The sequence below is a fragment of the Azospirillum picis genome (assembly GCF_017876115.1).
Taxonomy (GTDB): Bacteria; Pseudomonadota; Alphaproteobacteria; order Azospirillales; family Azospirillaceae; genus Azospirillum; species Azospirillum picis.
Window position 1 is genome coordinate 113,065 of record NZ_JAGINO010000014.1, and the last position, 57,091, is coordinate 170,155.

General features: G+C 68.0%; 52 protein-coding genes (2 of these 52 running past the window's edge). 41 read left to right on the forward strand and 11 right to left on the reverse strand.

From position 1 onward, the window contains the following. Positions 1–97, forward strand: partial view of a c-type cytochrome gene (locus J2850_RS18635; RefSeq protein ID WP_209984478.1) — the final stretch only. 293 nt of this gene lie to the left of the window's left edge; 97 of the gene's 390 nt are visible here — the last part of the coding sequence; its start codon lies off the left edge, out of view; its stop codon occupies positions 95–97. 89 nt (positions 98–186) lie between these two features. Here J2850_RS18635 and pepN read toward each other — a convergent pair whose 3' ends face one another. From pepN to J2850_RS18655, 4 genes are all read right to left on the reverse strand, one after another. Further along, positions 187–2,844, reverse strand: a complete 2,658-nt coding sequence (pepN, locus tag J2850_RS18640; RefSeq protein ID WP_209984481.1) for an aminopeptidase N — start codon at positions 2,842–2,844, stop codon at positions 187–189. Between the two features lie 187 nt (positions 2,845–3,031). After that, on the reverse strand, positions 3,032–3,475 hold the full coding sequence (locus J2850_RS18645; RefSeq protein WP_209984483.1) for a hypothetical protein: 444 nt from the start codon (positions 3,473–3,475) through the stop codon (positions 3,032–3,034). Between the two features lie 116 nt (positions 3,476–3,591). Continuing rightward, complete coding sequence (locus J2850_RS18650; RefSeq protein WP_209984487.1) at positions 3,592–4,251, reverse strand: YcbK family protein; 660 nt, start codon at positions 4,249–4,251, stop codon at positions 3,592–3,594. 205 nt (positions 4,252–4,456) lie between these two features. Then, positions 4,457–4,894, reverse strand: a complete 438-nt coding sequence (locus J2850_RS18655; RefSeq protein WP_209984490.1) for an EamA family transporter — start codon at positions 4,892–4,894, stop codon at positions 4,457–4,459. Between the two features lie 289 nt (positions 4,895–5,183). On the opposite strand from J2850_RS18655, the gene J2850_RS18660 reads away from it, so the two are divergent. The 4 genes from J2850_RS18660 (at position 5,184) to J2850_RS18675 (ending at position 8,877) form a co-directional block, all read left to right on the forward strand. Next, the gene (locus J2850_RS18660) at positions 5,184–6,128 is read left to right on the forward strand and encodes a siderophore ABC transporter substrate-binding protein (protein ID WP_209984493.1); all 945 of its coding nucleotides are present in this window, start codon (positions 5,184–5,186) and stop codon (positions 6,126–6,128) included. Between the two features lie 61 nt (positions 6,129–6,189). Further along, the gene (locus J2850_RS18665; RefSeq protein WP_209984496.1) at positions 6,190–7,164 is read left to right on the forward strand and encodes an ABC transporter permease; all 975 of its coding nucleotides are present in this window, start codon (positions 6,190–6,192) and stop codon (positions 7,162–7,164) included. Next, a complete protein-coding gene (locus J2850_RS18670) occupies positions 7,154–8,122 on the forward strand; it encodes an iron chelate uptake ABC transporter family permease subunit (protein WP_209984499.1) in 969 nt (322 codons plus the stop codon). The genes J2850_RS18665 and J2850_RS18670 overlap by 11 nt, the downstream gene beginning before the upstream one ends. After that, positions 8,119–8,877 (forward strand): iron ABC transporter ATP-binding protein, encoded by a 759-nt coding sequence (locus tag J2850_RS18675; protein ID WP_209984502.1) that lies wholly within the window; start codon positions 8,119–8,121, stop codon positions 8,875–8,877. Before J2850_RS18670 ends, J2850_RS18675 begins: the two co-directional genes overlap by 4 nt. A 36-nt stretch (positions 8,878–8,913) precedes the next feature. Here J2850_RS18675 and mazG read toward each other — a convergent pair whose 3' ends face one another. Both mazG and J2850_RS18685 read right to left on the reverse strand, forming a co-directional pair. Further along, positions 8,914–9,723, reverse strand: a complete 810-nt coding sequence (mazG, locus tag J2850_RS18680; RefSeq protein ID WP_209984505.1) for a nucleoside triphosphate pyrophosphohydrolase — start codon at positions 9,721–9,723, stop codon at positions 8,914–8,916. A gap of 144 nt (positions 9,724–9,867) precedes the next feature. Then, entirely contained in the window at positions 9,868–12,729 is a 2,862-nt protein-coding gene (locus J2850_RS18685; RefSeq protein WP_209984508.1) for a PAS domain-containing protein, read from the reverse strand. 690 nt (positions 12,730–13,419) lie between these two features. Here J2850_RS18685 and J2850_RS18690 point away from each other — a divergent pair. The 30 genes from J2850_RS18690 (at position 13,420) to J2850_RS18835 (ending at position 43,362) form a co-directional block, all read left to right on the forward strand. Beyond that, positions 13,420–15,603, forward strand: coding sequence for a TonB-dependent siderophore receptor (locus J2850_RS18690; protein WP_307354431.1), 2,184 nt, complete (start codon positions 13,420–13,422; stop codon positions 15,601–15,603). 40 nt (positions 15,604–15,643) lie between these two features. Then, the gene (locus tag J2850_RS18695) at positions 15,644–16,774 is read left to right on the forward strand and encodes a PepSY-associated TM helix domain-containing protein (protein ID WP_209984511.1); all 1,131 of its coding nucleotides are present in this window, start codon (positions 15,644–15,646) and stop codon (positions 16,772–16,774) included. Continuing rightward, a complete protein-coding gene (locus J2850_RS18700) occupies positions 16,771–16,944 on the forward strand; it encodes a hypothetical protein (RefSeq protein ID WP_209984512.1) in 174 nt (57 codons plus the stop codon). The genes J2850_RS18695 and J2850_RS18700 overlap by 4 nt, the downstream gene beginning before the upstream one ends. 193 nt (positions 16,945–17,137) lie before the next feature. Then, positions 17,138–17,590: a MarR family winged helix-turn-helix transcriptional regulator gene (locus tag J2850_RS18705; RefSeq protein ID WP_209984515.1), complete on the forward strand. Its 453-nt coding sequence runs from the start codon at positions 17,138–17,140 to the stop codon at positions 17,588–17,590. 63 nt (positions 17,591–17,653) lie between these two features. After that, positions 17,654–18,574, forward strand: coding sequence for an efflux RND transporter periplasmic adaptor subunit (locus J2850_RS18710; protein WP_307354430.1), 921 nt, complete (start codon positions 17,654–17,656; stop codon positions 18,572–18,574). Between the two features lie 10 nt (positions 18,575–18,584). After that, positions 18,585–20,666 carry an FUSC family protein gene (locus J2850_RS18715; protein WP_209984518.1) on the forward strand — a complete coding sequence of 694 codons (2,082 nt, stop codon included), beginning with the start codon at positions 18,585–18,587 and terminating at the stop codon, positions 20,664–20,666. Beyond that, positions 20,663–20,869 (forward strand): DUF1656 domain-containing protein, encoded by a 207-nt coding sequence (locus tag J2850_RS18720; protein WP_209984521.1) that lies wholly within the window; start codon positions 20,663–20,665, stop codon positions 20,867–20,869. The genes J2850_RS18715 and J2850_RS18720 overlap by 4 nt, the downstream gene beginning before the upstream one ends. Positions 20,870–20,873: 4 nt before the next feature. After that, entirely contained in the window at positions 20,874–22,145 is a 1,272-nt protein-coding gene (locus J2850_RS18725) for a multidrug effflux MFS transporter (RefSeq protein WP_209984524.1), read from the forward strand. A gap of 48 nt (positions 22,146–22,193) precedes the next feature. Next, the gene (locus tag J2850_RS18730) at positions 22,194–23,549 is read left to right on the forward strand and encodes a PAS domain-containing sensor histidine kinase (protein WP_209984527.1); all 1,356 of its coding nucleotides are present in this window, start codon (positions 22,194–22,196) and stop codon (positions 23,547–23,549) included. Beyond that, positions 23,546–24,556, forward strand: coding sequence for an NADH-quinone oxidoreductase subunit B family protein (locus tag J2850_RS18735; protein ID WP_209984531.1), 1,011 nt, complete (start codon positions 23,546–23,548; stop codon positions 24,554–24,556). Before J2850_RS18730 ends, J2850_RS18735 begins: the two co-directional genes overlap by 4 nt. 4 nt (positions 24,557–24,560) lie before the next feature. Continuing rightward, entirely contained in the window at positions 24,561–26,030 is a 1,470-nt protein-coding gene (locus J2850_RS18740) for a nickel-dependent hydrogenase large subunit (protein WP_307354429.1), read from the forward strand. Between the two features lie 214 nt (positions 26,031–26,244). Further along, entirely contained in the window at positions 26,245–26,526 is a 282-nt protein-coding gene (locus J2850_RS18745) for a hypothetical protein (RefSeq protein WP_209984534.1), read from the forward strand. Next, a complete protein-coding gene (locus J2850_RS18750) occupies positions 26,517–26,939 on the forward strand; it encodes a DUF2231 domain-containing protein (protein ID WP_209984538.1) in 423 nt (140 codons plus the stop codon). The genes J2850_RS18745 and J2850_RS18750 overlap by 10 nt, the downstream gene beginning before the upstream one ends. A 1-nt stretch (position 26,940) precedes the next feature. Beyond that, positions 26,941–28,311 (forward strand): PQQ-dependent sugar dehydrogenase, encoded by a 1,371-nt coding sequence (locus J2850_RS18755; RefSeq protein WP_209984541.1) that lies wholly within the window; start codon positions 26,941–26,943, stop codon positions 28,309–28,311. 155 nt (positions 28,312–28,466) lie between these two features. Beyond that, positions 28,467–29,108, forward strand: coding sequence for an NUDIX hydrolase (locus J2850_RS18760; protein ID WP_209984544.1), 642 nt, complete (start codon positions 28,467–28,469; stop codon positions 29,106–29,108). A gap of 511 nt (positions 29,109–29,619) precedes the next feature. Further along, complete coding sequence (locus J2850_RS18765; RefSeq protein ID WP_209984546.1) at positions 29,620–30,246, forward strand: HyaD/HybD family hydrogenase maturation endopeptidase; 627 nt, start codon at positions 29,620–29,622, stop codon at positions 30,244–30,246. A 16-nt stretch (positions 30,247–30,262) separates the two neighbouring features. Continuing rightward, on the forward strand, positions 30,263–30,574 hold the full coding sequence (locus tag J2850_RS18770; protein WP_209984550.1) for a HypC/HybG/HupF family hydrogenase formation chaperone: 312 nt from the start codon (positions 30,263–30,265) through the stop codon (positions 30,572–30,574). A 4-nt stretch (positions 30,575–30,578) separates the two neighbouring features. Then, a complete protein-coding gene (locus tag J2850_RS18775; protein ID WP_209984553.1) occupies positions 30,579–31,034 on the forward strand; it encodes a thioredoxin domain-containing protein in 456 nt (151 codons plus the stop codon). Next, positions 31,031–31,888 (forward strand): hydrogenase expression/formation protein, encoded by an 858-nt coding sequence (locus J2850_RS18780; protein WP_209984555.1) that lies wholly within the window; start codon positions 31,031–31,033, stop codon positions 31,886–31,888. Before J2850_RS18775 ends, J2850_RS18780 begins: the two co-directional genes overlap by 4 nt. Next, the gene (locus tag J2850_RS18785; RefSeq protein WP_209984558.1) at positions 31,885–32,745 is read left to right on the forward strand and encodes a [NiFe]-hydrogenase assembly chaperone HybE; all 861 of its coding nucleotides are present in this window, start codon (positions 31,885–31,887) and stop codon (positions 32,743–32,745) included. Before J2850_RS18780 ends, J2850_RS18785 begins: the two co-directional genes overlap by 4 nt. Further along, the gene (hypA, locus tag J2850_RS18790; protein ID WP_209984561.1) at positions 32,738–33,079 is read left to right on the forward strand and encodes a hydrogenase maturation nickel metallochaperone HypA; all 342 of its coding nucleotides are present in this window, start codon (positions 32,738–32,740) and stop codon (positions 33,077–33,079) included. The genes J2850_RS18785 and hypA overlap by 8 nt, the downstream gene beginning before the upstream one ends. Before the next feature lie 3 nt (positions 33,080–33,082). Continuing rightward, complete coding sequence (locus J2850_RS18795; protein ID WP_209984564.1) at positions 33,083–34,573, forward strand: sigma-54-dependent transcriptional regulator; 1,491 nt, start codon at positions 33,083–33,085, stop codon at positions 34,571–34,573. 132 nt (positions 34,574–34,705) lie between these two features. After that, positions 34,706–35,248 carry a HupE/UreJ family protein gene (locus tag J2850_RS18800; RefSeq protein ID WP_209984566.1) on the forward strand — a complete coding sequence of 181 codons (543 nt, stop codon included), beginning with the start codon at positions 34,706–34,708 and terminating at the stop codon, positions 35,246–35,248. A 294-nt stretch (positions 35,249–35,542) separates the two neighbouring features. Then, positions 35,543–36,616: a hydrogenase small subunit gene (locus J2850_RS18805; protein WP_209984569.1), complete on the forward strand. Its 1,074-nt coding sequence runs from the start codon at positions 35,543–35,545 to the stop codon at positions 36,614–36,616. A 2-nt stretch (positions 36,617–36,618) separates the two neighbouring features. Then, a complete protein-coding gene (locus J2850_RS18810; RefSeq protein WP_209984572.1) occupies positions 36,619–38,433 on the forward strand; it encodes a nickel-dependent hydrogenase large subunit in 1,815 nt (604 codons plus the stop codon). 27 nt (positions 38,434–38,460) lie between these two features. Next, positions 38,461–39,258 (forward strand): Ni/Fe-hydrogenase, b-type cytochrome subunit, encoded by a 798-nt coding sequence (gene cybH, locus J2850_RS18815; RefSeq protein ID WP_209984575.1) that lies wholly within the window; start codon positions 38,461–38,463, stop codon positions 39,256–39,258. A gap of 251 nt (positions 39,259–39,509) precedes the next feature. Next, positions 39,510–40,829, forward strand: coding sequence for an Nramp family divalent metal transporter (locus J2850_RS18820; RefSeq protein WP_209984578.1), 1,320 nt, complete (start codon positions 39,510–39,512; stop codon positions 40,827–40,829). Between the two features lie 124 nt (positions 40,830–40,953). Continuing rightward, the gene (locus tag J2850_RS18825) at positions 40,954–41,859 is read left to right on the forward strand and encodes an MBL fold metallo-hydrolase (protein WP_209984580.1); all 906 of its coding nucleotides are present in this window, start codon (positions 40,954–40,956) and stop codon (positions 41,857–41,859) included. Between the two features lie 134 nt (positions 41,860–41,993). Next, positions 41,994–42,755 (forward strand): DUF6683 family protein, encoded by a 762-nt coding sequence (locus tag J2850_RS18830; RefSeq protein WP_209984582.1) that lies wholly within the window; start codon positions 41,994–41,996, stop codon positions 42,753–42,755. A gap of 184 nt (positions 42,756–42,939) precedes the next feature. Beyond that, positions 42,940–43,362 carry a hypothetical protein gene (locus J2850_RS18835; RefSeq protein ID WP_209984588.1) on the forward strand — a complete coding sequence of 141 codons (423 nt, stop codon included), beginning with the start codon at positions 42,940–42,942 and terminating at the stop codon, positions 43,360–43,362. Between the two features lie 113 nt (positions 43,363–43,475). Here J2850_RS18835 and acnB read toward each other — a convergent pair whose 3' ends face one another. Together acnB and rraA are read right to left on the reverse strand one after the other, a co-directional pair. Next, on the reverse strand, positions 43,476–46,067 hold the full coding sequence (gene acnB / locus J2850_RS18840; RefSeq protein WP_209984591.1) for a bifunctional aconitate hydratase 2/2-methylisocitrate dehydratase: 2,592 nt from the start codon (positions 46,065–46,067) through the stop codon (positions 43,476–43,478). A gap of 201 nt (positions 46,068–46,268) precedes the next feature. Then, positions 46,269–46,769, reverse strand: coding sequence for a ribonuclease E activity regulator RraA (gene rraA, locus J2850_RS18845; RefSeq protein WP_209984595.1), 501 nt, complete (start codon positions 46,767–46,769; stop codon positions 46,269–46,271). 212 nt (positions 46,770–46,981) lie between these two features. Here rraA and J2850_RS18850 point away from each other — a divergent pair, with 212 nt between their 5' ends. The 4 genes from J2850_RS18850 (at position 46,982) to J2850_RS18865 (ending at position 51,316) form a co-directional block, all read left to right on the forward strand. Further along, positions 46,982–47,359: a hypothetical protein gene (locus tag J2850_RS18850; protein WP_209984598.1), complete on the forward strand. Its 378-nt coding sequence runs from the start codon at positions 46,982–46,984 to the stop codon at positions 47,357–47,359. A 713-nt stretch (positions 47,360–48,072) separates the two neighbouring features. Then, positions 48,073–49,134: an EamA family transporter gene (locus J2850_RS18855; protein WP_246513203.1), complete on the forward strand. Its 1,062-nt coding sequence runs from the start codon at positions 48,073–48,075 to the stop codon at positions 49,132–49,134. Then, positions 49,127–50,359 (forward strand): radical SAM/SPASM domain-containing protein, encoded by a 1,233-nt coding sequence (locus J2850_RS18860; protein ID WP_209984601.1) that lies wholly within the window; start codon positions 49,127–49,129, stop codon positions 50,357–50,359. The genes J2850_RS18855 and J2850_RS18860 overlap by 8 nt, the downstream gene beginning before the upstream one ends. Positions 50,360–50,374: 15 nt before the next feature. Continuing rightward, positions 50,375–51,316 (forward strand): agmatinase family protein, encoded by a 942-nt coding sequence (locus J2850_RS18865; protein ID WP_246513205.1) that lies wholly within the window; start codon positions 50,375–50,377, stop codon positions 51,314–51,316. A gap of 62 nt (positions 51,317–51,378) precedes the next feature. Here J2850_RS18865 and J2850_RS18870 read toward each other — a convergent pair whose 3' ends face one another. Next, complete coding sequence (locus tag J2850_RS18870) at positions 51,379–52,233, reverse strand: MurR/RpiR family transcriptional regulator (RefSeq protein WP_209984607.1); 855 nt, start codon at positions 52,231–52,233, stop codon at positions 51,379–51,381. 390 nt (positions 52,234–52,623) lie between these two features. Here J2850_RS18870 and pflB point away from each other — a divergent pair, with 390 nt between their 5' ends. Further along, a complete protein-coding gene (gene pflB, locus J2850_RS18875; protein WP_209984609.1) occupies positions 52,624–54,909 on the forward strand; it encodes a formate C-acetyltransferase in 2,286 nt (761 codons plus the stop codon). A gap of 141 nt (positions 54,910–55,050) precedes the next feature. Then, a complete protein-coding gene (gene pflA / locus J2850_RS18880) occupies positions 55,051–55,824 on the forward strand; it encodes a pyruvate formate-lyase-activating protein (protein WP_209984611.1) in 774 nt (257 codons plus the stop codon). 80 nt (positions 55,825–55,904) lie between these two features. Here the strand turns inward: pflA and J2850_RS18885 are convergent, their stop codons facing one another. Both J2850_RS18885 and J2850_RS18890 read right to left on the reverse strand, forming a co-directional pair. Then, positions 55,905–56,981 (reverse strand): LacI family DNA-binding transcriptional regulator, encoded by a 1,077-nt coding sequence (locus J2850_RS18885; protein ID WP_209984614.1) that lies wholly within the window; start codon positions 56,979–56,981, stop codon positions 55,905–55,907. A gap of 86 nt (positions 56,982–57,067) precedes the next feature. Beyond that, positions 57,068–57,091, reverse strand: the 3' end of a protein-coding gene (locus tag J2850_RS18890) for a hypothetical protein (protein ID WP_246513207.1). It continues 288 nt past the right edge of the window; 24 of the gene's 312 nt are visible here — the last part of the coding sequence; its start codon lies off the right edge, out of view; the stop codon is at positions 57,068–57,070.

The following is a 57,091-nucleotide window of genomic DNA, read 5'->3' on the forward strand; positions in this document are numbered from 1 at the left end:
GAAGGAAATCGTCCCCGGCGGCACGATGGCGTTCGCCGGCCTGAAGGACGACGCCAAGCGCGCCGACCTGATCGCCTTCCTGGCCGAGCAGAAGTAATCCCGCGGGCCTTCGGGCCCTCGGACGGCGAAAGGGCCGGAGGCGATGCCTCCGGCCCTTTTTATTTGCCCGGCTTCCGCCCGAGTCCGTCAGCCGGCGGCCTCCAGGCTCTTGCTCGCCACTTCATAGACGTCGGGCGACAGGCCCGGCGTGGCGACGATCCGCTCCAACTGGGCCTTCATCAGCGCCTGGCGTCCTGCGTCATACCGCCGCAGGCGGGAGAAGGGGCCCATCAGGCGGGCGGCAACCTGCGGGTTCATCGGATCGAGGCGCAACACCTGATCGGCGAGGAACCGGTATCCGGCACCGCCTGCATCATGGAAGCGGACCGGGTTGCCGTTGGCGAAGCCGCCGATCAGCGCATAGACCTTGTTGGGGTTCCGAATCTCGAAGGCCGGGTGGCCCAGGAGCGCCGTCACCTGCTCCAGCGCGTCGGGACGATGGGACATCGCCTGCACGCCGAACCACTTGTCGACGACCAGCGCCTCGCCCTTCCAGCGCTCATAGAAGTCGGCCAACGCACCGTCACGCTCCGCCGAGGCGGCGTTGGAGAGGAACTGCAGGGCGGCGACCTCGTCGGTCATGCCCTGGGCGTTGCGGTACTGCGCCAGGCAGAGCGCCAGCGCCTCCTCGTCCTCCAGCGCCATCAGGTAGGCGAGGCAGAGATTCTTCAGCGCCCGTTTGCCGATCGCCGCCGCATCGACGGAGAACGGCTCCTGGCTGCTGTTGCGGCGGTAATGGTCGAGGAAGCGCGGTCGCAGGCGGGCGGCCAGCGTCTTGCGCGCGAATTCCCGCACCGCATGGATCGCATCGGGATCGACCACCGCCATCTGTGTGCCGAGATAGGCCTCCGTCGGCAGCACCAGCGCCTGGGCGGCGAAGGCCGGGTCGCGGTCGGCATCGTCCAGGATCCTGGCGAAGGCGTCGGCATAGCCGTCGGGCAGCAGGAACTCGCGACCGGCCTGGCGGTCGGCGACCATCCCCAGCAGGATGCGGGTTCCCAGGATCTGCCCGGCCTCCCACCGGTTGAAGGCGTCGCTGTCGTGCGCCATCAGGAAGGTGAGGTCCTCGTCCGTCAGGTCGGTCCTCAGCTTCACCGGGGCGGAGAAGCCGCGCAGCAGCGACGGCACCGGACGGGCGGAGACGTCCCGGAAGGTGAAACTCTGCGTCGCGGCCGTGACGTGCAGGATGCGGCTGGTGCCGGCCGGCGCCTCCTCCCCCTCCAGGCGGAGCGGCAGGTCGCGGCCGTCGGGGCCGAGCAGGCCGACCACCAGCGGGATGTGCATCGGCTGCTTGGCCGGCTGGCCCGGCGTCGGCGGCACGGTCTGCGCCACCATCAACGTGTAGGTCTTAGCCGCCGCGTCGTGGGTGCCGGACACCTGCAGTTCCGGCGTACCGGCCTGATGGTACCAGAGCTGGAACTGGCGGAGGTCGACACCGCTGGCATCCGCCATCGCTGCGACGAAGTCGTCGCAGGTCACCGCCTGCCCGTCATGGCGCTGGAAATAGAGGTCGATGCCCTTGCGGTAGTTCTCCGCGCCCAGCAGGGTGTGGATCATGCGGATGACTTCCGCACCCTTGTTGTAGACGGTGGGCGTGTAGAAGTTGTTGATCTCGACGTAGCTGTCGGGGCGCACCGGGTGGGCCATCGCGCCGGCATCCTCCTGGAACTGCACCGTGCGCAGCCCCTGGACGTCGGCGATGCGCTTGACCGCGCGCGAGTTCATGTCCGACGAGAATTCCTGGTCGCGGAAGACGGTCAGACCTTCCTTCAGCGAGAGCTGGAACCAGTCGCGGCAGGTGACGCGGTTGCCTGTCCAGTTGTGGAAGTACTCGTGCGCGACCACCGCCTCGATGTTGAGGAAGTCGGTGTCGGTGGCGGTTTCCGGCTTGGCGAGAATGTATTTGGTGTTGAAGACGTTGAGCGACTTGTTTTCCATCGCCCCCATGTTGAAGTCACCGACCGCGACGATGTTGAAGATCTCGAGGTCGTACTCCAGGCCATAGACCTCCTCGTCCCAGCGCATCGACTTGATCAACGAGCGCATGGCGTGGTCGATCTTGTCCTCGTTGCCCGGCTCCACATAGATGCGCAGGGTGACGTCGCGCCCCGAGGCGGTGCGGAAGCGGTCTTCGCCATGCACGAGGTTGCCGGCGACCAGTGCGAACAGGTAGCAGGGCTTGGGGAAGGGGTCCTCCCAGCGCGCCCAGTGGCGTCCGCCCTCCAGGTCGCCGGAAGCGGCGAGGTTGCCGTTGGACAACAGCACCGGATAGCGCGCCTTGTCCGCCGTGATGGTGGTGCTGTAGCGCGCCATCACGTCCGGCCGGTCCATGAAATAGGTGATCTTGCGGAAGCCTTCCGCCTCGCACTGGGTGCAGAAGTTGCCGGAGGACTTGTAGAGCCCTTCCAGCGCCGTGTTCTCCTGCGGCTTGATGCGGACGACGGTTTCCAGCGTGAAGCTTTCCGGGACCTCGAGGAGGATCAGATGGTCGGGCGTCAGGGTGTAGTCGTCCGGCCCCAGCGTCCTGCCGTCGAGCGCCACCGACGCCAGCTCCAGCCGCTGCCCGTCAAGCGACAGCGGCTCGGCCGCGGCGTCGGCACGGGCCGGGTTGCGCCGGATCGCCAGCACGGCGCGCACGGTGGTGACGTCCTCGCCCAGATCGACGAACAGGTCGACCGTGTCGATCAGATGCGCCGGCGGGCGATAGTCCTGGAGCCGGATGGCCTTCGGCGTGCCTTTGTCCATGTGCCTTGTCTCTGCTCTGTCGTACGGGTCGGACCCCGCGGGTCAGGTCATATATGGGACCGGGCCGGGGGACGGGAACTGTAGCAAGGCGAAACAGGGCTGTCTGCCGCGGGATTGGGGAGGGAGGAAGACCGCGCCGCCGGTTCCGCCCCCCGAGAATGCCTCGGGAAACGGGCCGCCGGGATGGTCAGACGACGCCGAAGACCGGACGGCGGAAACCCGCCTCGGTTTCGCCGGCAGCGAGAAACCAGTAGGGCTTCATCACCGCGAACTGCTGGTTGTCGTCGCGCAGCAGCACGTAGGCGCAATAGACGGTGTCGTCGACCGGGCGAAGGAAGGCGGAGATCCACGGGTTCTGCCGCGTCCCGATGTGACGGGCGTGGCCCAGCTTGCGCTCGATGTCGTTGCGGTAGCCGACCAGGACCGCCGCATGGCCTTGGCGAAAGGGCAGGGCGGCCAGTTCCCCGTAGTTCTGGAGGAGGCGCGGATTGCCGATTTCGGTTTCCTCCGCGTACCATTGGACCACTTCCATGTAGTCCTTGGCGCGGGCATTGGCGCGGTCGTATCGCGCCTGCTTCTGCGTCCCGGTCTGGCCGCCCGCGACCTTCTTCACAAAGCTGATGAGACCCATGGGGCCGCCCTCTCCCTCACTGTTCATACGAACGCTAACAGAGCAATCATGCCCTGCAAAAGGGTTATGGCCGGGAAGACCCGGCCTTGGACAGCAGGCAGCCTTGCGGATGCGCCTCAGCGCCGGGTCAGCATCTGGCGCCGGGCCAGGGCGCGGTGGAGCGACAGCCGCTGCTTGACCGTCTTCGGCCGGCCGCGGACGCCCGGGGCATAGAGCCCGTCGAGCAGGCCCTGCCCGAACATTTCCCAATTGCGCAGTGGACCGGTGTCGAGATGCAGGAAATGCGAACTCGGGTACCAGCCGACACCACCACGCTTCAGGTCGAGCGCGCTGCGATGGGCGTCGGGCAGACGCGCCGGGAAGGTGACGTCGAGCGCGCGCCCCACGAGATGCTGGCTGTGCTCCGCCACCCCGAGCCCACGGCGGGCCAGCATGGCGTTGGTTTCCGGCGTGCGGAAGGCGGACAGGATGGTGGCGCGCGGCTGCCCCACCGCCTCCATCACGTCGGCCAGGAAATCCAGCGTCCCGACATCGACCGGGCCGCTCTTGTTGGCATGGTGGTCGCGCAGGAACGTCGCCAGGTCGCCCATGGCATCCGGCAACGGCCCATCGGCATCCCGGTAGGGACCGTCGAAGCTCTCGCCGGTGTGCATGTTCCTGAGGCTGAGGCGGCGTGGTGCCGACGGCGCGGCCAGCGCGCGGCCGGAAACCAGCACCAGGGCTCCGCAGGCGGCCAGCAGTGTGCGGCGCTTCAGGGAAATTGGCGTGTCGGGCATGTGGGTGGGGAACTGTCCGGGCCAGGGGCGACGATGGTTCGGTGGGCGGCTTGGCAGGCGGGATGCCGGTCCTAGGCAGCCTCAAGGTCAACAAAATGGGTCCCCGGCCGCAACTGCAAAGTGGCGGCGCATGGCTGCGGCGCGCCTTTCCGGCGGCTCGACCCGCAACGGTCACCGGATGATCGGCCTGCGTTCGGCCACTTCCTCACCTGATGGCAAGAAGGATGACGCCGCCGGCGATCAGGGCAACGCCCACCCAGTTGATGCCGGACAGGCGCTCGCCGAGAAACAGGACGCCGAAGAGGGCGACCAGCACCACGCTGAGCTTGTCGACCGGGGCGACGCGCGAGGCCGGGCCGAGCTTCAGCGCCCGGAAATAGCACAGCCAGGACGTTCCGGTGGCGAGGCCGGACAGCAGCAGGAACAGCCAGGAGCGGGCCGGGACCGCCGACGGCGCCAGCGACTGGCCGGTTGCCACGACGATGGCGGCCAGCATCAGCACGACCACCAGCGTCCGGATCAGCGTGGCGACATCCGAGGCGACGCCGTCGACGCCGAGCTTGGCGAGGATGGCGGTCAATGCCGCGAAGCCGGCCGATCCAAGCGCCCACGCCACCCAGGCCGGAACAAGGCCACCGCTCATGATCCTGCATATCCTCCGGTTCGACAGGCCGGTTGCCGTCAGCCCTCCGCCGGGGCGGCCTGCATCGACAAGGCAGCCATGCCGCCGCCACCCTATTGAAGCAACAAGAAAATTTTGCAAATGAGAATTATTAGCGTTATCGTCGCCGCCTGTACCGGTTCCGGGCGGCATACCGGTGCCCCGAACCGGCAGGAGAGTGCCGCCGATATCCGGCATCGCGCGGCCACCATCGGTCGCAGCACCGAGGATGCCCGTGCCGGCGGCAACCACGACTCGCTTTGGAGTTTCAATGACCATCGTGACACGGCGCAGAGAGGTGCTGACGGCCGGCCTCGCCCTGGGTCTCGCCGGGCTGCTGCCCATGCCGGGCTTCGCCCAGCAAAGCGGCGACGGGATCCTCGTCCGGCATGCGCGGGGTGAAACGCGGCTGACGAAGCCGGTCCGGAAGGTCCTGGTCTTCGACATGGCGGCCCTGGATACGCTGGATTCCCTCGGGGTTCCCGTCGCCGGCGTTCCGACGGGGCAGAAGCCCGCCCACCTCGCCAAGTACAACGGCGCTCCCTATGCGCCGATCGGCACCCTGTTCGAGCCCGACTACGAGGCGGTGAACGCGGCGGAGCCGGACCTGATCATCGTCGGGGGCCGGTCGGCCCCGAAATATGCCGAGCTGGCGGCCATCGCCCCGACCATCGACATGACGGTGAGGACCGACAGCTTCATCGCAAGTGCAGTGGAGAACGCGCAGACCCTTGGCCGGATCTTCGGCAAGGACGCCGAGGTCGACGCGAAGGTGAAGCACCTGCGCGCTTCGATCACCGACCTGAAGGCGACGGCCGCGGCGGCTGGGAAAGGGCTGCTGATCCTGACGACCGGCGGCAAGGTCAGCGCCTATGGTCCAGGCTCGCGCTTCGGCCTGCTCCACACCGACTATGGCGTCAGGCCGGCGGTGGAGACCCTGGAGGTGGCCAACCACGGCCAAGCCGTGTCCTTCGAATTCATCCTGCAGGCGAACCCCGACTGGTTGTTCGTCATCGATCGCGATGCCGCCATCGGCCGGGAAGGGCAGTCGGCGCGCCAATTGCTGGACAACGACATCGTCCGCCGGACCACCGCCTGGCAGAAGGGGCAGGTGGCCTATCTGAACGCCGGGAACTGGTACCTGGTTGGCGGCGGCCTGGCTGCGATGCAGCAGGACGTCGACGACATCAAGGCGGCGCTGTCCGGGAAGTCGTGACGATGCCTGCATTCGGCGTTTCTCCCGCCCCTTTTCATGCCGCCGGGATCGGTCGGCCGGAATGAGGTGGCTGCTTCCCGCTGCCGGCGGCGTGGTCGCGCTGGCGGCGGCGAGCCTGTTCGTCGGCGTCAGCGACGTGACGATGGGCTCCCTCTTCTCGCCCGGCGGGTCGGACGAGGCCGTGCAGATCCTGCTGGCCAGCCGTCTCCCGCGCACGCTGGCCCTGGTGCTGGCCGGGACGGCGATGGCGGTCTCCGGGCTGATCCTGCAGATGCTCGCCCGCAACAAATTCGTCGAGCCGTCCACCGCCGGCACCGCGGAATCGGCTGTATTCGGCATGCTGATGGTGACTCTGCTGGCTCCCGGCACGCCGATCATCGGCCGCATGCTGGTGGCGAGCCTGTGCGCGCTCGCCGGAACCACACTGTTCCTGGCGATCCTGCGGCGGATGCCCCTGCGCTCGCCGCTGGTGGTGCCGCTGGTCGGCCTCATGCTGGGGGCGGTCATCACCGCCTCCACCGAATTCGTCGCCTACCGCTACGACCTGATGCAGTCGGTCCGCGCCTGGGAGACCGGCGACTTCTCCGGAGTGCTGCGCGGCCGCTACGAGCTGCTGTGGATCAGCGGCGTGCTGACCGCCGTCGCCTATGCCGCGGCGGACCGCTTCACCGTGGCGGGACTGGGGGAGGATTTCACCACCAACCTCGGCCTCGACTATCGGCGGGTGGTGGCGCTGGGGCTGGTCATCGTGTCCCTGGTCACCGCAGCCGTCATCGCCACCTGCGGCATGATCCCCTTCCTCGGGCTGGTCGTTCCCAACCTCGTCAGCCTGATGCACGGCGACAACATGCGCCGCTCGCTGCCTTGGGTGGCGCTGACCGGGGCGGGGCTGGTGCTGGCCTGCGACATCGCCGGACGCCTGGTGATCCATCCCTACGAGATCCCGATCGGTACCACGATGGGTGTCGTCGGCAGCGGCCTGTTCCTCTACCTGCTGCTGCGCCGGAACGCAGGGGGCACCGGCCGTGCAGCCTGACCGCCGCCTCCTGCCGCCGGCCGCGACCATTGCGGCGCTGGGCGGCCTCACCGTCGTCTGCGTGCTGCTGTTCCTGACGCTGAACGCGCGGGGAAGCTGGAGCTTCGTGCTGAGCTTCCGCGGCACCAAGCTGGCGGCGATGGCCCTGGTCGGCGTCGCGGTCGCCACCTCCACGGTGCTGTTCCAGACGATCACCAACAACCGCATCCTGACCCCGTCGATCATGGGGTTCGACGTCCTCTACCGGCTGATCCAGACGGTGCTGGTCTTCCAGCTCGGCTCGGCGGCGGTCGCGGCGCTCGATCCGCGGCTGCGCTTCGGCATCGAGGTCACGGCGATGGTGGCCTTCTCGTGGCTGCTCTACCGCTGGCTGTTCTCCGGCTCGCTGCGCGGGCTGCACCTGCTGATGCTGGTCGGGATCGTCTTCGGCGTGCTGTTCCGCAGCCTGGCCAGCTTCCTTCAGCGCATCATCGACCCCAACGAGTTCCTGGCGGTGCAGGACCGCCTGTTCGCCAGCTTCAACCGTGTCGACGCTCCATTGCTGGCGCTGTCCGCCGTCATCATCCTGGCGGTCTGCGCGGTCGTCTGGCGACAGGCCCGGATGCTCGACGTCTTGGCGCTGGGGCGGGAGGCGGCGATCAACCTCGGCGTCGACCACCGGCGGGCGGTGATGCTGGTGCTGGTGCTGGTTTCGCTGCTGGTCAGCGTCTCCACCGCGCTGGTGGGGCCGGTGACCTTCTTCGGGCTGCTGGTCGCCAACCTCGCCCACCTGCTGGCCGACAGCCACCGGCACCGCGTGGTCCTGCCGGTCGCCGCCCTGCTCGCCGTGCTGACGCTGGTCGGCGGGCAGCTCGTGCTGGAACGGCTGCTCGGCTACGCCGGGGCGCTCAGCATCGTCATCGAGTTCCTCGGCGGCATCTTCTTCCTGGTCATTCTCGTGCGGAGGGCGGGCCGATGATCGAGGTCCGGAACACCACCAAGTCCTATCGCGGCAGCATCGTGGTCGACGACGTGTCGATCTCGCTGCCGGCTGGCGGCGTCATCTCGCTGATCGGCCCGAACGGGGCGGGGAAGTCTACCCTGCTGTCGATCATCAGCCGCCTGCTCCCGGCATCGGCGGGTACGGTGACGGTCGACGGGATGGACGTGGCGACCACCCCCGGCGACGTGCTGGCGCGGCGCCTGTCGATCCTGCGGCAGGACAACCAGATGACCGCCAGGCTGACGGTCCGCGACCTCGTCGCCTTCGGCCGCTATCCCTACGGCAAGGGGCGGCTGACGGCGGAGGACGAAATCCACATCCGCCGGGTGATCGGTTACCTGGAGCTGGACGCCCATGCCGGCCGTTTTCTCGACGAGCTGTCCGGCGGCCAGCGCCAGCGCGCCTTCATCGCCATGGTGCTGTGCCAGGACACCGACTACGTCCTGCTCGACGAGCCGCTGAACAACCTGGACGTCAAGCACGCGGTGGCGATGATGAAGCTGTTCCGCCGCACCGCCGACGAGTTCGGCAAGACGGTGATCCTGGTGCTGCACGACATCAATTTCGCCTCCTGCTATTCCGACAGAATCGTGGCGATGCGCGACGGCCGCATCGTCTACGAAGGCCCGCCCGAGACGATCATCACGCCGGAGGTGATCCACGACGTCTACGGCGTCCGGGCCGACATCCACGAGATCGACGGCAAGCGGATGGCGCTGTATTTCCGGTGACGGCCAGGGGAACGGGGAAGGGAGCGGGCAGGGGGATCACCCCTCGCCGCGCTCCTCGCGTTTGGCCTGCTGCCAGAAGGCTTCCATCTCCTCCAGCGTGGCGTCCTGCGGCTTGCGGCTCCCGGCGGCCAGCAGGGCCTCGATGCGGTGGAAGCGGCGCTCGAACTTGGCGTTGGTGCCGCGCAGCGCCGCCTCGGGCTCGACCTTCAGCCGGCGGGCGAGATTGACCAGGGCGAACAGCAGGTCGCCCAGCTCGTCGGCCACCCGCTCCTGGGCGCCGCCATTGTTCATCTCCGCCCGCAGTTCGCGGACCTCCTCCTCGACCTTGTCGAGGATGTCGCGGGCGTCGGTCCAGTCGAAGCCGACGCGGGCCGCCCGGTTCTGCAGCTTGAGCGCCCGGGTCAGCGCCGGCAGCCCGGCGATGACACCCTCCAGCGCCGACGGTACCCGGCCTTCCTCGGCCGCCTTCGCGGCGCGCTCCGCGGCCTTGTGCTCCTCCCACCGCGAGGTCTGCTGGTCGGCGGTGTCGACCTCCTCGGGACCGAAGACGTGCGGGTGGCGGCGGATCATCTTGTCGGCGATGACCCCCGCGACCTCCTCGAAATCGAACAGCCCTTCCTCGCGGGCCATCTGACTGTAGTAGACGACCTGGAACAGCAGGTCGCCCAACTCCTCGCGCAGCGCGGCCTTGTCGTCCTTCTCGATGGCGTCGGCGACCTCGTAGGCCTCCTCGATCGTGTGCGGCGCGATGCTGCGGTAGGTCTGTTCGAGATCCCATGGGCATCCGCCATCGGGATCCCGCAGCCGCGCCATCACGTCGAGCAGCCGGTCGATGTTGCGGGTCATGTCGTGCCGTCTCCGGTTACGGGGCAGGAAGGGGAAGGGGCGACCATAGCCGACACGGCGGCGGGAAAGCCAGCCGAAGCGCCTCGGGGCAGCCGGCGGCATGCAGCCCATCCGACCGTCCTCGCCACACCCATCGGAGAGGCTTCAGGCCGTCGCTCCCGCCGCCCCGCCGCCCTCCTCGTCGCGCTGGAACCGTTCCAGGGCCTCCGCCAACTGGCTTGCAGTCACCGGCTTGTGGATCAGGTGAAGCCCATGGCCGGCCGCCTCCGCCTGGATGTCGGGACCGGTTTCCCCGGTGAGGATGACGCCCGGGAGGTCGAGACCCAGTGCGGCGCGCAGTTGGAGGATCGCATCGATGCCGGACCGCCCCTCTCGCAGGCGGTAGTCGGCCACGACCACCACCGGCTCGCGGCCGGAACTGCGAAGCCCGCTGACGGCGTGCTCCGCGGAACCGGTGGCGAGGACATCGTAGCCCCAGGATTCCAGGGCCGCCTTCAACCCCAGCAGCACGATGGCATCGTCGTCGATCAGCACGGCGAAACGGCCGTTTCCGGTCATCCCCGGCATCGGCGCCACCCTCGGCCGCGGAGCGAGCCTCCCGAGCGGAACCAGGATGCTGAACACCGACCCCCGGCCGGTGGAGGACAGGACCTCGACCGGATGGTTGAGCAGCCGGGACAGGCGCTGCACGATCGCCAGCCCCAGGCCAAGGCCGCGGTTGCGGTCGCGTTCGGGGTTGCCGACCTGATGGAACTCCTCCCAGATGCGGTCGAGATGATCGGCCGGGATGCCGATTCCAGTGTCGCGCACGTCGATCCGCAGGCCGCCACCGGCTCCGTCATGGGCCTCCACCTCGTGGCATTCGACGGTGATGCTGCCGGTTTCGGTGTAGCGCAGGGCATTTTCCACGAGGTTGCGCAGCATGCGGCCGAGCAGCGTGCGGTCGCTGCGGATCACGGCCGGGCAGGGAGCGACCTCCAGGGCCAATCCCTTGGCCTGTGCGATGGGGACATAGGCGGCGCCGATCTGCTCGAACAGGTCACGGGCCGGAAAATCCTCGATGGTCGGCTGCACGATTCCGGCATCGAGACGCGACATGTCCAACAGGCTGTCCAGCAACTGCCGCAGGACGTCGAGGCCACGGCCGAGATGCTTCAGCGCCTCGTTGCCACCGGCGCCGACATGCGGCCTCAGGACCTCCAGGAACAGCAGGAGCGACTGCATGGGCTGGCGAAGATCGTGGCTGGCCGCCGCGAGGAATTTGGATTTGCTGAGGTCCGCCGCCTCGGCGACGCGGCGGGCCTGCTCGGCGCGCTCATGGGCGACACGCAGCTCCGCCTCCGCCCGCGCCCGCACGACCGCTGCCCAGAGCCGCTCGCAGGTTTCCTCCACCAGTGCCACCTCATCGGCCGGCCAGGATCTCGGCTCGGGATGGTGGATGAACAGCAAGGCCACCAGGTTCCCGCCCTTCACGAGGGGAACGTCGAGGAGACTGCGGATCGCGACCTGGCGGTAGAGGGCTTCGACGTCCGGTGCGCGGGTCCGCGGATCCTGCCGCACATCCGCGATGGCGACGGTCTTGCCCCGCTTGATCTCGGCAATGAAGGCCGGACCGAAATTGTCCATGCGCCACACGCCGCGAACCGATGGGATGCGCCCATCGCTCCATTCGCGCAGCACCCTCACGTGCCGGGCGGGGGCGTCTGCCTCGCTGTACCCGACCTGGGCGACGTTCAGGAACCCGCCGAGCGCCGCGATGGCGGTATCGATCATCTCCTGCGGGTCGGAAAGATCGCGGAGACGTTCGTTCAGCATGAAGCGGTACGCCTGCTGGCGCTCCGTCCTCTTGCGCTCGCTGATCTCGATGATGAACTCCACCGCTTCGCCGCTGCTGAGCAGGCGAGGGGCGAACAGGCCCCACCAGCGGCTGCCGTCCTTACGGTAATATTCCTTCTCGTACGGCGTCGCGCGGCCGCTGGTGGTCAGCTCCGTATAGGCCCGCCAGCTCGCCTCCATATGGTCTGGCGGCGTCAGCTCCTGCCAGCGGAGCCGGCCGGCCGCCACGTCCTCGTGCGTAAAGCCGGAGAAGCCGAGGAAAGCGTCGTTGGCCTCCTTGATCGTTCCGGCGGGATCGAAGAACAGGACACCGACGGTTTCTGTTTCCAATGCCCGGCGGAGGCGTTCCTCGCTCTTGCGGATCGCATCTTCAATCCGCTTGCGGGCCGTGACGTCGCGGAAAAGGATGACGATGCCCTGGTCTACCGGATAGACGCGGATGTCGATCCTGGCCGCCTGTCGGCCACCGAGCGGCGGAACGTGCAGGTCGTCCAGCATCGCCGGGTCCCGCTCGACCATCGCGCGCCGGACCGTCGCCTCCAAGCCGGTTCCCAAGACGTGCGGCCAGAGGTCCCACGCTGTCCGCCCGACGATCTCCGCCTCGCCCCGCCCGTCCAGGCGGAGCCCCTCACGGTTGATCTCGACCACGCGAAAGCCGCGATCCATCAGGATGAACCCTTCGCAGAGCCTGTCGAGGATCACCTTCCGTTCGAAAGTGGCGGAGACCAATGCCTCTTCGGCGCGTCCGCGCGCGCGGACCGCGCGGATGTGGTCTGTGACGTCCTCCACCTGGTGAATGATCCAGGCGACACTGCCATCGCTTCCCGGGACCGGCGTGTTGACCGGGCTCCAATAACGCTCCTCGAAGCCGCCACCCTCCTGCTGCGGCCGCCTGATGGCATATTTCTGCTCGGGCATGACATCGGGCCGGCCGGTCGTCAGCACACGCCGCAGGGAAGCTTCCAGGTTCCGAACGCCCGTGGCCTGCACATCGCCATCGGGGAACACTTCGATCATCGGGCGGCCGATGATCTCCTCCCGTTTGACCATCGCGATGCGCAGGAACGCATCGCTCGCCGCAACGATCGTGAGGTCGGGAGCCAGCAGGAGGCATGGGGCAGGGGACGCTGCGAACACTGCTTGGAAGTCGGGAACCGGGCCTATCACCATGCCAGACATCTTCCCGGTAACCTGCGTCTCTCCCGCGACCCCAAGACAGGATGCTTCAGGGCGCCATGCAGCGGTTGGCGCTGCCGGCGGAAGCGCGGACGGCAAGCCAATCCGGCGTCCGGTGATCGAAGCGGCGAAACGGGGGCTTCCGCGTCGATGGAGCGTCCAGTGCAAGCAATGGGGAGGCCTGCCAAGGGATAACGAAAAATGTGCGTCATGTGGTCGGCCAGTGTTGCCCGGCCTTATAATGTGCCATTGGTCTCTCTCACCGCGTAACCCGAGAAAAAGAGTTAAAGCCCTGTTCTTGGAATTCACTCTCAAGACGGTAAGTGCTCGTTTCCACCTCAGGATGTTGCGGGAAGCACCTCAAAAGCCCAAGCCCGTCCCCAGTTCTTTGCGTAAGCGCAATCTGAGGTTCATGGAGCTTGTGAAAAGCGATGACTCTCTATGAACCGATGCCAAGCAGAAGCATCTTTTCCAGACCGCCCCTTGTTCTGCCCATCGGAAACCTGTGGGAAGCCTGATGGTTCCGCGCCGCAGTGGACTGGCATCTCAGCTTCGCGCGTACAGATAAAAACACATAATCTACATTATGGAAATATTGAATCTTAGCATTGAAACTAAGAATCGTTTGCATTAAAAGGCGTTCATCTTAGGAATGACTCGCATTTGCGATTCAGGGGGAAAAGAGTGCAGAAACGGGTTGAGGACGCGACGCCGTCCCGCGGGAAAGCGTTCGGGGTCAAGGCGTTCGGGGCCGTTGTGGTGAGCGGCTTCATGGTGCCGTCGATGGCGGCGGCACAAACGGCGGAGCCCGCCGCTCCGGGAGCGTCGGTGCAGATGCCGGCGGTGACGGTCACCGGCCAGGGAGAAACCGCGCTGACGCCGGTGACCGGCTACGTCGCCAACCAGCAGGCGACCGGCACCAAGACCGATACGCCGCTGATCGAAGTGCCGCAGTCGATCTCGGTCATCCCGCGCGACCAGATCCAGGACCAGAACGCGCAGTCGCTGAACCAGGTGGTGCGCTACACCGCCGGCGTGACGGCGGAGACCCGCGGCGCGGTGGCCTCGCGCTACGACCAGCTCAAGGTCCGCGGCTTCGACGCGGAAACCTACCTGAACGGGCTGAAGCTCCAGTCGCTCTATTACGCCTCGTCGCAGATCGATCCCTACCTGCTGGAGCGGGTCGAGGTGCTGAAGGGTCCGACCTCCGTCCTCTACGGCCAGGCACCGGCAGGCGGCCTGCTCAACCAGGCCAGCAAGCGCCCGAGCGCGACGCCCGTGCGCGAACTCGGCTTCGAGGTCGGCACCAACGATCATTACCGCGGCACCGCCGACTTCTCCGGCCCGATCGACGCCGAAGGCAAGTTCCTCTACCGCCTTACCGCGGTGGGCCTCAGCGAGGACGGCCAGATCGACATGACGGAGAACGAGCGCATCGCGCTAGCGCCGTCCTTCACCTGGCGCCCCGACGCCGACACCAGCCTGACGCTGCTCGGCTTCTACCAGCGCGACCCCAAGGCCAATTCCTACGGCGGCGTCCCGCCGCAGGGCACCGTGCTGGACATCCCGTTCGGCAAGATCCCGGTCGATTTCTATGATGGCGACCCGAACTTCGAGAAGTTCGACCGCCGCCAGTCGTCGGTGGGCTACGCCTTCGACAAGCGGTTGAGCGATGTGTGGAGCGTCCGGCTGAACGGCCGCTGGCTGCATGAGAAGGTCGCCTACGACAGCGTCTATGCCAACGGCATGGCACCCGACAACCGCACCCTCTTCCGCGGCGTCGCCACCTCGCGGGAGGCCATGAACGCCTACGCGATCGACAACCAGGTCGAAGGGCGCTTCTCCACCGGACCGGTCCAGCACACGCTGCTCGCCGGCGTCGATGCGCAGTGGGTCGACGGCCACTACACCGCCGGCTTCGGGGCGGGACCGTCGCTCGACGTCTTCGCGCCGGTCTACGGCATCGCCATCACGCCGCCGCCGGCCAGCCGCACCGATGTCGACGGCAGCCAGTACGGCGTCTACCTGCAGGACCAGATCCGCTGGCAGGGCTTCATCCTCACGCTGGCCGGCCGCCGCGACTGGGCGGAAACCAAGGCGAAGAGCGTCTTCGGTGACTCCCGCCAGTTCGACCAGGCCTACACCGGCCGCGCCGGGCTGACCTATGTCTTTGACAACGGCATCGCCCCCTACATCAGCTATGCCGAGTCCTTCACGCCGATCAGCGGCACCGATGCCTCCGGCACGCCCTTCAAACCGGAGGAAGGGACCCAGTACGAGATCGGCGTCAAGTACCAGCCGCCCGGCCTCAACAGCCTGTTTACCGCGGCCGTCTTCGACCTCACCCGCAGCAATCTCACCACGACCGACCCGGCGCACCCCGGCTTCTCGATCCAGACCGGCGAGGCGCGGTCGCGCGGCGTCGAACTGGAAGCGCGGGTCGGCGTGACCGCGAATCTTGACGTCATCGGCACCTACACCTACCTCGACACCGAATACACCAAGGACAACAGCGGCCTGGAAGGAAAGCGCCTCGCGGCGGTGCCGCGCCACCAGGCGTCGGCCTGGGCAATGTACCACATGCCGGAGAACACCGCGCTCAAGGGGCTGAGCGTCGGCGGCGGGCTCCGCTTCACCGGCAGCACGATGAACAGCGCGAACAGCTTCAAGGTGCCGTCCTTCACCCTGGTCGACGCCGCCGTGTCCTACGACCTCGGCGCCCTGTCCGCCAAGCTGCAGGGGGCGGAGTTGCAGGTCAACGCCAAGAACCTGTTCAACAAGGAGTATGTCGCCTCCTGCTACTACGGCGACTGGTGCGCCTACGGTTACGAGCGGACGGTGACCGCCGGCCTGCGGTATCGCTGGTGACCCCCTTCCCTCCCCCACAATCCCGGCAAAGGAAGCCGACATGACGCCTGCAAGCCTGCGGGGCTGGCGCCTCGTCCATCGCTGGACCAGCCTGATCTGCTCCGTGAACCTGCTGATCCTCTGCGTCACCGGGCTGATCCTGGTCTTCCATCACGAGATCCAGCATCTGATGGGGGAGGAACTCGACACCAGCTACCAGGAGGGGCAGGCACGCCTGCCTCTCGACACCCTGGTGGACATCGCGCACAAGTCCGACCCGGCGAAGGAGCCGAAGTTCATCTCCTTCGATCCGGAGGACCCGGCCGCGAGCTACATCTATCTCAGCCCGCCCGGCGCCAGCGATTTCGAGGGCGGGAGCTGGGTGGTGCTGAACGCCTTCACCGGATCGAACCAGGTGCTGAAGCCGCCGACGGAGACAGTGACCGGCTTCCTGCTGAAACTGCACGTCGACCTCTTCACCGGCTTCGCCGGCCAGATGTTCGTCGGCGTGATGGGGCTGCTGTTCGTGGTCAGCACGGTCAGCGGGCTGGTGGTCTACGGCCCCTTCATGAAGAAGCTGGCCTTCGGCCTCCTGCGCTTCGGCCGCGGCACCCGCATCGCCAACATCGACCTGCACAACCTGTTCGGGGTGACGACGCTGGTCTGGGCCTTCGTGGTCGGACTGACCGGGGCGATCCTGTCCTTCTCGCCGCTGATCATCGGCTATTGGCAGCAGACGGAGATGGCGGCGATGATCGGCCGCCACCACGGCGAAGCGCTCACCGGGCCGACGGTCGCCGTCGACCGCGTGGCGGAAGCGGGCCTCGTGGCCTTCCCCGGCAAGGACCTCGCCTTCATCGCCTTTCCCGGCAACAGCTATGCAAGCGAACGCCATTTCAGCGTCGGCGTCCGCGGCCATACCGAACTGACGCAACGAATCCTGAGCGTCGCCCTGGTCGACGCAGGCACCGGCACGCTGGCGGAAAAGGCGGAAACCCCCTGGTACATCACCATGCTGCTGCTGTCCGGTCCCTTCCATTTCGGGGATTACGGCGGTCTGCCGCTGCAGATCATCTGGGCGATCTTCACCATCATCACCGGCGTGGTGACCGTTACCGGCTTCGTGGTGTGGCTGAAGCGCCCACGGGCACGGACGGCGCCCGCCGCCACCTTCTCGGAGCGCAAGGCATGAGCGGCATCTGGCGCGTTCCCGCCGCCCTCGCCGTCCTGTCGACGGTCGGGCTGGCCGCGGCGATCCTCGGTGACGGGGCCTGGGACTGGATCTGCTGGATCGCCCTGTCGGTTCCACTTGCGGTCTGCGCGGTGAAGCTGTGGCGGCAGCGGCCCTCGCCACGCTCCTGAAACGGGACGCCGTCCGGAAAGCCCAGAGCCCTGCTCTGGGCTTTCCGCGTTCCGGGCCCCCCTCCGGTCCTCCTATCCCCTGCCCCGCCGCGTCCTCGCTCCGCACCGCAATGCACAACGCGGCAACCAGGGTTGCACCGGCCGCCGCACCCTGCCGCTTGCCGAATTTAGATAGCAAACCTATTAGATAGGGATGCTACAAGATAAGCCTCTTCGCCTTCCGCCGAACTTCGGCCTGCACCTGTTCCGCGCCTCCCACCTGTGGCGGCGCGCGGCGAACAAGGTGCTGGCCGAGAGCGGTTTCTCCAGCTCGGCCATCACGCCGCTGATGCTGCTCGCCGAACTCGGCGACGGGTTGCGACAGCGCGAGTTGGCGGAGGAGATGGCGGTGGAGGGGCCGTCGCTGGTGCGGCTGCTCGACGGGCTGGAGGCGGCGGGGCTGGTTGAACGCCGCGAGGACCCGTGCGACCGCCGCGCCAAGACCCTGCACATGACCGCCGCCGGCCGTCACCTGTTGGTGCAGGTGAACGAGGCGTTGAACGACGTCCGGCAGCGGCTGATGGCCGATGCGACCGCGGACGACGTGGATGCCTGCTACCGCGTGCTGTCGACCATCGAGATCAACGCGAAACGCGAACAGGGTTGATCCGCATGCCGTCGCCGTCCGTTGAACGGCGATGCGCGTTGCGGCGATCGAGGAACCAAGACCGTGACATTCTCTTCCCTGCTTCGGGGATTCTCCCGGATTGCCGTAACCCTGCTGGTGACCGCCGCGGCAGCCGCCGGCGGCTGGTGGCTGTGGGACTATTACATGAACGAGCCGTGGACCCGTGACGGGCGGGTGCGTGCCGACATCGTGCAGGTCTCTCCCGACGTCGCCGGGCTGGTGACCGACGTCCGCGTCACCGACAACCAGCTCGTGCACAGCGGCGACGTGCTGTTCGTCGTCGATCCCGGCCGCTACCGCCTGGCGGTGGAACAGGCCCAGGCGAACCTGGACAGCGCGCGGGCCGAACTCGCCTACCGCACCGCCGAGGCCAGGCGCTACGAGCAGCTCGGCAACAACGTGGTCTCCACCGCGCAGCGGCAGGAGGTGGCATCGGCGATGGCCAAGGCGGCGGCGGCGGCCAAGCAGAACGAGGCGGCGCTCGACCTGGCACAGTTCAACCTCGGCCGGACCGAGGTGAAGTCCACCGTCGACGGCTATGTGACCAACCTGCAGCTCAAGGCCGGCAACTACGTGGCGGCAGGCCAGGCGGTCGTGGCGCTGATCGACAGGCACTCCTTCTACGTCATGGGCTATTTCGAGGAGACGAAGCTGCCCCGCATCCAGCCCGGCGCCCCGGTGTCGGTGCGGATCATGGGCATGGACGCGGAACTCGGCGGCCATGTCGACAGCATCACCCGTGCGATCGTCGACCGCGACCGCACCGAAGGCTCCGGGCTGGTCGCGAACGTCAACCCGACCTTCAACTGGGTGCGGCTCGCCCAGCGCATCCCGGTGCGCATCGCGCTGGACGATGTGCCGGACGACCTCCAGCTCGTCGCCGGCCGGACCGCCACCGTCGCCGTGAGGACGAAGGCCGACCGCTCCACCCCGAACGTGGCCGAGCTGCCGGCCGGCCGGTGAGCGCGACGCCATGCCGAAAGCCCCGACGCTCGACGAGCTGATCTTCTCGCTGAAATCCTTCGCCGGCGCGATGCTGGCGCTCTATGTCGCCTTCGGCATGGGCCTGCCGCGTCCGTTCTGGGCGATGCTGACCGCCTACGTCGTCTCGAGCCCGCTGTCGGGTACGGTACGCTCCAAGGCGCTGTTCCGCGTGAGCGGCACCGTCATCGGCAGCATCGCCGCGGTCGTCCTCACCGTCTCGATGGTCAATGCGCCTGAACTGCTGGTTCTGGCGGTCGGGCTGTGGGTCGGCGGCTGCCTCTACATCTCGCTGCTCGACCGCACGCCGCGCAGCTACACCTTCATGCTCGCCGGCTACACCGCCGGCCTGATCGTCTTCCCCGGCGTCGCCGATCCCGAGGTCATCTTCGACACCTCGCTGGCGCGGGTTGAGGAGATCCTGCTGGGCATCGTCTGCGCCACCCTGATCCACAGCGTGGTGCTGCCGCGCGGCATCGGCCCGGTCCTGTTGAAGCGGCTGGATGCCGCGCTGCGCGACGCCGAGCGCTGGACGCTCGACGCGCTGGACGATGCCGGAACGGACGCCCGGATGCGCGACCGCCACAAGATGGCGAGCGACGTCACCGAGCTGCGGGTGATGACCACCCACCTGCCCTACGACACCTCCGACCTGCGCTGGATGACGCGGCCGCTGCGCGCCCTGCAGGACCGCATGGTCTACCTGCTGCCGGTGCTGACCGCGGTGCTCGACCGGCTGTCCTCCCTGCGCGGTCCCGACGGCCTGCTGCCGTCCGGGGTGACCCCGGTGCTGGCCGAGGTGCGGAGCTGGATCGCCGCCGGCGCCGATGCCGACCCGGCGGAGGCCGACCGGCTGTTCGCCCGGCTCGACAGGATGGCCGCCGACGAGGCGCGGCAGGTGACCGCCGGCGCGGGAGCCGCCTGGGGGCCGGCCACGCGGCTCAGCCTGTTCCGCCGGCTGCGCTCGCTCCTCGAGATCCACCGCGACTGCCGCGACCTCAGGGCCCACATCGCCACCGGCGACCACGCCCTGCCGGACCACCTCGATCCGCTGGCCCGCAAGCGCTCGCGCGGGGTGTTCCACACCGACCATGGCATGGCGCTGTGGTCGGGGGCGGCGGCATTGCTGGGCATCGGCGTCGTCAGCGCCTTCTGGATCCTGACGGGCTGGTCTTCGGGATCGGCCGCGGCGATGATGACGGCGGTCTTCACCTGCTTCTTCGCCTCCTTCGACGACCCCGTGCCGGGCATCCGCCAGTTCCTGACCTACACGCTGGCCTCCGTTCCGATCTCCGCCTTCTACCTGCTCGTGGTGCTGCCGTCCTTCGACAGCTTCCCGATCCTGGTGCTGTGCCTGGCGCCGACCCTGGTGACGCTCGGCATGTTCGTCGCCCAGCCGGCGGTGTTCGGCAAGGCGATGGCGATGATCTTCGGCCTCGGCGGCACGCTGAGCCTGCTCGACACCGGCAACGGCGATTTCGCCTCCTTCATCAACAGCACGACCGGACAGGTGGCCGGCATCATCACCGCCATGCTGGTCACCCGCCTGTGCCGGTCGGTCGGCGCGGCCTGGAGCGCACGGCGCCTGCTGCATGCGGGCTGGCGCGAGATCGCCGACCTCGCCTCCGCCCGCTCGGTGCCGGAGCAGGACGGCTTCGAGAGCCGCATGCTGGACCGGGTCGGCCTGCTGTCGGCCCGTCTGGCGCAGGCGCGGGTCGACGAGGACGCGATCGACGCCGTGCGCGACCTGCGGGCGGGCTTGAACGTCGTGGAGCTGCAACGGCTCCGCCCGGTCCTCGGCCCCGGTGCCAGTCCGTTGCTCGACCGGCTGCTGCGCAGCGTCGCCAGCCATTTCCGCACGCTGTCCGCCCAGCGGCCGGAGCCGCCGCCGTCGACGCTTCTCGGCTGCATGGACGAGCTTCTGGGCGCCATCGGCCGGCTCGCGCCCTGTTCGGAGCGGGATCGCGCGGTGGTGGCCCTGGCGGCGCTGCGGCGCAGCCTGTTCCCCACCGCGGCTCTTACGGAACCGCAGCCGTCGGAGACGGCGACACTTTCCCGGCGGGCAAGCGCATGATCGGCGAAATCGACATCTACGGACTCTTTCTTCCTCCGCTTCTGGTGCTCGCCATCGTCGCGTGGGCGGTATCCGCGCTGCTGCGCCGGGTGGTCAGGACGGTCGGTGGCTACCGCTGGATCTGGCATGCGCCGCTGTTCGACCTCGCGCTTTACGTCGTGGTGCTGAGCGGGCTCGCGGCGCTGTGGTCGCAGTTGGGATGATCTGATGAGCATCGCGACCGATGGGCGTCCCCCGCCCGCACAGGCGGCCGGCGCCGCCGTGCCGCCACTGACCCCGGCATCACCGCCACGCCCCCATGTGCCGCTGTGGCTGCTGGCCCTGCTGACCTTCAGCGGCACGCTGGCGATGCACATCTTCGTGCCGGCCCTGCCGGTCGCCGCGGCCGACCTCGGCGCCGGCATCGCGTCGATGCAGCTTACCGTCAGCCTCTACGTCCTCGGCCTGGCCTTCGGGCAGCTCGTCTATGGTCCCCTGGCCGACCGCTTCGGACGGCGGCCGGTGCTGATGGCTGCGCTGGTCCTCTATACGGCGGCCGGCCTGGCGGCGGCGCTGGCGCCCGGCGTCCACGCGCTGATCGCCGCCAGGCTGTTCCAGGCGCTGGGCGGCTGCGCCGGGCTGGTGCTGGGCCGCGCCATCGTGCGCGACGTGTCGCCGCCCCACGACGCGGCGCGGCGTCTGGCCCTGATGAACCTGATGGTGACGGTCGGGCCGGGGCTGGCGCCGATCGCCGGCGGCCTGCTGGCCGGCAGCCTCGGCTGGCGTTCGATCTTCGTGGCGCTGTGCGGGCTCGGGCTCGTCAACTTCCTGTGCACCTGGCGCCTGCTGCCCGAGACCGGCGGCGGGGCCGGGCGGATGGATCTGCCGGCGCTGGGGCGGAACTACCGGTCGTTGCTGCTGTCGCCCGCCTTCCTCGGCTATGCGGTCGGCGGCGGCTTCGCCACCACCTCCCTCTACGCCTTCATCGCCGCCGCCCCCTTCATCGTCGTCGAACAGGAGCACAGGCCGCCGCAGGAGATCGGTTTCCATCTGGCGGTGCTGTTCCTCGGCATCTGGCTCGGCAGCATGCTGGCAAGCCGGCTGGTTTCGCGGGCGCCGATCGGGCGGGTGATGATCCTGTCGAACCTCCTCAGCCTGGTTGCCGCCCTTGCGCTGCTGGCGGTGGCGCTGTCCGGACAGTTGACACCCGTGCTGACGGTTCTGCCGATGTTCGTCTTCGCGCTGGGAATGGGCACGGCGGCACCGATGGCGCTGACCCGTGCTCTCGGCGTCAACGCGCGGGTCATCGGCTCGGCGTCGGGCCTCTATGGCTGCACCCAGATGGCGGTGGGGGCGCTCTGCACCGCGGCGGTCGGCATCGGCGGCAACCCGGCGCTGGCCGCGGCGCTGGTCCTCACCGCCTCCGGCCTCATCGCACAGACCGCCTTCCATGTCGCCGAGCGCAGCCGCAGCCGGCAGGAGGCGGGCGCACCAGTCTGAGGCGATTTCGCCCGACGCGCGCCGGCGGGGCGTGCTAGTCTGGGCGCCATGACCGTCCCGCTGTCGCAGCCCTTCTCCATCCCCGGCATGCTCCCCGATGCCGACGCCGAGAGCGCCTGGATCGAGGTGATCCGGAAGATGGACGAAACCTACGCCAACCTCGTGGCGCAGCAGGTCGAGCTGGAGCGCAAGAACGCGGAGCTGGAGGAGGCCCAGGCCTTCATCGCCAGCGTGCTGGGCTCGATGACCGACGTCCTGATCGCCTGCGACCGCGACGGCCGCATCGAGCAGACCAACCGGGCGGCGGAGCGGGCGCTGGGCTGCACCGGCGCCGAACTGACCGGCCGGCCGCTGCGCGATTTCCTGGCCTCCTCCTCTCATGCCGCCTTCGCCCGCCTCTGCGCTGCCGCCCTGCAGCGCGAGGGCGGCAGCGACGTCGAGCTGTCGCTGCGTTGCCCGACCGGCCCCTTCCCCGTCGCGGTCAACAGCACGGTGCGCTACGACCAGCGCGGCCACGCCATCGGGCTGGTGCTCGTCGGCCGGCCGGTGGGCGAGCTGCGCCGCGCCTACCGCGACCTTGCCGCCGCGCATGAGGGGCTGAAGCAGACCCAGCAGCAGCTCGTCCATTCCGAGAAGATGGCGTCGCTCGGCCGGCTGGTCGCCGGGGTGGCGCACGAGCTGAACAACCCGATCTCTTTCGTCTACGGCAACGCCCACGCCATGCGGCGCTACGTCGACCGGCTGACCGCCTATCTCGACGCGGTCCATGGCGGGACCGCCGACGGCGACCTCACGGCCCTGCGCAAGGAACTGCGGATCGACCGCGCACGGGCGGATGTCGGGGCCACGCTGGACGGCATGCTGGAGGGCACCGAACGGGTGCGCGACATCGTCGCCGAACTGCGCCGCTTCTCGTCGGAGCAGAAGCACGCCTCCGAGCGGTTCGACCTGACGGCGCTCCTGCGGTCGGCCGTCACCTGGGTGGCCAAGGCGCAGATGCCGGACCTCGTCGTCGCCTTCGACCTGCCCGACGCGCTGGACATCGCCGGCCATCCCGGCCATCTGCACCAAGTGGCGATGAATCTGGTGCAGAACGCCATCGACGCCATGGCAGGTGCGGCGGTCAAGCGGCTGGAGCTCCATGGGCGGGAGGAGGCGGGCCGCGTCGTCGTCACCATCCGCGACACCGGCCACGGCATCCCCGGCACGATCCTGGAACGCGTCTTCGATCCCTTCTTCACCACCAAGCCGGTGGGCAAGGGCACCGGCCTCGGCCTGTCGATCAGCTACCAGTTGGTCAAGGACCATGGCGGCAGCCTGTCGGCCGGCAACCATCCCGATGGCGGGGCGTTGTTCACCCTGGCGCTGCCGGCCGCCGGGCACAAGGAAGGGGCGGCACGATGAGAGGGCGTCCACTGTCGGTGCTGTGGCTGCAGTCGGGCGGCTGCGGCGGCTGCACCATGTCGCTGCTCTGCGCCGAATCCCCGGACTTGGCGACGCTGTTCGAGACCGCCGGCATCCGGCTGCTCTGGCATCCCAGCCTGTCGGAAGAGACCGGCGAGGAGGTCCTGGCGCTGTTCGACCGGATCCTGGCGGGCGACGAGCCGCTGGACGTGCTGTGCGTCGAGGGGGCGCTGCTGCGCGGGCCGAACGGCAGCGGGCGCTTCCATCTGCTGGCCGGCACCGGACGTCCGACCATCGCGTGGGCGCGCGATCTCGCCGCGGTCGCCGGCACGGTGGTGGCCGTCGGGAGCTGCGCCGCCTATGGCGGGATCACCGCGGGCGGAGAAAACATCGCCGATGCCTGCGGCCTGCAGTATGAGGGCAGCCGGCCCGGTGGGGCACTGGGCAGGGAATTCCGGGCACGCGGCGCCATGCCGGTCGTCAATGTCGCCGGCTGCCCGACCCATCCCAACTGGGTGACCGAGACGCTGATGCTGATCGCCGACGGCGCCCTGTCGGCGGGCGACCTCGACGCCTTCCAGCGGCCGCGCTTCTATGCCGATCACCTGGTCCACCATGGCTGCCCGCGCAACGAGTATTACGAGTACAAAGCCAGCGCGGAGAAGCCGTCCGACCTCGGCTGCCTGATGGAGAATCTGGGATGCCTCGGTACCCAGGCCCATGCTGACTGCAACACCCGCCTGTGGAACGGCGAGGGGTCCTGCACCCGCGGCGGATACGCCTGCATCAACTGCACCGCGCCGGGTTTCGAGGAACCGGGGCATCCCTTCCAGCAGACGCCGAAATTCGCCGGCATCCCGATCGGCCTGCCGACCGACATGCCCAAGGCCTGGTTCGTGGCGCTGGCCTCCCTCGCCAAGGCGGCGACGCCGGAGCGCGTGCGCCGCAACGCCGCGGCCGACCGCATCGTCGTGCCGCCGACGATCCGCCCCACGCGGAAAGGCTGACGCGGTGAGCGACGGCCAGCAGGACAAGCGCCGCCTGATCGTCGGCCCGTTCAACCGGGTCGAGGGCGACCTGGAGGTGCGGCTGGAGGTGAGCGGCGGCACCGTATCGGCGGCCTACGTGAACTCGCCGCTGTTCCGCGGTTTCGAACGCATACTGGAAGGGCGCGAGCCGCTGGACGCCCTGGTGGTGGCGCCCAGGATCTGCGGCATCTGTTCTGTCTCGCAGTCGCATGCCGCCGCCCTGGCGCTGGCCGGCGCCGCGGGGGTCGCCGCGCCGCGCAACGGCATCCTGGCCGCCAACCTGATGGCGGCGACCGAGAACATCGCCGACCACCTGACCCATTTCCACCTGTTCTTCATGCCCGACTTCGCCCGCGCCGGCTATGCCTCCCGGCCCTGGTTCGCGCGGACGGAGGCGCGCTTCAAGGCGGCACAGGGCCGGGCGGTACGCGGCGCGATGGCGGCACGGGCGGAGCTGTTCCACGTGTTGGGCATCCTCGGCGGCAAGTGGCCTCACACCCTGACCATCCAGCCCGGCGGCGTCACCCGCGCGGTCGACGCCCGTGACCGGGTGCGGCTGCTGGCGACCGTCGGGGCCTTCCGGCGTTTCCTCGAAGACAGCCTCTTCGGCGCGCCGCTGGACCATGTCGGCCGGCTGGAGACGCCGGAGGATTTGGCACGATGGCGGGAAAGCGGCCCAGAGGGCGATTTCCGCCTGTTCCTGGAGATTGCCGAAGATCTCGACCTTGCCCATCTCGGCCGCGCCTATGGCCGCTTCCTCAGCTACGGTGCCTATCCGCAGGCCGAGGGGGGCCACCTCTATCGCCGCGGCACCGTCGTCGACGGGCAGGACGCGCCGCTCGATACCGATGCCATTGTCGAGCATCACCGCTTCAGCCGCATGGCCGGGCAAGACCGCCCGCATCCGCCCTTCGCCGGCTCGACGGTGCCGGACGGTTCCGACGAGGACGGCTACAGTTGGTGCAAGGCGCCGCGCCTGGGCGGCCTGCCCTACGAAACCGGAGCAATCGCCCGCCAACTGGTGGACGGGCAGCCGCTGGTCCGCGCCCTGGTCGCGGAGGATGGAGGATCGGTGCGCAGCCGGGTGGTCGCCCGCCTGCTCGAACTCGCCCGCACCACCCGCGCCATGGAGGGCTGGTTGCGCGCAATCGACCCGTCCGGCCCCTGGTACGCGCGGGCCGACCTGCCGGAGAAAGCGATGGCCGCCGGCTTGACCGAAGCGGCGCGTGGCGCCCTCGGCCACTGGATACGGATCGAAGGCGGGCGGATCGCCGGCTATCAGATCATCGCCCCCACCACCTGGAACTTCTCGCCCCGCGACATCGACGGCGTTCCAGGTCCGCTGGAGCAGGCGCTGGTGGGTGCACCGGTGCTGGACGGCGAACGCACGCCGCTGTCGGTCCAGCACATCGTCAGGTCCTTCGATCCCTGCATGGTCTGTACCGTACACTAGGATTTTTGTTCAGAATCAATGGCTTAAGAGTGTCTCTCCGCAGTTCCGGCGGCGAGGCTGGACACATCTTGCGTGGAAGCGGTCCAGTCGGTGATGGCTGGAAACCCACGCCTCCGCCGGTTGTGCAAGAGGATGAGCGAGCTTTCGACGAGCCCCCAAACTGCGTCCGCGCTCACGGAAGCGCCGAAAGCCGGCGGCCGCAGGGCAGGGCTACATGGAAATGTTCGTTTTCCCGAGCATGGACCGCGAAAACACACTGCGGGACGTCATCTTGTACGCTCCCGCAATTCCATTCGGCCAGTTCTTCCCATCCCGTCCGCAGACCGGCCGAACCCACCAGGAACCATTCAGGCGGATTGCCATTATGAACACCGTGCGCCGTGCGTCCGTCGATACGCCGGCTCATGTCATTCCGCATCAGGACCATCGCAGAAGCCGCGCGGCCGGCGCCTTGCGCATGCTCTGCCGGGTCAAGGAGAGGACGCCATGGCTGTGACCTTCGATCAGAGACCGGTAAGGAGGCGTCACCCCCTGCATGCGGTGCTGCTCGCCGGAACCATTCCCCTGTTCCTGGGTGGCCTGCTCAGCGACTTCGCCTATTTCTCAAGCTACGAGGTGCAGTGGAACAACTTCGCCGCATGGCTGATCGCCGGGGCGATGGTCTTCACCGGACTTGCCCTCCTGTGGTCGCTGGTCGATCTGGTCCGTGGCAGCCCGGACCGGAAACGCGCGCTCGTCTACTTCCTCCTGCTGCTGGTCACCTTCGCGCTCGGTCTCGCCAACTCGTTCGTGCATGCGCGGGACGCCTGGGGAACGATGCCGGACGGCCTTGTCCTCTCGGCGGTCGTCGCCCTGACCGCCGTCCTGGCGACCTGGGTCGGCTTCTCCAGCTTCCGCGCGGAGGAATGACATGAAACGGTCCAGCCTGTTGGCCGCCACCGCCCTCGCGACCCTCGTCGCCGCCTGCGATGGCGAACCATCGGCGCCGGAATATGGCGCCAATCCGCAATTGCCGGCCCAGCAGCACGCGCTGGTTCCCAGCATGAAGATCGCCGATCCGGCGCCCTGGGGCGAGCGTCGGCCGACCGTGCCCGAGGGCTTCACCGTCGCCGCCATCGCCACCGACCTCGGCATTCCGCGCCAGACCCTCGTCCTGCCCAATGGCGACATCCTTGTCGCCGAAGGCAGGGGCGGGGTGGAGCAGCCGTTGCGGCCCAAGGACTTCATCGCCGGCGTGATCAAGGCGAAGGGAACGACGCCGGTCAAGGGCGGCAACCGCCTGACGCTGCTGCGGGATGCCGACGGAGACGGCGTCTACGAGGAACGCACCATCTTCGCCGAGAATCTGAATGCACCCTACGGCCTGGCATTGGTGAACGGCCAGCTCTACGTCGCGAACCAGGATGCCCTGGTGCGCTTTGCCTATCGCGAGGGGCAGAGCCGCGCTGACGGACCGCCGGTGAAGGTCACCGACCTGCCGGCCTACATCAATCACCATTGGACCAAGTCGCTGGCCGCCAGCGCCGACGGCCGCCTCCTCTATGTCGGGATCGGCTCCAACAGCAACATCACCGAGCGCGGGTTGCCGGCGGAAGCCGACCGCGCGATGGTGTGGGAGGTCGATGCCCAGACCGGAGCGCACCGGCCCTTCGCCACCGGCATCCGTAACCCGACGGCCCTGGCCATCCAGCCGGGATCGGGCAAGCTGTGGGCGGTCGCGAACGAGCGCGACGAGCTCGGGCCGAACCTTGTGCCCGATTATCTCACGGCGGTCCGGGAAGGCGGCTTTTACGGCTGGCCCTACAGCTACTGGGGCCAGAATGTGGACCCGCGCGTGCAGCCGCCGGATCCGCAGAAGGTCGCCTCGGCGATCAGGCCGGACTACAGCCTGGGACCGCACGTCGCCGCGCTCGGCCTGTCCTTTTCCGCGCCGGCGATGGGCGATCGCTACGCCGACGGGGTGTTCGTGGGGGAACATGGCAGTTGGAACCGCAACGTGCCCAGCGGCTACAAGGTGGTCTTCGTCCCCTTCCGCGACGGTGCGCCCGCCGGCCCGCCGGTCGACGTGGTGACCGGCTTCCGCGACGAGAACGGCAAGACCCGCGGCCGGCCGGTCGGGGTCACGGTCGATCCGCGGGGCGCCCTGATCGTCGCCGACGACCTCTCGAACACCATCTGGCGTGTGACGCCCTCGCGCCGGTCTTCAACTGCCGAGGCGCCGTCACGGCCCGGTGCCGCACCGGCAACGGGCGATCGCCTGGCCGCTTCATCCGCCAACTGAGAGGGCGCAGCCTGCCCGGCCGGCCCCGCAAGCGAAGAACGGCGCACGACGCGCGTGACGGGGGCACCCGCCCCTGTCATGCTGGCGAGGTCTGCTTTGAAGCAAGGCCGCCCCGGCGATCCGGCTCGGTGGCGGCTCGTGCCGGGGAGAGTGGTATGGAACCGGACTGGCTGGTCTGGGCCAGGCAAATCCAGTCGCTTGCGCAGTCGGGCCTCGCCTTCACCAGGGACGCCTACGACCGCGAGCGCTACGAGGCCCTGCGGCTCCTGGCCGCGGAGATGATGGCGGCACGCTCCGGCGGCAACCCGGCCCGGATCGAGGCGCTCTTCGCGGAGCAGACGGGCTACGCCACGCCCAAGGTGGACGTCCGCGGCGCGGTGTTCGACCGGGACGGACGCGTGCTCCTGGTTCGCGAAGCGGCCGACGGCGGGCGGTGGACACTGCCCGGCGGCTGGGCCGACGTCAATCAGGCGCCGAGCGAATGCGTCGCGCGCGAGGTCCTGGAGGAGGCGGGGATCGCCGTGCGTGTCCGCAAGCTGGCCTGCGTCTACGACCGTGCCCGCCATCCCCATCAGCCTCCCTACCCCTTCCACATCTACAAGATGTTCTTCGTCTGCGAGCCCTTGGACGGCGTGGAGCACGTGCGTGGGGACGGGCACGAAACGACAGCCGCGGCGCTCTTCGCACGGGATGAGGTGCCGGAAGCGGAGTTGTCCACCGGCCGCGTCCTGCCCTTCCAGATCAGGCGCCTGTTCGAGCATTGGCGACATCCGGAACTGCCCACCGACTTCGACTGATCGGGCATTCGGGGCCGCGTCGGGGTCGGGCGAAGCTGCTTGATTCTTGCCGTTGACGTGTGTGTCCGCTTGTGGAACCGCGCGTCGGACGGAAAGGCGTCAGGACGCCAGGAAAGCGGCGTAGGACATCACACCGACGAACATCAGCAGCGAAAAAACCTGTGCCATTTCGGCCTCCATCGGCCGGACGTCCTCGCGTCCGGACAACACTGATGTAGCGCCGCCGGCTGGCGGGATAAACGCAGGGTTCCGGACATCACTGTTCGACGCGTACGAACAATTCCACGGGCGACGCCATCGGCAAGCGCCTGCGCAGACTGGCAACTTACTTGCCAGTCAGAGCGGCGCCTGTAATGTTCATGTCCACAATCGCTGCTGCCTCGAACAGCAGGAACACCAATGATGGCCGGCCGCAAGGGCTCGGCCGAAGGTGCTAATCTGGTACGGGAATTGCTTTTCGATTGTCCGAACCGCCCGCCCGGGCGGCGCGATCTTCAGGGACGATCATGCGATGAACGAGAACGGCCGCATCCTGGTGCTGGGCATCGGCAATATCCTGTGGGCCGACGAGGGTTTCGGCGTGCGGGTGGTGGAGCGGCTGGCGGCGGATTGGCGCTTTCCCGACACGGTCACGCTGATGGATGGCGGAACGCAGGGCCTCTACCTGCTGCCGCATCTCGAAGCCGCGGATGCCCTGATCGTCATCGATGCCATCGACTACGGGCTTCCGTCCGGGACCCGGCAGATCTTCCGTGGCGACCATGTGCCGGCCTTCCTCGGCGCCAAGAAGATGAGCCTGCACCAGACCGGCTTCCAGGAGGTGCTGGCCAGCGCGATGCTGCTCGGCCGCTGCCCGCCGACCCTGATCCTGGTCGGCGTCCAGCCGGAATGCCTGGAGGATTACGGCGGCGGATTGACCGCCACCGTCGCCGCCCAGGTCGGCCCCGCCGCCGAACTGGTGCGGGCCGTCCTCCGGGACGAATTCGGGGTCGAAGCGGAGCCCTGCGCCGGCCAAATCGGCCTTGCTTCTGCCGCGGTGGCCCGCGATGCCTATGAAGGCGGACGGCCGAGCGCCGAGGACGCCTGCCGCATCGGCGACCCGCGCGTCCTGGCGGCGCTGTCCGCCGGCATGGCGTGACCCGGGACGACGGATCATGTGCATCGGCATTCCCCTGCGCCTCGCCGCGGTGGACGGCTTGACCGGACGGACGGAGGACGGCGCTGTCGTCGACCTCTCGCTCATTCCGGATCTGCGTCCAGGCGACTGGATCCTGGGCTTCCTGGGCACGGCACGCCGCCGGCTCGACCCCGATGAAGCAGCCGGGATCCGCGCGGCGCTGACAGCCCTGGCGGCGGCGATGGACGGCGAACGCGACGACGGCGCCTTCGCCGACCTGACCGGCCGCGAACCCACCCTTCCCCCTCACCTTGAAGCGGCACGCGCCGCCGGCCTGACGGAGGCCTGATGCCATGACCGCCCTGCTCCACCCCGCGGCCGGCACCGCCGAAACCGAGCCGGCCACGGCACGGCCGGCCGCCAAGCCCGTCCTGCCGTTGCCGCCGCTGGTCGACCTGCTGACCGACCGGCATGGCTATCGCCGGCTGGAAGGGGCCGACGAGCGGCCCTGGGAGGCGGACACCGGCACCTGGGTCGTCTTCCTGCCCGGCCACGGCAAGGGGAATGCGGAAACCGCCGACGTCGCCGTGATCCTGCCCGAACTGGTCAACGCCCTGCACCCGCACCTGACCGCAGCAGTCGCGGGGCTGGACGCGGAACAGGCGATCCTGGCCCGCACCGGCATGATGAGCCTGCCGGCGCTTGTCTTCCTGCGCGGCCGCGATCTGCTGGGCAGCATCCCCCGGGTGCGCGACTGGGACGACTACCTGCACCGCATCGCCGCCATCCTCTATGGGAGGGACGCATGAACCCGCTGTTCGGCATGACCCATCCGCCGATCGGCTTCGGTCCCGGCAGCCAGGCGGACGTCGGTGAAGAGGGGCTGGAATACCTGCCGATGCCGTCAGGCATGCGCACCTACGAAACCCGGTTGCCGGAGGCCGGCGATCCCGTCAGCGCCATGGGCGCCCGCACCGTTCTGAGCGACCTTCACGCGGCGCTGGTCCGCTGGCGGGCCGGCGAGGAAACCCGCATCGCGGTCGACCGGCTACCCCCTGCGGTGCTGACGCTGGTGGACGAGGCACTTGGCGAAGGCGAGGTGGCGGTGCGGGTCGACCGTGCCGGCGACCGGCTGGAGATCCAGGAAGCCGCCTTGGCCGGGGTCTGGCGGGTGCGGGCTCTCGGCGACGGCGACAGACGCGAAAGCCTGCTTGTCGGCGCCTTCCCGAGGGTGGCGCTGAACCGCGCCTTCCTTCCCGCCGTACCGCCGGCGGCGGAGCCGCCACCGGCCGGGCTGATGAATGGCCTGCCCATCCTGGCGGAACTGCTGGATCGCAGCGCCGGCTGGGCGCCCGGCCACTCCCCACACGCGGTGAATTTCAGCCTCCTGCCCCACACGCCCGAGGACCTTGCCTTCATCGAGCGGCGGCTCGGCATCGGCGCCACCACCATCCTGTCGCGCGGCTACGGCAACTGCCGGGTCACCAGCACTGCGACGCCGAACGTCTGGTGGGTCCGCTACTACAACTCGGTCGACACGCTGATCCTCGACACGGTGGAGATCACCGACGTGCCGGCGGTGGTCTGCGCTGCAGCCGAGGACATCGCCGACAGCGCCGAACGGCTGGCCGAGATCCTCGATGCGCTGGAGGGTGCGCGATGACCGATACCGTCCAGGCGGCCGTGCAGGGCGCCGTCCGCTTCGAGGGCTCCTATCTCGGCGACGCCGGCCGGATCGCCGCCGCGACGCGGATGGAATGCAAGATCTGCTGGCACGTCTACGATCCGGCCGCCGGCTGCGAGGTCTGGCAAATCCCCGCCGGCACCCCGTTCGGCCTACTGCCGGACCATTGGCGCTGCCCGGTCTGCGACGGCGCCCGCGACCAGTTCATGGTACTGGACGGCGGGCCGGCCGAAGCGGGAAAGGAGATGCCGGCACCGGCGACACAGGGGCCGCGTTCCCTCGGCTCCGGCCTGCCGGAGGCGAAGATCCGCGCGCTGGAGGCGGCCTTCCGCGAGATCCACACAGCGCAGATGCGCGGGATGCCGATCGTCAACGACGCCCTGGCGGTCAAGGCCGTGGGTTTCCGCCCTCATGACGGGCGCTGGCTCGGAGCGCTGGTGACGCCCTGGTTCCTCAACCTCGTGCTGCTGCCGGGGGAAGGCGACGACTGGACGGATCTCGTGCCGGGCGAAAAGGAGATGGTCGAGTTTCCCTCCGGCCGCTATGAATTCGTCCATGCCAACCGCAAGACGGTGGGCGCCTACAAGGCCTGCTCGCTCTTCTCGCCGATGTTCGACTTCGGATCGATGCTGCAGGCGACCGAAACGGCGGCCGCGGCAATGGTTTCCCTGTTCGATCCGTCGATCCGCGAGCCGTCGACCCGCGAGGACGGCGCCGGATCACCCGCCGCTGCCGCACCAGCCGGACCCTCGTCAGCCAAGCCCTCGCAAGCTCCCGCGGTTGCTCCCCCGACCCGCCGGACGTTGCTCGGCCTTGGAGCCGGCCGCGATGCATGAGATGGCGCTGTGCGAAAGCCTGCTCCAGTCGATGGAGGAGGCGGGCCGGTCCCATGGCTTCAGCCGCGTGCGCAAGGTCCGGCTGGAGATCGGCCGCTTCGCCGGGGTCGAAACCGAGGCCCTGCGCTTCGGTTTCGACGTGGTGATGCGCGGCTCGCTGGCCGAGGGGGCGGAGCTGGAGGTGCTGGAGGTGGCGGGCCAGGGCTGGTGCTTCGACTGCAACGACACCGTGGCGCTGGAGGAACGGCTCGCCCCCTGCCCGCGCTGCGGCGGCCACCGGTTGCATCCCAATGGCGGAACCGGCATGACGATCAAGGACCTGGAGGTGGAGTAAGCGATGACCGACCCCGCACGCCCCGGCATTCTGGTCGTCGACGACGAGCCGCGCTCCGCGGAGGTCATCGCCCGCCTGCTCGACGACGAGTTCGAGGTCTTCACCGCCCTGTCGGCCGAGGACGGGCTACGGCTGCTGGAATCGGAATGGATCCAAGTCGTCTTCTCCGACCAGAGGATGCCGGAGATCAGCGGCGTTGAGTTCCTGACCCGGGTGCGCGAGCGCTGGCCGGAGGTGGTGCGCATCGTCATCACCGGCTACATCGATCCCGAGGATATCATCGGTGCCATCAACACCGCCGGCATCCACCAGTTCATCACCAAGCCCTGGCATCCCGACCATCTGCTGCTGACCGCCCGCAACGCCACGCGGCTCTACCAGTTGCAGCGCGAGCATGACCGGCTGAGCGGAGAGTTGAAGCTGCTGCCGCCGGTCGCCGAAAGCCGGGTTGCGGTGCGGCGCGAGCGGGTGCGCCAGTCCTACCGGTTCGATGGGCTGGTCCGTGCCCCCGGAAGCCCGGTGGAGGAGATCTGCCGGCAAGCGGAACGGGTGGCCGGCTTCAACGTCTCCGTGTTGGTGCTGGGCGAGACCGGAACCGGCAAGGAACTGCTGGCCCGTGCGATCCATTACGGCAGCCCGCGCGCCGACCAACCCTTCTACTGCGAGAATTGCGGTGCCATCCCCGACGAGCTGCTGGAAAGCGAGCTGTTCGGGCATAAGAAGGGGGCTTTCACCGGCGCCCACAGCACGCGCATCGGCCTGCTGGAACAGGCCGACGGCGGCACCATCTTCCTCGACGAGATCGGCGACATCAGCCCGGCCTTCCAGGTGCGGCTGCTGCGCTTCCTGCAGGAGGGCGAGATCCGCCCTGTCGGCTCCAACGAAACCCGCCGCGTCGATGTCCGCGTCGTCGCCGCCACCCACCGCGACCTGCCGGCGGAGGTGCGGGCCGGGCGCTTCCGCGAGGATCTCTACTACCGCCTCAGCACCATGACGCTGACCATGCCGGCGCTGCGCGACCGCCCCGACGACATCCCCGTGCTGGCCCGCCACATCCTGGAGCGATTGTCCGCCGCCCACGGCAAGCCGGTTTCGGGGTTCGCCCCGGACACGCTGGCCTGCCTGGAAGCCTACGACTGGCCGGGCAACGTCCGCGAACTGCAGAACGAGATCATGCGGATGCTGGTCCTGTGCGACGGCGAGACGCTGGGGGCCGAGCTGCTGTCCGACCGCGTGCTGCGCGGCGCCACGCTGGCCACCCGCCCCGCCTCGCCGGAGCACGGACCCTTGCCGCCGCTGGAGCTGATTGCCCAGGGTGGTCCGCTGAAGACCCGCATCGAGCGGGTCGAGGCCGGAATCCTGATGGAAACGCTGGTCCGCTGCCGCTGGAACAAGAGCAAGGCCGCCGACGAGCTCGGCCTCTCCCGCATGGGGCTGCGGGCCAAGCTGGAGCGCTACGGTATCGAACGCGGAGCCGGCACTCCCAGCCATTGACCGGATGCCCCCTTCTCCATGCCGTCCGCGGCCGGCGCGCCGGCGCCTCTCCTGCGGGCGGCGGCAGGGGGCCGCGCACGCATCAGAAAACCACAAGAATCCCACGCCAAGAACCCCGAGGAGCCGTTCGTCATGTCCAAATCTTCGCGCATTGCCGTCGTCGCGGCCGCCGTGGCGCTCGCCGCCGGCCCGGCGCTGGCCCATCCGGGCCATCTCGCCGGTGCCGGCTTTCTCGACGGCGCCTCGCATCCGCTGGGCGGCATCGACCATCTGATCGCCATGGTGACCGTCGGCGTCTACGGCGCCACCATCGGCGGTCGCGCCGTTCTCGCCGTACCGGGCGCCTTCCTGTCGGCCATGCTGGCCGGGGGAATGCTGGCGCTTCTGGGCGTGTCGCTGCCGCTGGTCGAGCCGATGATCTACGCCTCCACCGTCGTGCTGGCCCTGCTGTGCGTCATGCCCATGTCGCGTCATGCCGGGGTCGGCGTCGTCTTCGCCGCGGCTTTCGGTGTTTTCCACGGCTACGCCCATGGGGCGGAGATGCCGGCCGACGCCGCCGCACTGGGCTATGCCGCAGGCTTCCTGCTGAGCACCGCCGCCCTGCACGCCGCCGGCGTGGTGCTGGGGCTGGCGATCCACCGGCTGATCGGCCGTCCGGAAGCGGCACTGGAATAGCCGGAGCGCGACCTTCCTCTCTCCTGCGCAGACGGGTGCGCAGGCGGGGGAGAGGGCGCCCGTCCACTGCCAGCGGCGCTGGCAATGCTCCCGCCTCTGTTTAGCCGCCGGCAACAGGCTTTCCACCCGAGCCGCCCTTTTGGCCGCTGAGTTGCCAGCGCCGCACGTGCCGGATGCCGTCAGACCCTTGGTCTGCCAAATGTTCGTACCACGGCACGATTGTTGCCTATGACCGTCGGAGAAGCGCGCCGGCCCCTCGCACGCCGGCGCTGCCCGACGGGAGAAAACAAACCGATGGCAACGCTGGAAACCTTTTACGAGGTGATGCGGCGACAGGGCATCACGCGCCGGTCGTTCCTGAAATACTGCTCGCTGACGGCGGCGGCGCTCGGCCTGGGGCCGGAGCTGGTGCCTCAGATCGTCCAGGCGATGGAAACCAAGCCGCGCACGCCGGTCCTGTGGCTGCATGGGCTGGAATGCACCTGCTGTTCAGAATCCTTCATCCGCTCGGCGCACCCGCTGGTCAAGGACGTGGTGCTGTCGATGATCTCGCTGGACTATGACGACACGCTGATGGCGTCGGCCGGCCACCATGCCGAGGCGATCCTCGACGAGGTGATGGAGAAGTACAAGGGCAACTACATCCTCGCCGTGGAGGGCAATCCCCCGCTGAACCAGGACGGCATGTCCTGCATCATCGGCGGCAAGCCCTTCACCGACCAGCTCCGCAAGGTCGCCAAGGACGCCAAGGCGATCATCTCCTGGGGTTCCTGCGCGTCTTTCGGCTGCGTCCAGGCGGCCCGGCCGAACCCGACCCGCGCCACCCCGGTGCACGAGGTCATCACCGACAAGCCGATCATCAAGGTGCCCGGCTGCCCGCCGATCGCCGAGGTGATGACCGGCGTCATCACCTACATGCTGACCTTCGACCGCATCCCGGAACTGGACCGGCAGGGCCGGCCGAAGATGTTCTACAGCCAGCGCATCCACGACAAATGCTACCGCCGGCCGCATTTCGACGCCGGCCAGTTCGTCGAGGCTTTCGACGACGAGGGCGCGCGCAAGGGCTATTGCCTCTACAAGGTCGGCTGCAAGGGTCCGACCACCTACAACGCCTGCTCCACCGTGCGCTGGAACGAGGGCACCAGCTTCCCCATACAGTCCGGCCACGGCTGCATCGGCTGCTCGGAGGACGGCTTCTGGGACAAGGGATCCTGGTACGCCCGCCAGTCCGACATCCTCCAGTTCGGGATCGAGGCCAACGCCGACCAGGTCGGCACCACCGCCGCCCTCGGCGTCGGCAGCATCATCGCCGCCCACGCGGCGGTCAGCGCCCTGAAGCGCGCACAGCACAAGGGAGACGTCTGACCATGGGCATCATCCAGACCCCGAACGGCTTCTCGCTGGACAACACCGGCAAGCGCGTCGTCGTCGACCCGGTCACCCGCATCGAAGGCCACATGCGCTGCGAGGTGAACGTCGACGCCAACAACGTCATCCGCAACGCGGTGTCCACCGGCACCATGTGGCGGGGCCTCGAGGTCATCCTGAAGGGTCGCGACCCGCGCGACGCCTGGGCCTTCGTCGAGCGCATCTGCGGCGTGTGCACCGGCTGCCACGCGTTGACCTCGGTCCGGGCGGTCGAGGATGCGCTGCAGATCCGCATCCCGAAGAACGCCCACCTGATCCGCGAGATCATGGCGAAGACGCTGCAGGTGCACGACCACATCGTGCATTTCTACCACCTGCACGCGCTCGATTGGGTCAACCCGGTCAACGCGCTGAAGGCCGACCCGCAGGCGACCTCGGCGCTGCAGCAGGCGGTGTCGCCGGCCCACGCCAAGTCCAGCCCCGGCTATTTCCGCGACGTGCAGACCCGCATCCGGAAGTTCGTGGAATCGGGCCAGCTCGGCATCTTCAAGAACGGCTATTGGGACAACCCCGCCTACAAGCTGTCGCCGGAAGCCGACCTGATGGCGGTGACCCATTACCTGGAGGCCCTCGACCTCCAGAAGGACATCGTCAAGATCCACACCATCCTGGGCGGCAAGAACCCGCACCCCAACTACATGGTCGGCGGCGTCCCATGCGCCATCAACCTCGACGGCACCGGGGCGTCGGGCGCACCGCTGAACATGGAGCGGCTGAACTTCATCCGCGCGCGCATCCTCGAAGCCTCGGCCTTCGTCGACAACGTCTACCTGCCCGACGTGCTCGCCATCGCCAGCTTCTACAAGGACTGGCTCCATGGCGGCGGGCTGGCGGCCACCAACGTCATGGACTACGGCGATTACGAGAAGGTGCCGTACGACCATTCGACCTGCCAATTGCCGGGCGGCGTCATCCTGAACGGCAACTGGAACGAGGTGCACCCGATCGACCCGCGCGACCCGGAACAGGTGCAGGAGTTCGTCGCCCATAGCTGGTACCACTACGACGACGAGAGCAAGGGCCTGCACCCGTGGGACGGCGTCACCGAGGCCAAGTTCGAGCTCGGCCCCAACGCCAAGGGCAGCCGCACCGACATCAAGGAGCTGGACGAGGCCGCCAAATATTCCTGGATCAAGGCGCCGCGCTGGCGCGGCCATGCGGTGGAGGTCGGCCCCCTGCCCCGCTACATCCTGGCCTATGCCCAGGGTGTGGGCTACGTGAAGGACCAGATCACCGAATCGCTGGGCGCCTTCAACAAGCTGGCCGGCACCAGCCTCACGCCGCAGCAGGCGCTGCCGACCACGATTGGCCGCACGCTGGCCCGCGCGCTGGAATGCCAGTACTGCTGCACCATGATGCTCGACGACTGGAACGCGCTGATCGCCAACATCAAGGCCGGCGACACCGCCACCGCCAACGTCGAGAAGTGGGACCCGAAGACCTGGCCGAAGGAGGCCAAGGGCGTCGGCACCGTCGCCGCCCCGCGCGGCGGGCTTGGCCACTGGATCAGGATCAAGGACGGCAAGATCGACAACTACCAGTGCGTCGTGCCGACGACCTGGAACGGCAGCCCGCGCGATCCCAAGGGCAACATCGGCGCCTTCGAGGCGTCGTTGCTGAACACGCCGATGGAACGCCCGGAGGAGCCGGTGGAGATCCTGCGCACGCTGCACAGCTTCGACCCCTGCCTTGCCTGTTCCACCCACGTCATGGCGCCCGACGGCGCCGAACTGGCCCGCGTCACCGTACGCTGACCGGCCATCCCGAGGAGGATTTCACCCATGGCTCCTCTCGACGACGCGAAACCGGTCGCGGTACCGGCGGATGACCCTTCGGCCGCATCGGCGGCCGGAGGGCGCTTCCTGAAGGCGATCTATGTCTACGAGGTCCCGGTGCGGGTCTGGCACTGGGTCAACGCGCTGGCGATCCTCGTGCTGTCGGTCACCGGCTACCTGATCGCCAACCCGCTGCCGAGTCAGCCGGGCGAGGCCAGCGCCAATTTCCTGATGGGCTATATCCGCTTCGCCCATTTCGCGGCGGCCTACATCTTCGCGGTCGGCTTCATCGGCAGGCTCTATTGGGCCTTCGCCGGCAACCACCACGCCCGGCAGCTCTTCCGCTTCCCGTTCTGGGACCGGCACTGGTGGGGCGAGCTGTTCCTGGAGGCGCGCTGGTACCTGTTCCTGGAGCGCAAGCCCAAACTGTATGTCGGCCACAACCCGCTGGCCCAGTTCGCCATGTTCTGGGTGATCGCGGTCGGCAGCGTCTTCATGATCGTCACCGGCTTCGCCCTCTACAGCGAGGGCGCGGGCCAGGGAAGCTGGCAGGACCGCCTGTTCGGCTGGGTCATCCCGCTGTTCGGCCAGAGCATGGACGTCCACACCTGGCACCATCTCGGCATGTGGGCGATCCTGCTGTTCGTGATCGTGCACATCTATGCCGCGGTGCGCGAGGACATCATGTCCCGGCAGTCGATCATCTCCACGATGATCAGCGGCGTCCGCACCTTCAAGGATGCCGAAGCCCCGGCGGACGAGGAGCAGGAACGACCGGTGAAGCGGACGTTGCCGGCCGGCTGAGCCGCCCGGAACCGGTGGGACCGGCATGGGCAGGGCGGCCCCGCCGGCACGGTGGTTCGGCTGACAAGGCGGCCTGACGGCATCCGGCTCCGGCCTTGCACCAAAGGTGCTGGCCGGACAGGTGCATCGGGCGCGATGAATCGGCGCGGCCACCGCTCTTAGGGCAACCCGCCGGACAGCCTGATGGTGGAGGGCCAACCGCCGCCTCCCCGGCCTGTTGAGCGCAGACTGTCTTCCGTCTGCGAGGCTTCATGAAGGACCATGCGCACGAGCCGCCCGAGCGCGGCAAGGCTGCGGAGATCCAAGGGCAGCCGGAGCGGGGCAAGTCCGGGATCTTCCGCATGATCGGATCGGGAGTCGTCACCGGGGCGGCCGACGACGATCCGTCCGCCATCGGCACCTATGCGAGCGCCGGCGCCCGCTTCGGGCTGAACATCCTGTGGATCGCGCCGGTCCTGCTGCCGATGATGTATGTGGTCGTCTATCTCTCCGCCAAGATCGGGCAGGTCTACGGCAAGGGACTGTTCGCCTGCATCCGCGACCAGTTCCCACGCTGGGTGCTGATGCCCCTGGTCACCCTGGCCTTCATCGGCAACATCATCGAGGCGGCGGCCGATCTCGGCGGCATAGGCGCCGCCCTGAACCTCCTGGTCCCGCTGCCGATCCCGCTGCTCGTTGTCTGTACCGCGGCCGTCATCTTCGCGATCCAGTATTTCGGCTCCTATTCGCTGATCAGGAGCATCTTCCGCTGGCTGGCCCTCATCCTGTTCGCCTATGTGGCCGCCGCGATCCTCGCCAGACCCGATCCCGTCGAGGTCCTTCGCAGCACCCTCATCCCGCGGATCCGATTCGACGCCGAATTCCTGTCGATCATCGTCGCCTGCATCGGCACCTCCCTCTCCGCCTATGTCTACACCTGGCAGTCGAACCAGGAGGTCGAGGAGCAGATCGCGATCGGACGCCGGCGGCTGTGGCAGCGCAAGGGGGCGACGCGACGGGAGATGGAGCGCACCAAGCGGGACGTCCTGGTCGGCATGGTCTTCTCCAACGTCATTCTCTACTTCATCATCCTTTCCACGGGGACGACCCTGCACAGCGCGGGGCAGACCGAGATCGAGACGGCGGCGCAGGCGGCCTCCGCACTGGAACCCCTGGCCGGCGAAGCCGCCAAGTACCTGTTCGCTGCCGGCGTGGTCGGTGTCGGCTTCCTCGCCGTGCCGGTGATGACGACCGGTGCCGCCTATGACGTCGTCCAGGGCATCGGGCGGGAGGGCAGCCTCCACGACCGTCCGAGCGAGAACAAGCTGTTCTACGGCATCATCGCCACGGTGACCGTGCTCGCCGTCGCCATGAACTTCCTGGGCTTCAACCCGATGAAGGCACTCGTCTGGTCGGGGATCGTCCAGGGATTCTCCGTTCCGCCCCTTCTCCTGATCATGATGCTGCTCACCAACCGGCGGACGGTGGTGGGAGCCCGGACGAACGGGCGGCTGACGAACATCCTCGGCTGGACGACCACGCTGGTGACCTTCCTGTGCACCATGGCGTTGGTGGTGTCCTGGTTCCTGTAACCGGCCGCCGGTGGAGGATGGCGGGGGGCGGAAGACGGCCGGGGCGTGAAGGGCATAATCCGTCAAGGGCATGACATCGCTCCCTCCACACTGTTGTCGAAGATCACAGCCGGAGATTCGGACCATGGCAACGCAGATCCCCTTGTCGGAGGACAGCAGCGCGATCGACCCGGTACAGGATGCGCTGCGCGGCGATCACACCCACGGCCTCACCGCCACGCTCGCCTACCGCCGTCTCGGCATCGTCAACGTGATGTTCCATGGACGGCCGGGCGCCGGCGACCGTGGATGGGTCCTGATCGACACCGGCATTGCCGGCACGAAGGGCTTCATCCGCAGCGCCGCCACCGAGCGTTTCGGCCGCGAGGCGCGGCCGGCCGCCATCGTCATGACCCATGGCCATTTCGACCATGTCGGCGCGCTGGAGGATCTGGCGGAGGAATGGGACGCACCGGTCTACGCCCACCCCCTGGAACACCCCTACCTGAACGGCCAGGCGGCCTATCCGCCCGGCGACCCGTCTGTGGGTGGAGGGGCGATGGCGGCGCTGGCACGCTTCTACCCGCGCAAGCCGGTGAATGTCGGGCGACGGCTGCACCCGCTGCCCGACGACGGCAGCGTGCCGGGGATGCCGGGCTGGCGCTGGATCCACACGCCCGGCCACAGTGTCGGCCATGTCTCCTTCTGGCGGGAGGACGATCGCACGCTCATCGCCGGCGACGCCTTCGTCACCACCGGGCAGGAATCCGCCTATGCCGTGGCGGTGCAACGGGCGGAGATGCACGGGCCGCCGATGTATTTCACCGTGGAATGGGACAAGGCGCGGGACTCGGTCGCCCGGCTGGCGGCGCTTGAGCCGGAACTGGTGGTCACCGGCCACGGCGAGCCGATGCAGGGGGCGGAGATGCGCGCCGCCCTGCACCGGCTGGCGGACGAGTTCGAGCGGATCGCGGTGCCTAGGCGCGGGGTCTACCTGGAAAATCCGGCCCGCGCCGAGGACCGCAGCGCCTACTGCCCGCCGGGAGGATAAGGCCGCAGCCGCCGAAGGCTGTGCAGGTTCGGCCTCTGGCGCCCTACCCCGTAAGCGGACTGGAATGTCCTGGAGGGCCGCGAAACAATCCTCAGCTTCCCGCCTTTGCGTCAAGGCACGGAGGAAGCCGGCCGATGACACTGCCTTGCACCCGCTCCCCGGCGGCCGTCATGCTGATGCTCGCCCTGCTGATGCTCGCCCTGCCCCTGGCCGCACCCGCCGCCGCCCAGGACATGCCGACGGTGCTTCCGAACAACTACGTGTTGTCCGATATCCTGAACAGGCAGAGGGTCGATACCGTGATCGGTTCGGCCACTGGCGGGGCAGCCGGCCCGCCCCAGCGGCAGGTGCCCTCCCCTCCGCCGGCCGCCGCCACGACCTACCGCGCCGCGCCCGAGGTCAGCGCCCGCGTGCGCCGACAGTTCGCCGACTGGATGGGCAGGCAGGCGGGCGCCGAAGGTGGACGCCGCATCGCCGAGGCCATGGTTCAGCGCGATCCGGTCCGCAACTGGGCGCAGATCGTCGGCGGCGACGGCTTGCGCCCAGGCGACTTGGCCGACACCATGGCCAGCTACTGGATCCTCAACTGGGTGATGGCCAACACCGCCGACAGCAACCGTGCTCAAGCCCAGGCCGTCCGCAACCAGGTGCGCCCGATCATCGTCTCCAACCCTGATTACGCGCGCCTCGGCGAGGCCCAGCGCCAGGAGATGTCGGAGGTGCTGATGTTGAATTTCCTGGTCCAGCATGCGGCCTATGTCGACGCCGTGACCCGTGGCGACCGCGCAACCATCCGACGTCTTGGCGACGCAGCCGTCGCGCGCTTCCGCAACGAGATGGGCGTCGACCTGCGTCGACTGGAATTGACAAATGCCGGCTTCGTCCGGGCAGACTAGCGTCCGTCTGGTGCTTCATCAGGCACCGGACGGACTCTCAGCTTTTGGTCTTCCGTGTGAGTCACGTTTCAAGCGATACCGCGTGAAACGATCACACTCTAATCGCCCCCGTCCGGACCGGAGCCGCTTCGGGTTTTGCCCCGTGCCTCCCTGACGCTGAACCGCCACCGACCGAGGAAAGCCGATGCGGAAGAACCGGGGGACGGCCCTTGCGGCCATCGCCGTTCTGCTGCCCGCCTGCGCTCCCGCCACGCCGACGCCCCCACTCCCGGCCGAGGCGCGCCCGATAAGCGGGTCAGGCGCGTACGAACAACGCCTGGACGACGTCATCGGCGAACTCCGCGACGCACTCGACGCCCGGTATGGCCGCCTGGAGGTCAGGGCGTACAGGCTGCCGGCCGGCGCAGGCTGGCCGGGCATCGCCGCCCACTACCAGGCCGCGCTTCACGGCTGGGACGCCGAACCGGCTCTCCCGGGACGGATGCGCGCAGGCCGTGCGCAAACCTGGAAGCGCCACGGTGACGTGATCGCCAGCGCCTTCATCGACACGCCGTTCGCCGGCCAGGACAGCGACTACACCATGCTTGTCGTCGCGATGAACTCCTGACGGCCGCTCCGACGTCGCCGGGGACCGGTTGCAAGCGCCATGCTCCCAAAGCGAAGGCCCCCGTCGGATCGCTCCGGCGGGGGCCTTCGGTCGGCGAGCCGTCCGTCCCAGCGTTACGCCGGGACTGCGACCTTCTCCGCGACGTCCTGGAAGGCCGGGATCTGGTCGAAGTTCATGTAGCGGTAGATGTCGGCGGCCTTCTCGTTCACCACGCCGACCTGGGCCATGTACTCCTCGGTGGTCGGGATCTTGCCCAGCAGCGCCGCGACCGCGGCCAGTTCGGCCGAGGACAGGTAGACGCGGGTGTCGATGCCCAGACGGTTCGGGAAGTTGCGGGTGGAGGTCGACACCGCAGTCGATCCCTTCCGGATCTGCGCCTGATTGCCCATGCACAGCGAGCAGCCCGGCATCTCCATGCGGGCGCCGGCCTTGCCGAGGGTGGCGTAATACCCCTCCTCGGTCAGCATCATCGCATCCATCTTGGTCGGCGGCGCGATCCACAGGCGGGTCGGGATGTCCGACTTGCCGTTCAGGATCTTACCGGCGGCGCGGAAGTGCCCGATGTTGGTCATGCAGGAGCCGATGAAGACCTCGTCGATCTTGTCGCCGGCGACATCGGACAGCGTCTTCACGTCGTCCGGATCGTTCGGGCAGGCCAGGATCGGTTCCTTGACGTCGGCCAGGTCGATCTCGATCACCGCGGCATAGTCGGCATCGGCATCCGGGCGCAGCAGTTGCGGATCGGCGATCCACGCCTCCATCGCCTTGATGCGGCGCTCCAGGGTGCGCGCGTCGGCGTACCCATTGCCGATCATCCACTTCATCAGCGTGATGTTGGAGGTCATGTACTCGATGATCGGCTCCTTGTTCAGGAGCACGGTGCAGCCGGCCGCCGAGCGCTCGGCCGACGCGTCGGTCAGTTCGAACGCCTGCTCCACCTTCAGGTCCGGCAGGCCTTCGATCTCCAGGATGCGGCCGGAGAAGATGTTCTTCTTGCCCTTCTTCTCGACCGTCAGCAGGCCGGCCTTGATCGCGTAGAGCGGGATGGCGTTGACGAGGTCACGCAGGGTGACGCCCGGCTGCATCGTGCCCTTGAAGCGGACCAGCACCGATTCCGGCATGTCCAGCGGCATGACGCCGGTGGCGGCGGCGAAGGCGACCAGGCCCGAGCCGGCCGGGAAGCTGATGCCGATCGGGAAGCGGGTGTGGCTGTCGCCACCGGTGCCGACGGTGTCGGGCAGCAGCAGGCGGTTCAGCCAGGAGTGGATGACGCCGTCGCCCGGACGCAGGGCCACGCCACCGCGGGTGGAGATGAAGTCCGGCAGCTCGTGGTGGGTCTTGACGTCCACCAGCTTGGGATAGGCGGCGGTGTGGCAGAAGGACTGCATCACCAGATCGGCCGAGAAGCCGAGGCAGGCGAGGTCCTTCAGCTCGTCGCGGGTCATCGGGCCAGTGGTGTCCTGGGAGCCGACCGTGGTCATCTTCGGCTCGCAATAGGTGCCGGGACGAACCCCCTTGCCTTCCGGCAGCCCACAGGCGCGGCCGACCATCTTCTGGGCCAGCGTGAAGCCTTTGCCGCTGTCGGCCGGCGAGGCCGGCTGGCGGAACAGGGTCGACGGGGCCAGGCCCAGCGCCTCGCGGGCACGCGCGGTCAGGCCGCGGCCGATGATCAGCGGAATGCGGCCGCCGGCGCGCACCTCGTCGAAGATCACGTCGGACTTGACCGAGAACTCGGCGATGATCTCGCCGTTCTTCAGCGCCTTGCCTTCATAGGGGCGCAGCTCGATGACGTCGCCCATCTCCATCTTGTTGACGTCCAACTCGATGGGCAGGGCGCCGGCGTCTTCCATGGTGTTGTAGAAGATCGGGGCGATCTTGGTGCCGAGGCAGACGCCACCGAAGCGCTTGTTCGGGACGAAGGGGATGTCCTCGCCGGTGAACCACAGCACCGAGTTGGTGGCGGACTTGCGCGAGGAGCCGGTGCCGACCACGTCGCCGACATAGGCGATCAGGTTGCCCTTCTTCTTCAGCTCGTCGAGCTGCCGGGTCGGGCCGCGCTGGCCCGGCTCGTCCGCCTCGATGCCCGGGCGCGGGTTCTTCAGCATGGCCAGCGCGTGCAGCGGGATGTCCGGGCGCGACCAGGCGTCCGGGGCCGGGGACAGGTCGTCGGTGTTGGTCTCGCCCGACACCTTGAAGACCGTCAGCGTCATCGACGCCGGGACTTCCGGACGCGAGGTGAACCACTCGGCGTCGGCCCAGGACTGCAGCACCGCCTTGGCGTTGGCGTTGCCCTTGTCGGCCAATTCCTTGACGTCGTGGAAGAAGTCGAAGACCAGCAGGGTCTTCTTCAGTCCCTCCGCGGCGGCGGCGCCGCACTCGGCATCCGACAGCAGGTCGATCAACGGCTGGACGTTGAAGCCGCCGAGCATGGTGCCGAGCAGCTCGGTCGCCTTGACCCTGGAGATCAGCGGCGAGCTGTCGGCGCCCTTGGCGACGGCGGCCAGGAAGCCGGCCTTGACGCGGGCGGCATCGTCGACACCAGCCGGGACGCGGTAGGTTATGAGGTCGAGGAGGAACGCTTCCTCACCGGCCGGCGGTGCCTTCAGCAGGTCGATCAACTCGGCCGTCTGCTTCGCGGAGAGGGGCAGGGCCGGGATTCCGAGGGCGGCGCGTTCGGCCGCGTGCTGGCGGTAGGCTTCGAGCACGGCAGGATTCCTCATAAATGAAAGGCCGCCCTGGGAGGGGAACCGCCAGACGGCCCGCTTGAACTCAGGAGCGGTTTATATCCCTGGGCAAACTAAAGAGCAAGGGGCGACGCCTGGATTCGTGCCGGATTGAGGACAAGTCCAATTGCGGATATGTACTGGTATTACCTGTCTTTGGTATGACCACTTCGAAACGTCGAATTACTTCAGGCCGGCAGCCTGCTCCGCCGTCAGCAGAACGATGCCATCCTCGTCGGCGAACAGAACATCGCCGGGAAGGACGGTGGCGCCGGGAAGCTCGGCCGGCACATCGACCAGCCCCTGGTCCCGCCGGGTAGAGGCCCGCGGCATCGAAGCCAGCGCCTTGATGCCAAGTTGAAGCGCCGCCAGTTCGGCCACATCGCGGACACAGCCCCAGATCACCACCCCGGCCCAGCCGTTGCTGACGGCGGAGGCGGCAATCATGTCGCCCATCAGGGCGCAGCGCAGGCTGCCGGCCCCGTCGACCACCAGCACTCGCCCGTCGCCGGGGGTGGCCAACAGTTCCTTGACCCGGGAATTGTCCTCGACGCACTTGACGGTGACGACCGGCCCGAAAAAGCGCGTGACCGCGCCGAAGTCGCGCAGGCCCGGCAGGACATAGCGGACGGCGTCCTTGAAGCGGTCGAACAGGTCGCAGGTGGGAATATGGCCCGTGGTCATGGGGTGCGGCTCCTCGACATGCCGATGCTGTCGCTTTCGACTGCGACATTTGCGCCAAAGGCGAAAGCAGGGCAAGAGCCGCGGTACCCGCATGCCCGCGGACGGCGATCATGCCGCAGGGACTGCACGGAAGATCAGTCGGCGTCACGGGAGCGCGCCCTAGTTAATTTGCAAATGGAGCGCAAGCATACTGCCAGTTATGGGGATAGCGCATGATGATCAGGAAATTGACGACTTGCGGCGCGGCGACCGGCATCGGCCTGATGCTGCTCGCCGGATGCGCCGGGCTTGAACCGCCGCCGACCGCGAATCCCGATCCCGCGGTGCTGGGGGCGCTGGAGCGGACCAGCGCCAACGAATGCAATCCGTCGGTCGCCTCGGTTCTCACCGGGGCAAAGGTCCCGGCGGGGAGCATCCGCGGCGTGAGCTACGGCCTCTACCGCGACATCAACACCGGCCGGATCGTTCGCTACGACGCATGGGTCGGGCTGACCGACCAGCCGGGAAGTCTCGTGGTCACCGTCGACGACTTCTGCCGCCCCATCCAGATCTATGCACGCGGCGGTGCGGCGTTGCCATCGGCACGGTAAGTCCGCCGTTCAGAGGCAGGTTGCCGTCAAGGCGGCGCCCTGCCCACGGAGTACCGGCACGCCGCAGCCGGGCTGCAGGGACATGCTACGGGTCTTTGCTGCCGGTCTCCGCTGCCGGCCTTTGTGGTGGCAGACAACCGGCGGTCTCCGCGGGACCGGGGTGCCGATTGCCGCTAGGCGGACGGTCCAACCTCTGACCTGTCTTAACTTTGGACCGGCTCCGGACGTGCCATACATCCCTGCCGCCTCGAAACCGGCGCATGGTCACGCCGGCCACCGATAAACCTGGCAAAACAAGCCACTGCGACCCTCGGACCGCGCTTCATGCAGTCGGGAGCAGCAGCGCGACCCGGGCTCGGTCGGCAGCCACTGCGATGCCGGTTCCTCCATGCCGACGCCAAGCCCATGGTCCTACGCATGGGAAAAAGCACTGGGTCGTCGACAAAGGGCCAGCCCGCGTCCTCCTGGCCGGCGCGGAAACCACGACGGCGAGAGATCAGCCCGACGACAGCCACACTTTTTAATTGCTGTTTTTGACGCTTTTTATATTTCAATTATAATATGTGAGATTGACTCTTCCATAGGATGCATGTATCTACAGACACACACTCATTTTCCGGTCACACCCGTGATTGGGGTACACCAACCATTTTGACGGAAGCGAGCGGACAAGGTCGCCACGGGCATCTGCAGCTCACCCTGCATGGCCATGCTTGGCTGTCATCGCCGGGCTGAACCACGAAGCGCGGCACGGTCGAAGGCGCAAAAGTCCCGCGAGGCTCCGCAATTGCACGGCGGAGGAGATGATGGCGGCACGGCGGCCAATGCACGCCATTGGCATTTTTTCGATTTTCTTGGCCGCCATTCTTTTCGGCGTGGCGGGTGCGGCGGCGAAAATGCTGTTCGTGGCCGATGTATCGCCTCTCGACCTGACAGCGGTCCGCACCTTCGTGGCGTGCGCCGTTCTCGGCCCCATCATGGCGCTCCTACCCGGACGGCCGTTCCACGTTCCGCCGCCGGCCCGGCCATTGGTCGTGGCTGCAGGCGTCCTGTTCGTGCTGGTCAATGCCACCTTCTATCTGGCGATTGACATGATGAACGTCGCGGCGGCGATAACCCTGGAATACACATCGCCCTTCTTCGTTCTGGTCCTTGGAGCGATCCTGGGCACGCGCCGCATGAGCCTGCGGGACAGCGGCATCGTTGGCCTCAGCCTCGCGGGATGCGCCCTGCTGACGGGAACCGGCGGCGAGTGGGTTCACCTGTCCGCAGGCCTGCTGGTCGGACTGGCATGCGGGTTCGCCTTCGCACTCTTCAACATGGTCGGAAACGCCTGCAAATCCCGCGGCATCGGCGCGACAGCCTTGACCTTCTGGTCATTCGCCGTCTCGTCGATGCTCTGGACGGCCGCCTTGCCGTTCCTTGGCGTGCATACGCTGCGCCCGAGCCCGGAGATGATCGCCCATATCGGCTTCATCGCGGTGATCGCAACCATCATTCCCTACTGGCTGCTGCTGTTCGGCCTTCGCCATGTCGACGCCCTCCCCGCAACGGTGATCGGGCTGCTCGACCCGCTGGCGGCCGGGATCGCCGCATACCTGCTCCTGGGGGAAACGCTGACACCGCCCAACCTCGCGGGCATCGCGCTGGTTTCCCTTTCCGTCGTCCTCGTCACGCTTTCGGAGAGTCGGACAGCCGGCCCGCCCGCCGCCCGAGCGGACGAGCCGCCCCGCCGGGCCGAAGCCGCCGCCCAACTGGAGGCCAAGAATGCCTGATCGCCAACAAGCCGCCACCGGCCCCCTCGACCATCTCCGCATCGAGCCGCAACTGGACCGCCGCTCCCTTCCGCATATCGCGGCGGCACGAGCCCGGCTGGAGGACCTCTGGGCGAAGGGGACCGATCATTGCGCCAGCCTGGTCGGCGCGGCTTCGATCGCGGGGCGGATGACGCATCTCGACCTCGACCTGACCGGCGAGTGCGCCTTGAAGTGCTTCTATTGCGATCGGACGCCGGACCGCTACAACGGCGTGCCCAACCGCCGGGAACTGACCACCGAGGAGCGCAAGGACATCATCCGGCAGGCGAAGGCACTGGGAGCCACCACGGTGGAATTTCCCGGGGCCGGGGAGCCGATGCTGGACCCCGGCTTCTGGGACATCGTCGAATACATCCATACGCTTGGCATGACGAGCGTCGTGTTCACCAGCGGCTATCATCTGGACGAGGCGGATGCCGACCGGCTGTACCGGCTGGGCGCGACCATCTTCCTGAAATACAACAACATCGATACCACCGTGCAGGACCGCATGGTCGGCGTCCGCGGCTATGGCGACAAGGCGCACGGCGCGATGCGCATCCTCCTGGCGCGCGGCTTCAACCGGACCATTCCGACCCGGCTGGCGATCGACGTCGTCGTGACCCCGAAGTACCACGATTTGAGCGGTGTCGCCGACCTGTTCCGGTGGTGCAGGGACAACAACGTCCACAGCTACATCGTCACCCTGATCCCGGAGGGCATGGCCGACCACAAATCGATCCTGCTGGAACGTAACCGGGCCGACGAGTTGATCGAGATGATGCGGCGGATCGACGAAAGCGAATACGGCCTCCACTACGAGCCCAGCCGGCCGATGGGGGGCGGCTACCGCTGCCGTCAGGTGAACTGCGGCCTGTTCGTGAACCTGTTCGGCGAGGTGTACGACTGCAACGGCCTGTCGCGGCTGATCGGACATGCGCGCACCGACTCCCTGGAAGCGATCTGGACTTCCGCCTATGCCAGGCATGTCCGGCAGCGGGATCAGGATGGCTTCTGCCTGGTACGCGAGCGGCAGTGGGAAGGAAGCGACCTGTCGGCGATGGGACGCAAGCTGGAGGATTATGAAAGCTGGCGGGCGGCCAACGCGCCTGACGAGATCGTCGAGCGCGCCAAGGAGATGGTCGGCGTCGGGCGGATCGAACTCGCCCGCACCGGCGCGATCGCCGTCGGCTCCGACGGCTGACCGATGAGGGTGGAGATGAGCGCACGCGTCGTCCAGGATGCAGCCGTCCGCTGGATTTCCGGTGCCTGGGAACATCCGGGAATGGACGCGTCCGTATCCATTCCCGGCCCACGCATCCTGTTCCTCGGGATACCGTTCGATCATGCGGTCAGCCACCGTCCGGGAACCCGCTTCGGCCCGGCGGCGATCTTGAACGCGCTCGATGGGTTCAGCCTGTACTGCACGGACAAGCGGACCGATCTCGGCAGGCTGCGCCTGTGCCGCGGTGGCGAGATCGATGTCTCGAACGACATCCACGCCACCTATCGCCACATAGCGGACACCGTCGCCGGCCTGCCGGGCGAGGATACGCCGGTTTTCCTGGGCGGCGACCATTCGATCACCGATCCCATCCTCCGGGGGCTGCTGCGGCGGCATTCCCGGCGGACGCTTGGCCTGATCGTCTTCGACGCCCATTTCGATTCCCGCATTCCGGTGCCGGGGAAGGAGCATTCCGGGCACTGGATGCACACGGTCGCGGAGGTGTTTGATCACCGCCACACCGTCCAGCTCGGGATCGACGCCCCGATCTATTCGCGCGACTACATGGACGGCGCCGAAGCCGCGGGCATCATGGTCCGCACGCCGTGGGACATCCGCCGGACGGGATTGCAGGCCACCGTGGACGCCGCGATCCGCCATGCGGTGGAACCGACCGGCGCGGTCCATGTCTCCATCGACATCGATTGCCTGTCGGCCGGCTTTGCCCCCGGCACCAGCGTGCCGAACGCCGCCGGCCTGATGCTGTGGGACGTTGCCGACGCGCTCTTCGAGATCGCCCGCCGGGCACCGCAGGCCAGCCTGGACATCGTCGAGGTCAGCCCACCGCTGGACGGCAGCGGGATCACCGCCCAGTCCGCCGCCCATCTGGTGATGAACTTCCTCGCCGGACGGGCCGCCCGCCTGCCGCCGCCCTGAGAAATAGGACCGGACGGCATCGCACCGGGCGATATCGCACCGACCGATAGCTCGCCCGGCCGCTACCGTTCGGAATCATGGGCGTCGACGGCGCGCTCATGCCGCCGGAGACGCTCCTGCAGGGTGTCGCCCATCCGCAGGGCCACCGCGATGGACAGCACGTCGCCAAGCACCAGATGGGCGATGCGCACGGTCATGGGGGAATGGATGTCGAAGTCGTCGGCGATGTCCGCCACCAGGCTCACCGTCGCCATCTCCGCCAGCGGCGATCCCGATCGGGTCAGGGCGACCACGTCGGCGCCGGCCTTGCGGGCGTTGCGGACGGCGTCCAGGATGTCACGGGTACGGCCGGTGCTCGACACCGCCACCACGGCGTCGCCCTTTCCCAGCGTCAGCGCCGAAGCGAAATAGACGTGCGCGTCGCTATAGGCCACGGTCGGCATGCCCAGCCTGAAGAATTTCCGCTGGATGTCCTCGGCCACCGTGCCCGAATTGCCGGAACCGTAGAACTCGATCCGCCGCGCCGCAGCCAGCAGGTCGGCGGCGCGGTCGACCGCCTCCGCCGGCAGGGTATTGCGCACCTGCATGAGCGTGGCGATGGTGCGGTCGAACAGCTTGCCGGCGAGGACCGCCCCCGTCACCCCCTCCTCCTCCCCCGCGACCGATGACAGGTCCTGGTGCAGGAAGGGCATGCCGCCGGCGATATCCTGCGCCAGCTTGATCTTGAACTCGCGGAAGCCGCGGCAGCCCAGGGCCGAGCAGAAGCGTGCGACCGTCGGCTCGCTGACCCCCGTCCGATCCGCCAGCTCCGCCATCGACAGGTTGATGACGTCGCCGGGATGGGCCATCGCATAGTCGGCCAGCTTGCGTTCCGAGGGCCGGATTCGATCGCGGACCGCCGCAATTCTCGCCAGCATGGGGGCTGTCTCCCTTCTGATTGTGCATAAGCCTAGCACATGTAGTTAAGCTACATATAGAGCGCTGCGAACGACCGATTCCATCATGGCCAGCCGGCCGTCTTTGCGAGGATTTCCAACCTCCTGGGGCGTCGCCTGCGACAATATGTCGGGCGGGATCGCCTTGCCCGGCGGGCCGCGTGGGGTTATGTAGTAAAACTACAGAGCGGATCGAAGACGGCACCGGAAAACAGCATCGGGCCGATCGCGAACCGCCCTCAAGTCTGATGTGTATCAACGAATTCCGGCGCCGAGGCGCCTATCCTTCAATGGCTTCGCGAGACCGCGGGCCGCACATGACCGCCGACACGGCCCCCGACCGCGCCGACGTCTATTCCCAGAGGAGACATCATGGACACCCTGCTGATGGACGGACTTGCCCAGGCCACGGAGCAACAGTCCGCCGCCGACCCCTGGCGCGGTTTCGCTCCGGGCGTCTGGCGCCGCTCGGTCGACGTCCGCGATTTCATCCAGCGCAACCTGACCCCCTATGAAGGCGATGCCGGCTTCGTGGCCGGTCCCACCGACCGCACCACCGCGCTGTTCGCCAAGGTCACCGACCTGCTGAAGCAGGAACGCGCCGCCAAGGGTGGCGTCCTGGACGCCGACACGGAGGTCTTCGCCTCCATCACCTCGCACGGCGCCGGCTACATCGATCGCGACCTGGAGGTCATCGTCGGCCTGCAGACCGACAAGCCGCTGAAGCGCGCCATCATGCCGTTCGGCGGCTGGCGCATGGTCAAGACCGGCCTGGAAGCCTACGGCTTCACCCCGTCGCCCAAGCTGGAGGAGGTGTTCCCCGGCCTGCGCAAGACGCACAATGACGGCGTGTTCGACGTGTACACGCCCGAGATGCTGCGCTGCCGCAAGTCCGGCGTCATCACCGGCCTGCCCGACGCCTACGGCCGCGGCCGCATCATCGGCGACTATCGCCGGCTGGCGCTGTACGGTGCCGATTTCCTGATCAAGGACAAGAAGGCCCAGCTCACCTCGCTGGAGGTCAGCCGGATCGACGAGGAGGTCCTGCGCCTGCGCGAGGAGATCTCCGAGCAGATCAAGGCGCTGAAGGAACTGGTCACCATGGCCGCCGCCTACGGCTTCGACGTCAAGCGGCCGGCGGCGACGGCGCGCGAGGCCGTGCAGTGGACCTATCTGGCCTATCTGGCGGCGGTCAAGGAAGCCAACGGTGCCGCGATGTCGCTGGGACGGGTGTCCAGCTTCCTCGACATCTACATCGACCGCGACCTGCGCGACGGCGTCATCACCGAGGCCGAGGCCCAGGAGATGATCGACCACTTCGTCATGAAGCTGCGTCTGGTCCGCTTCCTGCGCACGCCGGAATACGACCAGCTCTTCTCGGGCGACCCGACCTGGGTCACCGAATGCCTGGGCGGCATGGGGCTGGACGGCCGCACGCTGGTCAGCAAGACCAACTTCCGCATGCTGCAGACCCTGCACAACCTGGGCCCGGCGCCGGAACCGAACCTGACGGTCCTGTGGTCGGAGCAGTTGCCGGAGGGCTTCAAGCGCTTCTGCGCCGATACCTCGATCAAGACCTGCTCGGTCCAGTACGAGAACGACGACCTGATGCGCGGCTATTGGGGCGACGATTACGGCATCGCCTGCTGCGTGTCGGCGATGCGCATCGGCAAGCAGATGCAGTTCTTCGGCGCACGCGCCAACCTCGCCAAGACGCTGCTCTATGCAATCAACGGCGGCAAGGACGAGGTCTCGGGCGAGCAGGTCGGCCCGGCCTACGCGCCCATCACCGGCGACGTGCTGGACTATGACGAGGTCATGGCCCGCTTCGAGCCGATGATGGAGTGGCTGGCCAAGGTCTACATGAACGCGCTGAACGCCATCCACTACATGCACGACAAGTACATGTACGAGCGGCTGGAGATGGCGCTGCACGACCGCGACATCCTGCGCACCATGGCCTGCGGCATCGCCGGCCTCAGCGTGGTGGCCGACAGCCTGTCGGCGATCAAGCACACGACCGTCAAGGTGGTGCGCGACGGGCGGGGCCTCGCCACCGACTTCGTGGTGGAAGGCGACTACCCGGCCTTCGGCAACAACGACGCGCGGGTGGACGACATCGCCATCTGGGCGGTCGAACGCTTCATGACGGCGCTGCGCAAGCAGAAGCCGTACCGCAACGCCATGCAGACCCAGTCGGTGCTGACGATCACCTCCAACGTGGTCTACGGCAAGAAGACCGGCAACACGCCGGACGGCCGCAAGGCCGGCCAGCCCTTCGCACCGGGCGCCAACCCGATGCACGGGCGCGACAAGAAGGGCGCGATCGCGTCGATGGCCAGTGTCGCCAAGCTGCCCTACGCCCATGCGCAGGACGGCATCAGCTACACCTTCACCATCGTCCCCGGCGCTCTCGGCCGGACCGAGGACGAGCGCGTGACCAATCTGGTCGGCATGCTGGACGGCTATGCCGGCCAGGGCGGGCACCACATCAACGTCAACGTCTTCGACCGCGAGACGCTGCTGCACGCCATGGACCATCCGGAGCTGTACCCGCAGCTCACCATCCGGGTGTCCGGCTACGCGGTGAACTTCATCAAGCTGACGCGCGAGCAGCAGCTCGACGTCATCAGCCGCACCTTCCACGACAAGCACTGAAGGCCGTCTGGACGCGTCGTCCAACGGCTCAGGACACCGCTCCGTCACCTCCGCCCCTTCGGGTGGGGGTGACGGAACGGGCACGCGGTCCCATGTGGACGGCAGCCGTGGACGACGGCTCTTTCAAACGGACGCCTTGTGATGACCAACGCCTACCCCCCTCCCCGCCCGCCGAAGACGCTGGGACCGGTTTCCGGCTGGATCCATTCGGTCGAGACCGGCGGCACCGTCGACGGGCCGGGAATCCGCTATGTGCTGTTCATGTCGGGCTGCCCGCTGCGCTGCCTCTACTGCCACAATCCCGACACCCAGCACATGCATGACGGGACGCGGACGACCTCGACGGAAGTCCTCGAAGACATCGCACTCTATGCCGAATTCCTGAAACGGGCGCATGGCGGCCTGACGCTGAGCGGTGGCGAACCGCTGGTGCAGCCGGAATTCACCTCCGCCATCCTGCGCGGGGCGAAATCCATGGGCCTCCACACGGCGCTGGACACCTCCGGCTTCCTCGGAAACCATGCCGACGACCACCTGCTGGAGGACGTCGACCTCGTCCTGCTCGACATCAAGGCCTATACGGAAAAGACCTATCGGCATCTGACCGGCGTGCCGCTGCGCCCGACCCTGGAGTTCGCGGAACGGCTGGCCGGACTGAACAAGCGCATCTGGCTGCGCTACGTGCTGGTCCCCGGCCTGACCGACGACGCTGCCGAAATCGATGGGCTGGCCGAATTCGTCGCCGGGTTGGGCGTGGTCGACCGCGTCGACGTGCTGCCCTTCCACAAGATGGGCGAGCACAAGTGGAAGGCGCTCGGACGCCGCTACATGCTGTCGGCCACCGAGCCGCCCTCGCGCGACCTGGTGGAGCGCGTGCGCGCGCAGTTCCAGGCGCAGGGCCTGCGGGCCGACTGACGGCCGGGCGGGCCGGGCGCCGTAAAGGGCGCCAGGAACGTCACCGGCCGACCTTCAATTCCGGCGTGATGGGCACAGCCTCATGATTCGGCCGCCGGCCGCGTGCTGCCGCGGATCACCAGTTCGCAATCGAGGTTGTGATGACGCGGCGGCACCCGCACGCCATCCAGCGCCGCCAGGATCTGCGAGGCGCTGAGGCGGCCGATTTCGCGCTGCGGCGGGCGGACGGTGGTCAGCGGCGGCGGGCATGAGCTGCTGAAGGGCAGATCGCCGAAACCGACCACCGCCAGATCGTCCGGAACGCGCAGGTCTCGGCGGGTCACCTCGAACAGCACGCCCAGCGCCAGCGCGTCGTTGGAGCAGACAACGCCGTCGATGTCGGAATGGCGGGTCAGGATCTCGTCGATCAGCCAGCGGCCGACCTCGGTGGTGGCGGCGTCGGGAACGGTGAAGTCGATCGGCTCGTGCAGACCGCGGCGCCTCACCTCCGCCTCATAGCCGTCGGTGCGGCTGCGCACCCGCAGGTCCTGGTGGGCGGCGGCACCGATGTAGGCGACCTTGCGGCTGCCCTGGTCGTAGAGGTGGCTGGTCTGCATGCGGCCGACCTCGAAGTGCGAGAAGCCGACGCTGATGCCGACCGCCTCGCTCTCCCCACCCGGGCCGTGGCCGGGCATGTCCCACATTTCCACCACCGGCACGCCGCAGGAGGCCAGCATGGCCCGCGTCCGCTCGGTGTGATGGAAGCCGGTCACCACCATGGCGGCGGGAGACCAGGCGAGGAAGGCGCGGATCAGGCTTTCCTCCTCCTCCGGGCTGAATTCGCTGACGCCCAGCAGCGTCTGGTAATGCGCCGCCTGGAACATGCCCTGGAGGGTGTTGTAGGTCTCGGCGAAGAAGGAGTTGAGGATCGAAGGCAGGATGACGCCGACGGTGCGGCTGCGCGCCGCCGCCAGGCTGCCTGCCACCAGGTTGGGCACATAGCCCATCTCGTCGATGACACGGGCGATCCGTTCGGCGAGGTGGCGCGACACCGCCTCCGGACGGCGCAGATAGAGCGAGACGGTGCTGGGCGACACGTCCGCGGCGGCGGCCACGTCGGTCATCGTCACCCGCTGGGTGCCGCGGCGTGTCCGCTTCCTGGACTCGATCGTCTGCATCGTCGTTCTCCTTGTAAAACCAAAACCACAACCAAAGCTAAAACGCCCTCGCCCTTGGCCCTGGCCCTGGCCCTGGCCCGGTGCCGTCAATGACGGGTCGGCTGATCGGT

Coding starts and splice junctions, on each gene's coding strand:
- J2850_RS18760 (WP_209984544.1), top strand. CDS start 28,467: ATGGAACCGGACTGGCTGGTCTGGGCCAGGCAAATCCAGTCGCTTGCG.
- J2850_RS18695 (WP_209984511.1), top strand. CDS start 15,644: ATGACGCCTGCAAGCCTGCGGGGCTGGCGCCTCGTCCATCGCTGGACC.
- J2850_RS18705 (WP_209984515.1), top strand. CDS start 17,138: ATGCTACAAGATAAGCCTCTTCGCCTTCCGCCGAACTTCGGCCTGCAC.
- J2850_RS18700 (WP_209984512.1), top strand. CDS start 16,771: ATGAGCGGCATCTGGCGCGTTCCCGCCGCCCTCGCCGTCCTGTCGACG.
- pflB (WP_209984609.1), top strand. CDS start 52,624: ATGGACACCCTGCTGATGGACGGACTTGCCCAGGCCACGGAGCAACAG.
- J2850_RS18770 (WP_209984550.1), top strand. CDS start 30,263: ATGTGCATCGGCATTCCCCTGCGCCTCGCCGCGGTGGACGGCTTGACC.
- J2850_RS18820 (WP_209984578.1), top strand. CDS start 39,510: ATGAAGGACCATGCGCACGAGCCGCCCGAGCGCGGCAAGGCTGCGGAG.
- J2850_RS18830 (WP_209984582.1), top strand. CDS start 41,994: ATGACACTGCCTTGCACCCGCTCCCCGGCGGCCGTCATGCTGATGCTC.
- J2850_RS18800 (WP_209984566.1), top strand. CDS start 34,706: ATGTCCAAATCTTCGCGCATTGCCGTCGTCGCGGCCGCCGTGGCGCTC.
- J2850_RS18850 (WP_209984598.1), top strand. CDS start 46,982: ATGATGATCAGGAAATTGACGACTTGCGGCGCGGCGACCGGCATCGGC.
- hypA (WP_209984561.1), top strand. CDS start 32,738: ATGCATGAGATGGCGCTGTGCGAAAGCCTGCTCCAGTCGATGGAGGAG.
- J2850_RS18860 (WP_209984601.1), top strand. CDS start 49,127: ATGCCTGATCGCCAACAAGCCGCCACCGGCCCCCTCGACCATCTCCGC.
- J2850_RS18755 (WP_209984541.1), top strand. CDS start 26,941: ATGAAACGGTCCAGCCTGTTGGCCGCCACCGCCCTCGCGACCCTCGTC.
- mazG (WP_209984505.1), bottom strand. CDS start 9,723: ATGACCCGCAACATCGACCGGCTGCTCGACGTGATGGCGCGGCTGCGG.
- J2850_RS18685 (WP_209984508.1), bottom strand. CDS start 12,729: ATGGTGATAGGCCCGGTTCCCGACTTCCAAGCAGTGTTCGCAGCGTCC.
- pflA (WP_209984611.1), top strand. CDS start 55,051: ATGACCAACGCCTACCCCCCTCCCCGCCCGCCGAAGACGCTGGGACCG.
- J2850_RS18665 (WP_209984496.1), top strand. CDS start 6,190: ATGAGGTGGCTGCTTCCCGCTGCCGGCGGCGTGGTCGCGCTGGCGGCG.
- J2850_RS18805 (WP_209984569.1), top strand. CDS start 35,543: ATGGCAACGCTGGAAACCTTTTACGAGGTGATGCGGCGACAGGGCATC.
- J2850_RS18785 (WP_209984558.1), top strand. CDS start 31,885: ATGACCGATACCGTCCAGGCGGCCGTGCAGGGCGCCGTCCGCTTCGAG.
- J2850_RS18885 (WP_209984614.1), bottom strand. CDS start 56,981: ATGCAGACGATCGAGTCCAGGAAGCGGACACGCCGCGGCACCCAGCGG.
- cybH (WP_209984575.1), top strand. CDS start 38,461: ATGGCTCCTCTCGACGACGCGAAACCGGTCGCGGTACCGGCGGATGAC.
- J2850_RS18795 (WP_209984564.1), top strand. CDS start 33,083: ATGACCGACCCCGCACGCCCCGGCATTCTGGTCGTCGACGACGAGCCG.
- J2850_RS18835 (WP_209984588.1), top strand. CDS start 42,940: ATGCGGAAGAACCGGGGGACGGCCCTTGCGGCCATCGCCGTTCTGCTG.
- J2850_RS18660 (WP_209984493.1), top strand. CDS start 5,184: ATGACCATCGTGACACGGCGCAGAGAGGTGCTGACGGCCGGCCTCGCC.
- J2850_RS18825 (WP_209984580.1), top strand. CDS start 40,954: ATGGCAACGCAGATCCCCTTGTCGGAGGACAGCAGCGCGATCGACCCG.
- J2850_RS18775 (WP_209984553.1), top strand. CDS start 30,579: ATGACCGCCCTGCTCCACCCCGCGGCCGGCACCGCCGAAACCGAGCCG.
- J2850_RS18645 (WP_209984483.1), bottom strand. CDS start 3,475: ATGGGTCTCATCAGCTTTGTGAAGAAGGTCGCGGGCGGCCAGACCGGG.
- J2850_RS18725 (WP_209984524.1), top strand. CDS start 20,874: ATGAGCATCGCGACCGATGGGCGTCCCCCGCCCGCACAGGCGGCCGGC.
- rraA (WP_209984595.1), bottom strand. CDS start 46,769: ATGACCACGGGCCATATTCCCACCTGCGACCTGTTCGACCGCTTCAAG.
- J2850_RS18780 (WP_209984555.1), top strand. CDS start 31,031: ATGAACCCGCTGTTCGGCATGACCCATCCGCCGATCGGCTTCGGTCCC.
- J2850_RS18745 (WP_209984534.1), top strand. CDS start 26,245: ATGGAAATGTTCGTTTTCCCGAGCATGGACCGCGAAAACACACTGCGG.
- J2850_RS18870 (WP_209984607.1), bottom strand. CDS start 52,233: ATGCTGGCGAGAATTGCGGCGGTCCGCGATCGAATCCGGCCCTCGGAA.
- J2850_RS18650 (WP_209984487.1), bottom strand. CDS start 4,251: ATGCCCGACACGCCAATTTCCCTGAAGCGCCGCACACTGCTGGCCGCC.
- J2850_RS18810 (WP_209984572.1), top strand. CDS start 36,619: ATGGGCATCATCCAGACCCCGAACGGCTTCTCGCTGGACAACACCGGC.
- J2850_RS18865 (WP_246513205.1), top strand. CDS start 50,375: ATGAGCGCACGCGTCGTCCAGGATGCAGCCGTCCGCTGGATTTCCGGT.
- pepN (WP_209984481.1), bottom strand. CDS start 2,844: ATGGACAAAGGCACGCCGAAGGCCATCCGGCTCCAGGACTATCGCCCG.
- J2850_RS18715 (WP_209984518.1), top strand. CDS start 18,585: ATGCCGAAAGCCCCGACGCTCGACGAGCTGATCTTCTCGCTGAAATCC.
- J2850_RS18730 (WP_209984527.1), top strand. CDS start 22,194: ATGACCGTCCCGCTGTCGCAGCCCTTCTCCATCCCCGGCATGCTCCCC.
- J2850_RS18675 (WP_209984502.1), top strand. CDS start 8,119: ATGATCGAGGTCCGGAACACCACCAAGTCCTATCGCGGCAGCATCGTG.
- J2850_RS18720 (WP_209984521.1), top strand. CDS start 20,663: ATGATCGGCGAAATCGACATCTACGGACTCTTTCTTCCTCCGCTTCTG.
- J2850_RS18735 (WP_209984531.1), top strand. CDS start 23,546: ATGAGAGGGCGTCCACTGTCGGTGCTGTGGCTGCAGTCGGGCGGCTGC.
- J2850_RS18765 (WP_209984546.1), top strand. CDS start 29,620: ATGAACGAGAACGGCCGCATCCTGGTGCTGGGCATCGGCAATATCCTG.
- J2850_RS18750 (WP_209984538.1), top strand. CDS start 26,517: ATGGCTGTGACCTTCGATCAGAGACCGGTAAGGAGGCGTCACCCCCTG.
- J2850_RS18655 (WP_209984490.1), bottom strand. CDS start 4,894: ATGAGCGGTGGCCTTGTTCCGGCCTGGGTGGCGTGGGCGCTTGGATCG.